The organism is Saccharopolyspora sp. NPDC002578, assembly GCF_053592695.1.
Genome location: NZ_JBSFWJ010000023.1, coordinates 1 through 56,993 on the forward strand (window position 1 = coordinate 1; position 56,993 = coordinate 56,993).

53 protein-coding genes are annotated in these 56,993 nt (G+C 71.6%); 26 read left to right on the plus strand and 27 right to left on the minus strand.

Going from position 1 to position 56,993, the window contains the following annotated elements:
- The coding region (gene guaB, locus ACWD38_RS13700; RefSeq protein ID WP_450124166.1) for an IMP dehydrogenase at nt 1-988 on the minus strand (988 nt) is incomplete at its 3' end.
- Between the two features lie 240 nt (nt 989-1,228).
- Here guaB and ACWD38_RS13705 point away from each other — a divergent pair.
- Entirely contained in the window at nt 1,229-1,630 is a 402-nt protein-coding gene (locus tag ACWD38_RS13705; protein ID WP_184485785.1) for a DUF5319 domain-containing protein, read from the plus strand.
- Nucleotides 1,631-1,798: 168 nt separating this feature from the next.
- On the opposite strand, the gene ACWD38_RS13710 is transcribed toward ACWD38_RS13705, so the two are convergent.
- The 4 genes from ACWD38_RS13710 to ACWD38_RS13725 all read right to left on the minus strand — a co-directional run bounded on the left by ACWD38_RS13710 (nt 1,799) and on the right by ACWD38_RS13725 (nt 6,522).
- The gene (locus ACWD38_RS13710) at nt 1,799-3,007 is read right to left on the minus strand and encodes an anti-sigma-D factor RsdA (RefSeq protein ID WP_450124167.1); all 1,209 of its coding nucleotides are present in this window, start codon (nt 3,005-3,007) and stop codon (nt 1,799-1,801) included.
- A gap of 123 nt (nt 3,008-3,130) precedes the next feature.
- The gene (locus ACWD38_RS13715) at nt 3,131-3,703 is read right to left on the minus strand and encodes a sigma-70 family RNA polymerase sigma factor (protein ID WP_184483051.1); all 573 of its coding nucleotides are present in this window, start codon (nt 3,701-3,703) and stop codon (nt 3,131-3,133) included.
- A 646-nt stretch (nt 3,704-4,349) separates the two neighbouring features.
- Complete coding sequence (locus tag ACWD38_RS13720; RefSeq protein ID WP_184483053.1) at nt 4,350-4,946, minus strand: response regulator transcription factor; 597 nt, start codon at nt 4,944-4,946, stop codon at nt 4,350-4,352.
- A 298-nt stretch (nt 4,947-5,244) separates the two neighbouring features.
- On the minus strand, nt 5,245-6,522 hold the full coding sequence (locus ACWD38_RS13725) for a MerR family transcriptional regulator (RefSeq protein ID WP_184485788.1): 1,278 nt from the start codon (nt 6,520-6,522) through the stop codon (nt 5,245-5,247).
- Between the two features lie 205 nt (nt 6,523-6,727).
- Here ACWD38_RS13725 and ACWD38_RS13730 point away from each other — a divergent pair, with 205 nt between their 5' ends.
- Complete coding sequence (locus ACWD38_RS13730; protein WP_184483055.1) at nt 6,728-7,030, plus strand: WhiB family transcriptional regulator; 303 nt, start codon at nt 6,728-6,730, stop codon at nt 7,028-7,030.
- A 200-nt stretch (nt 7,031-7,230) separates the two neighbouring features.
- Here the strand turns inward: ACWD38_RS13730 and groL are convergent, their stop codons facing one another.
- Both groL and groES read right to left on the minus strand, forming a co-directional pair.
- The gene (gene groL, locus ACWD38_RS13735; protein WP_184483057.1) at nt 7,231-8,847 is read right to left on the minus strand and encodes a chaperonin GroEL; all 1,617 of its coding nucleotides are present in this window, start codon (nt 8,845-8,847) and stop codon (nt 7,231-7,233) included.
- 282 nt (nt 8,848-9,129) lie between these two features.
- Nucleotides 9,130-9,420 (minus strand): co-chaperone GroES, encoded by a 291-nt coding sequence (gene groES, locus ACWD38_RS13740; RefSeq protein ID WP_184483059.1) that lies wholly within the window; start codon nt 9,418-9,420, stop codon nt 9,130-9,132.
- A gap of 897 nt (nt 9,421-10,317) precedes the next feature.
- Here groES and ACWD38_RS13745 point away from each other — a divergent pair.
- The 10 genes from ACWD38_RS13745 to ACWD38_RS13790 all read left to right on the plus strand — a co-directional run bounded on the left by ACWD38_RS13745 (nt 10,318) and on the right by ACWD38_RS13790 (nt 22,948).
- Entirely contained in the window at nt 10,318-11,880 is a 1,563-nt protein-coding gene (locus tag ACWD38_RS13745; RefSeq protein WP_184483062.1) for an alkaline phosphatase D family protein, read from the plus strand.
- 82 nt (nt 11,881-11,962) lie between these two features.
- Nucleotides 11,963-12,541 carry a SanA/YdcF family protein gene (locus ACWD38_RS13750; protein WP_184483064.1) on the plus strand — a complete coding sequence of 193 codons (579 nt, stop codon included), beginning with the start codon at nt 11,963-11,965 and terminating at the stop codon, nt 12,539-12,541.
- Nucleotides 12,542-12,764: 223 nt separating this feature from the next.
- Entirely contained in the window at nt 12,765-13,655 is an 891-nt protein-coding gene (locus ACWD38_RS13755; RefSeq protein ID WP_184483066.1) for a BKACE family enzyme, read from the plus strand.
- Entirely contained in the window at nt 13,655-14,614 is a 960-nt protein-coding gene (locus ACWD38_RS13760) for a 3-hydroxyacyl-CoA dehydrogenase NAD-binding domain-containing protein (protein WP_184483068.1), read from the plus strand. Before ACWD38_RS13755 ends, ACWD38_RS13760 begins: the two co-directional genes overlap by 1 nt.
- Nucleotides 14,611-15,045 (plus strand): thioesterase family protein, encoded by a 435-nt coding sequence (locus ACWD38_RS13765; protein WP_184483070.1) that lies wholly within the window; start codon nt 14,611-14,613, stop codon nt 15,043-15,045. The genes ACWD38_RS13760 and ACWD38_RS13765 overlap by 4 nt, the downstream gene beginning before the upstream one ends.
- A gap of 660 nt (nt 15,046-15,705) precedes the next feature.
- Nucleotides 15,706-19,497, plus strand: a complete 3,792-nt coding sequence (locus ACWD38_RS13770; RefSeq protein WP_450124168.1) for a glycoside hydrolase family 2 TIM barrel-domain containing protein — start codon at nt 15,706-15,708, stop codon at nt 19,495-19,497.
- A gap of 422 nt (nt 19,498-19,919) precedes the next feature.
- Nucleotides 19,920-20,687 carry a tRNA (adenosine(37)-N6)-threonylcarbamoyltransferase complex dimerization subunit type 1 TsaB gene (gene tsaB / locus ACWD38_RS13775; RefSeq protein WP_184483074.1) on the plus strand — a complete coding sequence of 256 codons (768 nt, stop codon included), beginning with the start codon at nt 19,920-19,922 and terminating at the stop codon, nt 20,685-20,687.
- On the plus strand, nt 20,684-21,178 hold the full coding sequence (gene rimI / locus ACWD38_RS13780; protein ID WP_450124169.1) for a ribosomal protein S18-alanine N-acetyltransferase: 495 nt from the start codon (nt 20,684-20,686) through the stop codon (nt 21,176-21,178). The genes tsaB and rimI overlap by 4 nt, the downstream gene beginning before the upstream one ends.
- On the plus strand, nt 21,175-22,230 hold the full coding sequence (gene tsaD / locus ACWD38_RS13785; RefSeq protein ID WP_450124170.1) for a tRNA (adenosine(37)-N6)-threonylcarbamoyltransferase complex transferase subunit TsaD: 1,056 nt from the start codon (nt 21,175-21,177) through the stop codon (nt 22,228-22,230). The genes rimI and tsaD overlap by 4 nt, the downstream gene beginning before the upstream one ends.
- Nucleotides 22,231-22,252: 22 nt before the next feature.
- On the plus strand, nt 22,253-22,948 hold the full coding sequence (locus tag ACWD38_RS13790; protein ID WP_184483080.1) for a GNAT family N-acetyltransferase: 696 nt from the start codon (nt 22,253-22,255) through the stop codon (nt 22,946-22,948).
- A 3-nt stretch (nt 22,949-22,951) separates the two neighbouring features.
- On the opposite strand, the gene ACWD38_RS13795 is transcribed toward ACWD38_RS13790, so the two are convergent.
- The gene (locus tag ACWD38_RS13795) at nt 22,952-23,818 is read right to left on the minus strand and encodes a helix-turn-helix domain-containing protein (RefSeq protein ID WP_184483082.1); all 867 of its coding nucleotides are present in this window, start codon (nt 23,816-23,818) and stop codon (nt 22,952-22,954) included.
- Between the two features lie 177 nt (nt 23,819-23,995).
- Complete coding sequence (locus ACWD38_RS13800; protein ID WP_450124171.1) at nt 23,996-25,108, minus strand: glycerate kinase; 1,113 nt, start codon at nt 25,106-25,108, stop codon at nt 23,996-23,998.
- Between the two features lie 188 nt (nt 25,109-25,296).
- Between ACWD38_RS13800 and ACWD38_RS13805 the strand changes: the two genes are divergently transcribed.
- The 8 genes from ACWD38_RS13805 to ACWD38_RS13840 all read left to right on the plus strand — a co-directional run bounded on the left by ACWD38_RS13805 (nt 25,297) and on the right by ACWD38_RS13840 (nt 32,231).
- The gene (locus tag ACWD38_RS13805) at nt 25,297-25,554 is read left to right on the plus strand and encodes a thiamine-binding protein (RefSeq protein ID WP_184483085.1); all 258 of its coding nucleotides are present in this window, start codon (nt 25,297-25,299) and stop codon (nt 25,552-25,554) included.
- A gap of 267 nt (nt 25,555-25,821) precedes the next feature.
- Nucleotides 25,822-26,172: a helix-turn-helix domain-containing protein gene (locus ACWD38_RS13810; RefSeq protein ID WP_184483087.1), complete on the plus strand. Its 351-nt coding sequence runs from the start codon at nt 25,822-25,824 to the stop codon at nt 26,170-26,172.
- A 91-nt stretch (nt 26,173-26,263) separates the two neighbouring features.
- Nucleotides 26,264-26,761 (plus strand): 2-oxo-4-hydroxy-4-carboxy-5-ureidoimidazoline decarboxylase, encoded by a 498-nt coding sequence (gene uraD / locus ACWD38_RS13815; RefSeq protein ID WP_184483089.1) that lies wholly within the window; start codon nt 26,264-26,266, stop codon nt 26,759-26,761.
- On the plus strand, nt 26,758-27,078 hold the full coding sequence (gene uraH / locus ACWD38_RS13820) for a hydroxyisourate hydrolase (RefSeq protein ID WP_450124172.1): 321 nt from the start codon (nt 26,758-26,760) through the stop codon (nt 27,076-27,078). Before uraD ends, uraH begins: the two co-directional genes overlap by 4 nt.
- Nucleotides 27,079-27,085: 7 nt before the next feature.
- Nucleotides 27,086-27,976 carry a factor-independent urate hydroxylase gene (pucL, locus tag ACWD38_RS13825; RefSeq protein ID WP_184483093.1) on the plus strand — a complete coding sequence of 297 codons (891 nt, stop codon included), beginning with the start codon at nt 27,086-27,088 and terminating at the stop codon, nt 27,974-27,976.
- A 301-nt stretch (nt 27,977-28,277) separates the two neighbouring features.
- On the plus strand, nt 28,278-29,651 hold the full coding sequence (locus ACWD38_RS13830) for a nucleobase:cation symporter-2 family protein (RefSeq protein WP_184483095.1): 1,374 nt from the start codon (nt 28,278-28,280) through the stop codon (nt 29,649-29,651).
- Between the two features lie 231 nt (nt 29,652-29,882).
- Nucleotides 29,883-30,851, plus strand: a complete 969-nt coding sequence (locus ACWD38_RS13835; protein WP_221315937.1) for a glycoside hydrolase family 43 protein — start codon at nt 29,883-29,885, stop codon at nt 30,849-30,851.
- Nucleotides 30,852-31,166: 315 nt separating this feature from the next.
- Nucleotides 31,167-32,231 (plus strand): S8 family serine peptidase, encoded by a 1,065-nt coding sequence (locus ACWD38_RS13840; protein ID WP_184483099.1) that lies wholly within the window; start codon nt 31,167-31,169, stop codon nt 32,229-32,231.
- Between the two features lie 47 nt (nt 32,232-32,278).
- Here the strand turns inward: ACWD38_RS13840 and ACWD38_RS13845 are convergent, their stop codons facing one another.
- Nucleotides 32,279-32,464, minus strand: a complete 186-nt coding sequence (locus tag ACWD38_RS13845; RefSeq protein WP_184483101.1) for a DUF397 domain-containing protein — start codon at nt 32,462-32,464, stop codon at nt 32,279-32,281.
- Nucleotides 32,457-33,299 carry a helix-turn-helix domain-containing protein gene (locus tag ACWD38_RS13850; protein ID WP_184483103.1) on the minus strand — a complete coding sequence of 281 codons (843 nt, stop codon included), beginning with the start codon at nt 33,297-33,299 and terminating at the stop codon, nt 32,457-32,459. The genes ACWD38_RS13845 and ACWD38_RS13850 overlap by 8 nt, the downstream gene beginning before the upstream one ends.
- Nucleotides 33,300-33,502: 203 nt before the next feature.
- Between ACWD38_RS13850 and ACWD38_RS13855 the strand changes: the two genes are divergently transcribed.
- The 3 genes from ACWD38_RS13855 to ACWD38_RS13865 all read left to right on the plus strand — a co-directional run bounded on the left by ACWD38_RS13855 (nt 33,503) and on the right by ACWD38_RS13865 (nt 35,446).
- Entirely contained in the window at nt 33,503-33,736 is a 234-nt protein-coding gene (locus ACWD38_RS13855) for a hypothetical protein (RefSeq protein ID WP_184483105.1), read from the plus strand.
- A 533-nt stretch (nt 33,737-34,269) separates the two neighbouring features.
- The gene (locus ACWD38_RS13860; protein ID WP_184483107.1) at nt 34,270-34,458 is read left to right on the plus strand and encodes a hypothetical protein; all 189 of its coding nucleotides are present in this window, start codon (nt 34,270-34,272) and stop codon (nt 34,456-34,458) included.
- A gap of 91 nt (nt 34,459-34,549) precedes the next feature.
- Complete coding sequence (locus ACWD38_RS13865) at nt 34,550-35,446, plus strand: serine/threonine-protein kinase (RefSeq protein ID WP_450124173.1); 897 nt, start codon at nt 34,550-34,552, stop codon at nt 35,444-35,446.
- A gap of 10 nt (nt 35,447-35,456) precedes the next feature.
- Here ACWD38_RS13865 and ACWD38_RS13870 read toward each other — a convergent pair whose 3' ends face one another.
- The 4 genes from ACWD38_RS13870 to aceB form a co-directional block, all read right to left on the minus strand.
- A complete protein-coding gene (locus ACWD38_RS13870) occupies nt 35,457-35,801 on the minus strand; it encodes a hypothetical protein (protein WP_184483111.1) in 345 nt (114 codons plus the stop codon).
- 417 nt (nt 35,802-36,218) lie between these two features.
- Nucleotides 36,219-37,166, minus strand: a complete 948-nt coding sequence (locus tag ACWD38_RS13875; protein WP_184483113.1) for an alpha/beta hydrolase family protein — start codon at nt 37,164-37,166, stop codon at nt 36,219-36,221.
- Between the two features lie 230 nt (nt 37,167-37,396).
- Nucleotides 37,397-38,647: a DUF6986 family protein gene (locus tag ACWD38_RS13880; RefSeq protein ID WP_343071593.1), complete on the minus strand. Its 1,251-nt coding sequence runs from the start codon at nt 38,645-38,647 to the stop codon at nt 37,397-37,399.
- A gap of 139 nt (nt 38,648-38,786) precedes the next feature.
- Complete coding sequence (gene aceB / locus ACWD38_RS13885; RefSeq protein WP_184483115.1) at nt 38,787-40,385, minus strand: malate synthase A; 1,599 nt, start codon at nt 40,383-40,385, stop codon at nt 38,787-38,789.
- 195 nt (nt 40,386-40,580) lie between these two features.
- Between aceB and ACWD38_RS13890 the strand changes: the two genes are divergently transcribed.
- Nucleotides 40,581-41,360 carry an IclR family transcriptional regulator gene (locus ACWD38_RS13890; RefSeq protein WP_184483117.1) on the plus strand — a complete coding sequence of 260 codons (780 nt, stop codon included), beginning with the start codon at nt 40,581-40,583 and terminating at the stop codon, nt 41,358-41,360.
- Here ACWD38_RS13890 and ACWD38_RS13895 read toward each other — a convergent pair.
- From ACWD38_RS13895 to glmS, 6 genes are all read right to left on the minus strand, one after another.
- Nucleotides 41,346-42,029, minus strand: coding sequence for a VTT domain-containing protein (locus ACWD38_RS13895; RefSeq protein WP_184483119.1), 684 nt, complete (start codon nt 42,027-42,029; stop codon nt 41,346-41,348). The two genes, ACWD38_RS13890 and ACWD38_RS13895, sit on opposite strands and share 15 nt — an antisense overlap.
- A gap of 334 nt (nt 42,030-42,363) precedes the next feature.
- Nucleotides 42,364-42,819 carry a tRNA (adenosine(37)-N6)-threonylcarbamoyltransferase complex ATPase subunit type 1 TsaE gene (gene tsaE / locus ACWD38_RS13900; RefSeq protein WP_184483121.1) on the minus strand — a complete coding sequence of 152 codons (456 nt, stop codon included), beginning with the start codon at nt 42,817-42,819 and terminating at the stop codon, nt 42,364-42,366.
- Nucleotides 42,816-43,922 carry an alpha/beta fold hydrolase gene (locus ACWD38_RS13905; RefSeq protein WP_184483123.1) on the minus strand — a complete coding sequence of 369 codons (1,107 nt, stop codon included), beginning with the start codon at nt 43,920-43,922 and terminating at the stop codon, nt 42,816-42,818. Before ACWD38_RS13905 ends, tsaE begins: the two co-directional genes overlap by 4 nt.
- Nucleotides 43,919-45,061, minus strand: coding sequence for an alanine racemase (gene alr, locus ACWD38_RS13910; protein WP_450124174.1), 1,143 nt, complete (start codon nt 45,059-45,061; stop codon nt 43,919-43,921). Before alr ends, ACWD38_RS13905 begins: the two co-directional genes overlap by 4 nt.
- 543 nt (nt 45,062-45,604) lie before the next feature.
- Nucleotides 45,605-47,101, minus strand: a complete 1,497-nt coding sequence (locus tag ACWD38_RS13915; RefSeq protein WP_450124175.1) for an NAD(P)H-hydrate dehydratase — start codon at nt 47,099-47,101, stop codon at nt 45,605-45,607.
- 473 nt (nt 47,102-47,574) lie between these two features.
- Nucleotides 47,575-49,437: a glutamine--fructose-6-phosphate transaminase (isomerizing) gene (gene glmS / locus ACWD38_RS13920; RefSeq protein WP_184485794.1), complete on the minus strand. Its 1,863-nt coding sequence runs from the start codon at nt 49,435-49,437 to the stop codon at nt 47,575-47,577.
- A 303-nt stretch (nt 49,438-49,740) separates the two neighbouring features.
- On the opposite strand from glmS, the gene ACWD38_RS13925 reads away from it, so the two are divergent.
- Entirely contained in the window at nt 49,741-50,562 is an 822-nt protein-coding gene (locus ACWD38_RS13925) for a dienelactone hydrolase family protein (RefSeq protein ID WP_184483129.1), read from the plus strand.
- Nucleotides 50,563-50,752: 190 nt separating this feature from the next.
- Nucleotides 50,753-51,292, plus strand: coding sequence for a hypothetical protein (locus tag ACWD38_RS13930; protein ID WP_184483131.1), 540 nt, complete (start codon nt 50,753-50,755; stop codon nt 51,290-51,292).
- A 12-nt stretch (nt 51,293-51,304) separates the two neighbouring features.
- Here the strand turns inward: ACWD38_RS13930 and ACWD38_RS13935 are convergent, their stop codons facing one another.
- From ACWD38_RS13935 to glmM, 6 genes are all read right to left on the minus strand, one after another.
- The gene (locus ACWD38_RS13935) at nt 51,305-51,772 is read right to left on the minus strand and encodes a hypothetical protein (protein ID WP_184483133.1); all 468 of its coding nucleotides are present in this window, start codon (nt 51,770-51,772) and stop codon (nt 51,305-51,307) included.
- Nucleotides 51,773-51,799: 27 nt separating this feature from the next.
- The gene (locus ACWD38_RS13940) at nt 51,800-54,487 is read right to left on the minus strand and encodes a WXG100 family type VII secretion target (protein WP_450124176.1); all 2,688 of its coding nucleotides are present in this window, start codon (nt 54,485-54,487) and stop codon (nt 51,800-51,802) included.
- The gene (locus tag ACWD38_RS13945) at nt 54,487-54,798 is read right to left on the minus strand and encodes a type VII secretion target (protein WP_184483137.1); all 312 of its coding nucleotides are present in this window, start codon (nt 54,796-54,798) and stop codon (nt 54,487-54,489) included. The genes ACWD38_RS13940 and ACWD38_RS13945 overlap by 1 nt, the downstream gene beginning before the upstream one ends.
- Before the next feature lie 137 nt (nt 54,799-54,935).
- Nucleotides 54,936-55,202 (minus strand): hypothetical protein, encoded by a 267-nt coding sequence (locus ACWD38_RS13950; RefSeq protein ID WP_450124177.1) that lies wholly within the window; start codon nt 55,200-55,202, stop codon nt 54,936-54,938.
- 222 nt (nt 55,203-55,424) lie between these two features.
- The gene (locus ACWD38_RS13955) at nt 55,425-55,589 is read right to left on the minus strand and encodes a hypothetical protein (RefSeq protein WP_184483141.1); all 165 of its coding nucleotides are present in this window, start codon (nt 55,587-55,589) and stop codon (nt 55,425-55,427) included.
- Between the two features lie 51 nt (nt 55,590-55,640).
- Entirely contained in the window at nt 55,641-56,975 is a 1,335-nt protein-coding gene (glmM, locus tag ACWD38_RS13960) for a phosphoglucosamine mutase (protein WP_184485798.1), read from the minus strand.
- Nucleotides 56,976-56,993: the final 18 nt, after the last annotated feature.

A 56,993-nucleotide genomic window follows, 5' to 3' on the forward strand; every position in this document is an offset into this window, starting at 1 on the left:
CGCTGATCTGCGGCACGCCCACCCCGGCCACGACGCGGGTCGTGCAGATCGAGCCGGGCCCGACGCCGACCTTCACCGCGTCCGCCCCGGCGTCCACGAGGGCCTGCGCCCCGGCGCGGGTCGCGACGTTGCCGCCGATCACGTCGACGGAGTGGCCCAGTTCCTTCTTCAACGTGGCCACCGTCTCCACCACGGCGCGGGAGTGGCCGTGCGCGGTGTCCACGATCAGCACGTCGACTCCGGCGTCGACCAGCGCCATCGCGCGCTCGTGCGAGTCGGCGCCGACGCCGACGGCCGCGCCGCACAGCAGCCGGCCGTCCGGGTCCTTGGTGGCGTTGGGGTACTGCTCGGTCTTGACGAAGTCCTTCACCGTGATCAGCCCGCGGAGCTTGCCCGCGTTGTCCACGATCGGCAGCTTCTCCACCTTGTGCCTGCGCAGCAGGCCGAGCGCGGCTTCGGCGGTCACGCCGACCTGCGCGGTCACCAGCGGCGCGGGCGTCATGATCTCGCGCACCCGCCGGGTGTGATCGGCTTCGAACCGCATGTCGCGGTTGGTGATGATGCCGACGAGGGTGCCGTCCGGGTCGGTCACCGGGACCCCGGAGATCCGGAAGCGGGCGCACAGCGCGTCCACCTCACCCATCGTGTCCTCCGGCGAGCAGGTCACCGGGTCGGTGACCATGCCCGCTTCGGAGCGCTTCACGACCTCGGCCTGCGCGGCCTGCTCCTCGACGGAGAGGTTGCGCTGCAGGATGCCGACACCGCCCTGGCGGGCCATGGCGATCGCCATCCGCGCCTCGGTGACGGTGTCCATGGCCGCGGACACCAGCGGCACCCGCAGCCGCACGTTGCGCGACAGCTGGGTGCCCGTGTCGACGCCGCTGGGGATCACATCGGACTCATCGGGAAGCAGCAGCACGTCATCGAAGGTCAACCCGAGCGTCGCGAACTTCGCAGGGAATCCGGGGGCGGTCAGTTCGCTGGTCATGGCGAGGCGGTGTGCCTTCCTGCAAGCAACGGTGTGGTTACCGAAGGTTCCGGGCGGGGGCGCATCGGCGATACCGGGCCACCGGAAACGGCGGTTCGACGACGTCCCCGGCGCGAGCGGCAGGTGCGATTCACCCATGATAGAGACCCGCTGGTCAGGGATGGTCAGCGGTGGGGCGCCCGCGCGTGCGCCCCCGCGCGGGCGCCCCGAGCGGGAGTGCAGGTCGCGGTGGGCGGTACCGTGCCGTCCGTGCCGCACGATCCGCTTCCCCCAGACCCGTTCGCGGGAGACCCGGACGATCCGAGCAGAGCGCTCGACGACCAGGACCCCGAGTTCGGCCCGCCGCTGGGCGAGGACGAACGAGCCGAACTGCTGTCCGATCTGACCGACCTCGCGGTCTACCAGGCGTTGCTGGAGCCGCGCGGAGTCCGCGGCATCGTCGTGGACTGCACCGACTGCGGCGAGCCGCACTACCACGACTGGGAGCTGCTGCGCTCCAGCCTGGAGCAGCTGCTGCACGACGGTCGGATGCGCCCGCACGAACCGGCTTTCTCCCCGGACCCCAGCGACTACATGAGCTGGGAGTACTGCCGCGGCTTCGCCGACGGCGTCACCGAGACGGAGAACGAGAGCAGCCGCTGACGGTGCGCTCGACCGGTTCCCGCAGCGATGCCGCGCGCCCGCGGCGGCCCTGATCCGGCACTCTCCCGCCCTGGTCCGGCGCGCGCCGGAGTTCAGCCACGAACGGGATTCATCCCGAACTCCGCCGAAAGAACGGATCCGCGCCCTGGTGGACGCGGATCCGGATGTTCAGTTCGGCCGGGGGAACAACCCGCCGCCGTGGTTCGGGTCCGAGGTGGAACCGTCGGTGCTCCCGCTGGAGGGCACGTCCGTGCTCCCGCTGGTCTCGCTCGGCTGCGTGGTCGGCTCCGTCGGCTCCTGCGAGGAGCTCGGCGTGCTCGGCGACGTCGGCGTCGGCAGGTCCGTCGGCGGCACCTGCGGGTGCGACGGCGGCGGCGGCTCCACGGTCGTCGTCGGCACGTGGTCCGAACTCGACGTGGACTCCGAGGTCGACGGGTCGGACGGGTGGGAGCCTTCGAACTGCTGCCGCAACGCCTCGTGCTGCGCTTCCAGCTCCTTCAGCCGGTCGCCGGCGTCCTGCATCGTCCGGCGCGCGAGTGCGAGCGAGGCCCGCGCATCGCTGCGCTGGCCCGAGTTCCACTGCTCCTCGGCCTGGTCGAGCTGGTCCTGGGCTTGCGCCGCGGCCTTGGACTCCTGTGCGTGGTCGGTGTAGAGCACCTGCGCCACACCCCACAGCATGTCGCCGGGCATCGCGTCCCGCGCCGCCAGGCCCACACCGGTGAAACCGATCATCAGCACCGCCGCGGCCGAGGCCACCGGAACCAGGTGCCTGCGGCGGGACTTGCGCCGCGGACGGCTGCCCGCGGCGATCGCGGCGACGGCGGCGTCGGTGTCCACGAGGTCACCGATCGGGGCCGCGTCGACCTCCCGGCGCCACGCGACGAGCAGCGACTCCAACCCGGGCCCGGTGTCCGCGGATTCCGCGGGCACGCTCGGGTTGGTGCCGCCGAGCGCGTCGAGCAGCGCGTCGTCGGCCTGCAGTTCGGAGAGGTTCAGCGGCTCCGCGCCGACCTCGTCGGGATCGATCAGCCCCGCGGCGGTCGCCTGCGCGGTGTCGGCGGCGGCATCGGTCGCCAGCGGGCGCTGCCGGAAGTCCAGGACGGTGGCGCCGGCGCTCACCGGCTCCGCCTCGAACTCCTCCTCGGGGCGCGCGACGCGGATCGTCGACTCCGCTGCCGCGTCGTCATCCGCGCCGTCGACCCGCGCGGCGGGTTCGTCGTACGTGGCCGAATCGGCCGAATGGCCGGTAGAGTGGTCCTCGGCGTCCGGCACCGGACCGTCGGTGACCCCGGCGGCGTTCGACCCGGCTGCCACCGAGGTGGCGGAGTCGGACTCTCGATTGTCGATCAGCTCGGCTCCCTCGCCAGCGGCGGGCACGGCCGGAGAGTCCTCCGAAGCACGTGTCTCGCCCGCACGGTCGTCCTGCCGGCCGGAATCGACGGGAACGTCCGAGGTGTGCTCCCTTTTCGGGGAGCGCTCGGGCTCTTCCCGCTCGACCATTCAGACCACCTCCTCCGCGGACAGCGTCTTGCGTAGCCGGGCCAGTGCGCGGTGCTGTGCCACCCGCACCGCTCCCGGAGTCGAACCGACCGCTTCGGCGGTTTCCTCCGCGGACAACCCGACGACCACCCGGAGCAGCAGGATCTCCCGCTGCTTGGCCGGGAGGACACGCAATAGCTGCGCCATCCTGCCCGAAAGCTCACCTTGCATGGCCCGCTGCTCCGGTCCAGCCTCGGACTCCGGGGTGTCCGGAACGTCCGCCACCGGTTCGGAGCGGTTGCGGGCCGACGCTCGGTGCGCATCAGCCACCTTGTGTGCGGCGATGCCGTACACGAACGCCAGGAAAGGACGACCCTGGTCCCGGTAGCTGGGCAGCGCCGTCAACACGGCGAGGCACACTTCCTGGGCGACGTCATCCGCCGAAGCGAACGACCGTTCGTTTCGTCCTACCCTGGCGCGGCAGTACCGCACCACCAAAGGACGGATTTCGGCCAGCAAGCGCTCGATCGACTGACGATCGCCGTCGACGGCGGCGCCTACAAGTGCGTCCAGCCCGTCCCCCACGTTGCTCATCGCAGACAGCAGCCCTGGTGTTACGCGTTCAAGCGACTCGGATTTGCCCGGCGAACATCACGTGCTCCGCACGCAGCGCCGAGGTCACCGTACCGGGAAAGGACAGATCCCTGAACAGGGAGTGGGGGCCAGCGGCGGTCGTTGTCACGTAACCATAACTACCAGATATCCACCCGAGCATCGTCCGCCCAGTACGGAACTCGCACTGATCGACGGATGGTAAGGGCGGACGCGGCGACCGCGATCGACTCCCGGCTCGACCTGGCCGGGTCATGAGACGTGTCCGTCGCCACGTCCCGGTGCGATGCACCGGGGCATGGCGACGGAAGTCCTGCCGACACCGCCGAGCCCGAACGGCGGCGTCGAGGTGAACCGGGTGGCGGCCGAGGGCCGCGTTCCGGCGAGGGGCGTCACACAACAGGAAGGAGCTCCCACGGAACCTCCGCGGATCATCCGTCGAGCCCTCGCGCGCGAGAACTCGGTCGCCGGGCCAGGCCGGGCGCCGGAACCGTCCGGGACGTGCGCCCCGGAACCGGTGCGGCGCGGGGCACGGTCCGCCGCCCGCGGGCGATCGGCGCACGTGGCGCTCCGACCGGAACCCGGATGATCGAGCGAGCAGGTGGGCATCCGTGGCAGTCCGTTCGGCTCAGGCGACCAGTCCCCGGCGGAACCCGTGCGCCACGGCCTGCGCCCGATCCCGGACTCCCAGCTTGCGGAAGAGCCGGCGGGCGTGGGTCTTGACGGTGTCTTCGGACAGGTAGAGCTCGCGGCCGATCTGGCCGTTGCTCTTGCCCTGGCTCATCCCCCGCAGCACTTGCAGCTCTCGCTCGGTGAGCTGCACGCCCGGGTCGGACGGCTGCCGCGGCGCGGGGACGGACGTGCTGGCCAGGGTGTGCGCCAGCGCGGCGACCAGTTCCGGCCGCGAGGCGTCCCAGCGCAGGTATCCGCGCGCACCACCGGCGATCGCCGCCGCGATGCTGCCCGCGTCGTCCGGCGCACCGAAGACGATCACATTGGCTTGGGGATGAGCGGAGACGAGCCGTCTGGTGGCCTCGACACCGTTCGGCACCGCTCGCTGGGTGCCGACCAGCACGACGTCCACCGCTTGCCGCGCGAAGCGGGCGAGCAGCTCATCACCGTGGGCTACGCAATCAATCCGACTCACTCCGGGGACAGCAGACATCACGCGAGTGAGTCCTTCCCGGACGCTACGTCGGTCATCGCAGATCAGGACCGTCGTCACGGGAACTCCTTCCTGCAGGCGGGTGACGTTCCACTTCCCCTATCGGACGCAGCGGGGCGGACCTTGACACGATCTAGTGCTGAATCCGTCCAGAGATCGGCTCACGCCACCCCATCGAGATATTCACCGGAACGGAGCAGGGGCCGACGCGGGCACGCACGCCTTCCTACGTCACCCGCCGATTAAGGCCCATACCTGCGATGTTCACCCGTGCGTGGGCCTGCCGAGCGATCCGCCACCCGATCTCGCGACACCCGGCAATCAACTGACAACGTTCGAATGTGATTTGCGTCACGTTCTAGTCGAGAACGGTCCGGCCGATCAGTTCCGCCGCGCTCTCGAGCGAAGCGACCGTCTCAGCGGGAGCGGGTAACTTGCCCGGAGCCCATCCGGCGCCCATCGCGAGGACCACGGCGCGCTGCCGCTTGATGGGCAGGTCGGACAGCAGCGCGGGCGCCGCGTAGTGCGGCTGATCGGCCCACAGCACGATCACCGCGGGCGCCGCCCGGCGCACCGCCGCGTGCAGGCCCTCCGGCGGCAGACCGGCTCCGAAGAGGCGATGACCGATGCCGCGCGACGCCAGCTCCGCGGCCAGCGCGACCAGCTCCAGCTCCTGCTGCTCACCAGGCGCCGGCGCGAGCAGCACCGGGCGCGGATTGCTCGGTTCGGGCGCGCGGGCCAGCACCGCCCGCAACGCCGTCGACGCGTTGTCGGTGAGCAGGCGTAACGCCTCCACTCCGACACCGGTGTGCTGCCAGCGCTCGCCGGCCGCGGTCAGCACCGGGGACAGCACCTCCCGCCAGGTGGCGAGCACGCCCTGCGCCTCGATCGACTCCGCGAGCAGGCGCTGCTGGTGCCAGGCGTCCAGCGCGAGCACCGCGCGGCCGAGCCCGCGGGCGCGCGGTCCGGCGCCGGTGAGGCGCAGCCCCCGCCCGCCCGGGTTGGACGTCGACTCGACGGCCGGGGGTTCGAGGGGGTCCAGGACGCCGGAGATGAGGACGGGCTCGGCCGGCGCGGGCGGAGCCGCCTGCGCGCCGTCGTCGGCATGGCGCGGCAGCGGCGGAGTGGCCGCCAGCGCGTAGCGCGCCGCTTCCGCCGGGGAGGCGCCGCGCAGCAGCGCGCGCTGCATCTGCTCGAGCCGCGCCACGTCCTCCGGGCCGTACCTGCGGTGGCTGCCGGAGGCGTGATCGGTCGGGCCGAGCCCGTAGCGCCGGTCCCAGGTGCGCAGCGTCGCGGGAGCGACGCCGAGCCTGCGCGCGACGGCGGCCACCGTCAGCCGCGGTTCCTCCGGGGTGGAGCCGAGCACTCCTGCGGTGAGGTCGGACTCGGCGTCGGCACCTCGCGCACCGGAGGCTTCCACCTCGGGCGCGCGGTGGTGCCTTCCGGTGTCCGCCTGAGCACCGTCGTCGGCAGGCCGTTCCCCCGCCTCGCGGGCGATCTTGCGGCGGGCGTCGTCTCGATCTTCGTCGGCGTTCGCCGCGCCGCGGGGGAAGGCCGGGCCGTCCAGGTGGTCGGCAAGTCGTGGATCAACCTCCCGGGCAGCGCCGTGCTGCCCGGACAGGGGTTCCTCCCGCATGGTCACGCGGTCATGTTCCGGATCGAGACGGCCGGTGGCAAGCGGGCACTCCCGGATGCCACCGGTCAGAGATCACCCGTCAGTGAACAGCTTTCGGCGCGAAAGGGGTTGAACAAGTATTGGCGCGGTTCTACCTTGGATCATGCGAGGCCACGGCAGCCGCCGTGGCGGGGAGGGGATCCACCGGTGGGAGGTGGTTGTCGCAATGGCCGACACTCGACGTCTTCCAGGCCCGAACGCCGATATCTGGGACTGGCAGATCAAGGGTTCGTGTCGCGGAATGGACAGCGCGTACTTCTTCCATCCCGACGGCGAACGCGGCCCGGCAAGGGCGCGGCGTGAGGCGAAGGCGAAAGAGGTGTGCCAGCACTGCCCGGTTCTCGATCAGTGCCGTCGGCACGCGCTGGCAGTGCAAGAACCCTATGGAATCTGGGGTGGGCTCTCCGAGTCCGAGCGCGAAGTGATCATCAAGACCCGCAAGCGCAGGGTGGCCGCAATGGCCGGATGAGACGCGACCGCCGCGACGAACGGCGGTGGCGGCGCCGCACGGGCAGGCCGAATCGGATGACTGCGAGGGGCGTCATCCGCGGCGGCCCCCGAGGCAGGCGTGCAAAAAGATCAGGGGCGGCACCGCGAAGGTGCCGCCCCTGATCTCGTGTTGCACCCCTGAACCGGAGCCCCCGGACGGGCGCCCCGGTTCAGCGGGGGTCAGTGCGAGTGGCCGTGACCGTGACCGGCCGGCTCCTCTTCCTCCTCGGGCTTCTCCACGACGGCGCTCTCGGTGGTCAGCACCATGCGCGCGATGGAGGCCGCGTTGGCGACCGCGGAGCGGGTCACCTTCAGCGGGTCGACGATGCCCGGCTCGAGCAGGTCGCCGAAGGCCAGGGTCGCGGCGTTGTAGCCCGCGCCCCAGTCCAGGTCGCGGACCTTGGAGACCACGACGGCGCCTTCCTGGCCCGCGTTGCTGGCGATCCAGAACAGCGGGGCCTCCAGCGCCTTGCGGACCAGCCGCACGCCGGTGGCCTCGTCACCGGAGAGGCCGAGGTCGCCCTCCAGCGCCTTGGCGGCGTGGATCAGGCTGGAGCCACCGCCGGGCACGCTGCCCTCTTCGGCCGCGGCCTTGGACGCGGCGACCGCGTCCTCGATGCGGGACTTGCGCTCCTTGAGCTCGGTCTCGGTGGCGGCACCGACCTTGATCACCGCGACGCCGCCGGCCAGCTTGGCCAGCCGCTCCTGCAGCTTCTCGCGGTCCCAGTCGGAGTCGCTGGCCTCGATCTCCTTGCGGATCTGCTCGACCCGCGCCTGCACGTCGTCCTTGGCGCCGTGGCCGTCGACCAGGATGGTGTCGTCCTTGGTGACGGTGACGCGGCGGGCGCTGCCCAGGACCTCGGGGCCTGCCTCGGAGAGCTTGAGCCCGACCTCGGGGGCGATGACCTGCGCGCCGGTGACGGCGGCCAGGTCGTCCAGGAACGCCTTGCGGCGGTCGCCGAAGTACGGGGCCTTGACCGCGACGACCTTGAAGGTCTTGCGGATCGCGTTGACGACCAGGGTGGACAGCGCCTCGCCCTCGACGTCCTCGGCGATGATCAGCAGCGGCTTGCCGTTCTGCGCGACCTTCTCCAGCAGCGGCAGCAGGTCCTGGATGTTGGAGATCTTGTCCCGGTGCAGCAGGATCTGGGTCTCCTCCAGGACGGCTTCCTGCCGCTCGGAGTCGGTGACGAAGTACGGCGAGACGAAGCCCTTGTCGAACTGGACGCCCTCGGTGACCTCGAGCTCGGTGGCCAGCGTCGAGGACTCCTCGATGCTGATCACGCCGTCCTCGCCGACCTTCTCCATCGCCTCGCCGACCAGCGCGCCGATGTTCTCGTCGCGGGAGGAGACGGTGGCGATCTGGGCGATGTTGTCGCGGCCCTTGACCGGGGTGGCCTTCGCCTTGAGGGCTTCGACGACCGCGTCGGTGGCGGCCTGGATGCCCTTGCCCAGCGAGGCCGGGTTGGCGCCGGCGGCCAGGTTGCGCAGGCCCTCCTTGACCAGGGCCTGGGCCAGCACGGTGGCCGTGGTGGTGCCGTCGCCCGCGACGTCGTTGGTCTTGGTGGCGACGTTCTTGGCGAGCTGGGCGCCGAGGTTCTCGTACGGGTCCTCGAGCTCGATCTCGCGCGCGATGGTGACGCCGTCGTTGGTGACCTGCGGGCCACCGAACTGCTTGTCCAGCACGACGTGCCGGCCGCGCGGTCCGAGGGTCACCTTCACCGCGTCGGCGAGCTGGTTGACACCGCGCTCCAGCGCGCGGCGCGCCTGCTCGTCGAAGGCGATCTGCTTAGCCATGTTTCAACAGCCCTTCAGCATGGGTGTTCAGGTGCCGGTCGCGAACGTCCCGGCGCGAGCTCCGACCGACCCGGCGCATCGCCCGGCCGGAGGCCGCGAGCGCTCGCGGGGCCGGGGCGTTGGTCCGGTCGGCTGTCGCCTGGGTGGGACGTCGGGGCGGCGGAGTCGCCGCGTCGCCGAGTGGCGTGCGGGGCGTGGCGTCCGGCCTGGGACAAACCACCGCCCCGGCGGTCCCGGAGGCGGGACCACCGGGGCGGTGGGGTGCGCATGGTGCGGAAGTCGTCAGTTGACGACGGCCAGCACGTCGCGGGCGGAGAGGATCAAGTACTCCTCGCCGTTGTACTTGACCTCGGTGCCGCCGTACTTGGAGTAGATGACGACGTCACCTTCCTGCACGTCCACGGGGACGCGGTTGCCCTTGTCGTCGACGCGACCCGGGCCGACGGCCAAGACCTTGCCCTCCTGGGGCTTTTCCTTGGCGGTGTCCGGGATCACGATGCCGGACGCAGTCGTCGTCTCGGCTTCGCTCGCCTGGACAACGATCTTGTCCTCAAGCGGCTTGATGCTCGCCACGGTGTGACCTCCACCTTCTGGGGCCTGCGTAAGCGTTGGCTCTGGTCTGGGTGACGGCTCCGTGGCTCCCCGTCGTCGCGGGTGCCGGGGCGCTGCGGCGCCGTGCTGATTGGCACTCTACCCAGCCGAGTGCCAAGGCTCAACCACCGGGCACCCGTTCAGCCGTCACTCGAAGGCGGACATCGGACGAGCGGGGCTTTCCCCGAGCTCCCCGGATCCTGCCGGAGCCGTCGCGATCTCCCGGAGCCGGCGTTCCGGGAACGCGCCCGATCGCGCCCCTCGCGCACCGCTGCTCCGAAGGGGTGACGCCGGTGCCGCGAGACGGAAACGGCTCGCGCGGGGGCCTCCGGATCACCCGCGCGATCTTGCGCCCGGAGCGGCGCCGATCTTCGCCGGGAGAACCGGCCAGGTGAGCGGGCGGGAGCCCGCGCGAAGCGGGCCGGGCGGCGGCGCGGCGCGGTCGCCGCCGACCGGCCCTGATGCCGATCTTCGCAGGTAGATCGGCATGCGGGAAATGTCACCGGAACCCGATGGCGGTTCACACCATCGAGGCAATGTGGCTTAGGTTCTGCCGCATGGCTCCGACGAAGCCCACGAATCGCCCGTGGGAACGCCGCCCTCGCCCATCCCGTCCTCCCGGTCCGTCCGGGCCTCCCGGCCGGTCCGGCTGGCGCCCTCGCTGACCTTCCTCCCGTTCCGGTTCGCACCGGCCCCGGGAGACCTGCAGCGCGGGCGCGGTGATCAACAACCCGTCTTCGCCAGAAGTTAACCGGATGCCCACCGGGCGCGGATACCTTTCCACTCGTTCGAGTGAAGCCGAAAGCAGGACACAGCCCTGTTCGGCGTGCTCACGCACGCCTCGACGGCAGCCACCGACGTTCTGGGAGGACCGCCCGAATGCCCGACCCCACCACATCCCGATCCGTTTCCCGCCGGGCCGTGCTGCTCGGCGGCGCCGCCGCGGTGAGCACCGCCGCGCTGAGCGGAGCCGCCTCGGCCGGACCGCTGTCGCTGCCCGGCGCGGGCACCGGCAGGCTCGCCGACCCGTTCACGCTCGGCGTCGCCTCCGGTGATCCGCTGCCGGACGGCGTCGTGCTCTGGACCCGCCTCGCTCCTGACCCGACCGCCGACGACGGTGGCGGCGGCATGCCGGCCAAGGTCGTCCCCGTGCAGTGGGAGGTCGCCGAGGACGAGCGGTTCAGCCGCGTCGTCCGGCGCGGCGAAGCGCAGGCCGCGCCCGAGCTCGGGCACAGCGTGCACGTCGAACTCGACGGGCTCCGCCCCGGCGCCGAGTACTACTACCGGTTCCGCGCCGAGGGCGCCGTCTCGCGCACCGGGTTCACCCGCACCGCGCCCGCGCCGGGCTCGATGGACCCGCTGACCATGTGCTTCGCGTCCTGCGCGCACTTCGGCCAGGGCCACTTCACCGCCTACCGGCGGCTGGCCGAGGACCAGCCCGGCCTGGTCCTGCACCTCGGCGACTACCAGTACGAGTACGCCGCCGACGCCGACGACGTGCGGAAGGTGCTCGGGCCGGAGACCCGGACGCTGGCGAACTACCGGCAGCGGCACGCCCAGTACAAGACCGACGAGGACCTGCAGCTCGCGCACGCCGTGGCGCCGTGGATCGTCGTGTGGGACGACCACGAGACCGAGAACAACTGGGCCGACGAGACGCCGGAGAAGCCGGATTCCGGTTTCCTCGACCGGCGCAAGGCGGCCTTCCAGGCGTACTACGAGAACATGCCGCTGCGGTCCACGGCCAAGCCCGAGGGCATCGACATGCGGCTGTACCGGCGGTTGCAGTGGGGCGGCCTGGCCACGTTCCACATGCTCGACACCCGCCAGTACCGCGACGACCAGCCCTGCGGCGACGTCGGCAACGTGGACTGCGCGCAGCGGCTGGAGCCGGACCGCACGATCACCGGCGCCGAGCAGGAGCGCTGGCTGCTGGACGGGTTCGCGAACTCCGCGGCGCGCTGGGACGTGCTGGGCCAGCAGGTGTTCTTCTCGCGCCTGGACAACGACCTGACCGACGGCGTCGCGTTCAGCACCGACTCGTGGGCCGGTTACGTGGCGAACCGGGACCGGATCGCCGCCGGGCTCGGGCAGGTCCGCAACGGCGTGGTGCTCACCGGGGACGTGCACCGGCACTGGGCGGCGGAGGTGCAGGCCGAGCACGAGGACACCGGCTCGGCAGTGGTCGGCACCGAGCTCGTCACGACCTCGATCACCAGCGGTGGCGACGGGGACGACGACGCGAAGGACGCGGTGCTCGCGGAGAACCCGCACATCAAGTTCCACAAGAACCGCCGCGGCTACGTCCGCACCCGCTTCACCGCGGACGAGCTGCGCGCCGATTACCGGATCGTCCCGGAGGTGACGAAGCCCGGTGCGGAGGTGCGCACCGAACGCGGCTTCGTGGTGGCCGACGGCGAGCCGCGGCTGAAGCCGGCGTGAGCCTCGCGGGTGCCGCCCGACGGCGGGCGGCACCCGTTCGGCCGCTGCACCGCGCGGGCCGGTGGCACGGCACACTTGCCTGATGCGTGGGCGATGGTGTGCGGCGGCGGGTCTGGGCGCGCTGGGCGCGCTGCCGTCGGTGTGGGTGCGGGTGCGCAGCTCGGGCCGGGTGCGGACGCTCGCCGACGTGCCCGCGACGGAGGCCGCGCTGGTCCTCGGCGCCGGGGTGCGGCGCGACGGGCTGCCGAGCCGGATCCTGCAGGGCAGGCTCGTCGTGGCCGTGGAGCTGTACCGGGCGGGCCGGGTGCGGTGGATCCTGGTCAGCGGCAGCCCGCGGTCGCGCGGGTACAGCGAACCGGTCGTGATGCGGGAATTCCTGGTGCGCAACGGGATTCCGGAGTCGGCGATCGAGCTGGACGAGTCCGGTGTGGACACCTGGGCGTCGTGCCGGAGCGCGGTCGCGGCGTTCGGCCTGCGGCGGGTCACGGTGGCGACGTCGAAGTTCCACCTGCGCCGGTCGATCGCGTTGTGCCGCCGGGCCGGGATCGACGCGTTCGGCGTGGGCCACGACGCGGCGGCGGACGGGCTGCGGCGGGTGTCGGCGCGCGGGGCGCGGCGCGAGTTCCTGGCCGTGACGAAGGCGTTCTGGTTCAGCCACTGATCGGCCGAGCATTGACCGAGGTTCGCAACGAACTGACTCGATGATCAGTTCCGAGCCCTGGACCACACCACTCCCCTCGCCTTCCTGTGCCTTCCGCTAGCGAGAACGCCACTTCCCCGCCGCGCCGTCGCACCCCGGACGGAGCATTGCGAATATCGCAACGCCCCTGCTAGCGTCGCCGCGCTACGGGCCGCCGCGAGCGGACCACGACAGGGGAGGGCGCATGAACGAGGAAGTGATCGTCACCGCCGCGCTGACCGGTGCCGGCGACACCGTCGGCCGCAGCGAGCACGTGCCGGTGACACCCGAGCAGATCGCGGAGTCCGCCGTGCAGGCCGCGAACGCGGGCGCCGCCGTGGTGCACATCCACGTGCGCGACGTCGAATCCGGCCAGGGCTCCCGCGAGGTCCCGCTGTACCGCGAGGTGGTGCGCCGCATCCGCGAATCCGGCGTGGACGTCGTGATCAACCTGACCGCGGGCATGGGCGGCGACCTGGTGATCGACCCGGACGATCCGCTCAAGCCGGTGGACGGCACCGACCTGGTCAACGGGCTCGACCGGTTGCCGCACGTGGAGGAGCTGCTGCCGGACATCTGCACGATGGACTGCGGCTCGCTCAACTTCGGCGAAGGCAGCCAGCTCTACATCAGCACCCCCGACATGCTGCGCGCCGGCGCGAAGCGCATCCAGGAGCTCGGCGTGAAGCCGGAGCTGGAGATCTTCGACACCGGCCAGCTGTGGTTCGCCACCAAGATGATCGAAGAGGGCCTGATCGACGCGCCGCCGCTGTTCCAGCTGTGCATGGGTATCCCGTACGGCGCCCCGGCCGACCCGGGCGTGCTGCAGGCGATGGTGAAGATGCTGCCGGAAGGCGCGAACTGGGCCAGCTTCAGCATCGGCCGCAACCAGTTGCCGTGGGTCGCGCAGTCGGCGCTGCTCGGCGGCGAGGTCCGCGTCGGGCTGGAGGACAACCTCTACCTGAGCAAGGGAGTGAAGGCGACGAACGCGCAGCTCGTGGAGCGCGCGGTGACGATCGTCGAAGGCATGGGCGCGCGGATCGCGACCCCGGACCAGGCTCGGGCGAAGCTCGGGTTGAAGCGGAGGAACGCCTGATGGGGGCTCCGGTGGAACCGGAATCGGTGCGCCACGTCGCGTGCGTCGGCGCGGGCGTGATCGGCGGCGGCTGGGTGGCGCACTTCCTGGCCCGCGGCTACCGGGTGACCGCGTGGGATCCCGCGCCGGACGCCGAGCAGAAGCTGCGGCGGCTGGTCGACGCGGCGTGGCCCGCGCTGACCGAGCTGGGTCTGGCGCCCGGCGCCTCCCGCGACGCGCTCACCGTCACGTCCACTTTGGACGAAGCGGTGGCGGGCGCGGAGTTCGTGCAGGAGAGCGCGCCGGAAGACCTGGAGCTCAAGCAGGACCTGCTGGCGCGGATCGACGCGGCGACCCCGGCGGGCGTCGTGGTGTCCTCGTCGACCTCCGGCTACGGCATGACGGAGATGCAGCAGCGCTGCGCCACTCCGGAGCGGCTGGTCGTGGGGCACCCGTTCAACCCGCCCTACCTCATCCCGCTGGTGGAGGTCGTCGGCGGCGAGCGGACCGCGCCGGAAGCGGTGCGGTGGGCGTCGCGGTTCTTCGAAGTGGCGGGCAAATCCGTCATCACGATGGACCGGGAGGTGCCCGGCTTCATCGCGAACCGGCTGCAGGAGGCGCTGTGGCGCGAAGCGCTGCACATGGTCGCCGAAGGCGAGGCGACCGTGGAGCAGATCGACGCCTCCATCACCGAGGGGCCCGGCCTGCGGTGGCCGTTCCTCGGACCGTGCCTGACCTTCCACCTCGCCGGCGGTGAAGGCGGGATGGCGCACATGCTGGACCACTTCGGGCCGTCGCTGAAGTCGCCGTGGACGCGGCTGGAGGCGCCGGAGCTCACCGCGGAACTGCGGGACCGGATGGTCGAGGGCTGCGAGGAGACCGCCGACGGCCGCAGCATCGCGGACCTGGTCGCCGACCGGGACCGGGCCGTGATCGCCGTGCTGCGCGCGGTGCGCGAGGTCCGAGGGGGCGGCGCGTGAGCGGTGAGTTCCGGCAGCGGGTCCGGCCCGAGTGGATCGACTACAACGGGCACCTCAGCGAGGCGTACTACGTGCTGGTGTTCGGGTTCGCCACCGACGCGGTGATGGACCGGCTCGGCTTGGACGCGGAGTACCGCACCTCGACGGGCCGCTCGCTCTACACCGTCGAGGCGCACGTCCGGTACCTGCGGGAGGTCGGGCCGGACTCGGAGCTGATCGTCACCTCCCGCGTCGTCGGCGGCGGGTCGAAGAAGCTCGTGCTGTGCCACGAGATGGCGGTCGGCGGAGAGGTCGTCTCGACCGAGGAGCTGCTGGCGCTGCACGTCGATTCGGCGGCGAGCAGGGCCGTCCCGTTCCCGGACGAGGTGGCCCGGCGGATCGCCGACGCCACCGAACCGGCTCCGCCCTACGCGGGCCGCGCCATCGGCTGAGCCGGGCGCTGATTTTCCGGAGTGAACGGACCGTTCGACCAATCCCGTTGGACGAACGGTCCGTTCACTCCCTGCCGGGATCCGGAGCCGACGACGACAGAGCGGCGTCCGGAGCTTTTTCCGGGTGAACGGACCGTTCGACCAAGCGGATTGGACGAACAGGCCGTTCACTCGCTCCCCTCCCCGGCTCGATTCGCCCACGGAGCACGGCGTTCGGTAGGGCTTTCGCCGGGTGAACGGACCGTTCGTCCAAGCGGATTGGACGAACAGGCCGTTCACTCACTCCTGAGATCCCGGCGCCGTCGCCGTCCGGAGCTCTTTCCGGAGTGAACGGACCGTTCGACCAATCCCGTTGGACGAACGGTCCGTTGACTCGGTTCGCCGCCCGGGTTCGGGTGCGCGGGCATGAGGGCGTTCGGGGTGCGGGGGTTTGGGGTGAACGGACCGGTCGGCCGATCCGGTTGGGCGAACGGGCCGTTCACCTCGCTTCGCGAGGGCGCTCACGGGCCTGTGCGCTGGGCCGTTCGGCGGAGCTGGGCTGTTCGGGCGGAGATCACGAACGGCCGTTGACCGGTTTGCCCGGGACGGCCAGGATCACCCGGCGAAGGCTCGGCCTTCCACAACAGAACACTCGCAGCATCGGGCACCAACGGAGGGCTCATGCGGTCCGCGCGCCACCCCCAGCTCATCCCGGCAGGAAAGTCCGCCCGCGTCCGGGCGTTGTCCTCGCTGGCCGTGCTGCTCGTCGCGGCGGGGCTGCTGAGCCCGCCCGCGCAGGCCGCGCCGGTGGACGGCCCGAGCGATCCGGCGGCCGTCGAGTCCTACTTGGACGATCCGGAGCGCACCGGGGAGAACCAGGAGCGGCCGCACGCGCTGCTGCGCCCCTACGCCGACGCGGAGCAGGCGTTGCGCGCCGCCCGCGACGACCTGGACGCGGCGGCCGACGAGCCGACGCCGTGGACGTTGCCGTTGAACGGCCCGTGGCACTTCGGCTACGCCGACCACCACCGGGACCTGCCCGCCGGGTGGCAGCACGGCCGCGCGGACTGGCCGGAGACCGAGGTGCCGGGCGTGTGGCAGCAGCAGGGCCACGACCGCCCGATCTACCGGAACGTGCCGTCGGAGGTCGCGCCCTACGACCCGCCGAACGTGCCGGACGACGTGAACCCGACCGGCGCCTACGTGCGCGAGTTCGAGGTGCCCGACGACTGGGACGGCAGGCGGCAGCTGCTGCGCTTCGAAGGCGCCACGAGCGGCTGGTTCGTGTGGGTCAACGGCCGCTACGTGGGTTACGACCAGGGCGGCTACACCCCGGCGGAGTTCGACGTGACCGATCATCTCGCGCCGGGCCGCAACACGATCGCCGTGCAGGTGCACCGCTGGGGTTCGGGCAGCTACCTGGAGAACATGGACTTCTGGCACCTGTCCGGGATCTTCCGCGACGCGCACCTCTACAGCGTGCCGCGCACGCACCTGGAGGACGTCACGATCCGCACGGAGCTCGACGACGCCTACACCGACGCGACGGTGCGGCTGGGCGTGGACGTGCGCAACGACGCGGGCACGGTCGGCGCGCACGAGGTGCGGGTCGCGCTGCACGACCCGGAGGGCCGCGTGGTGGACCGGTTCGCGCAGGGCGTGGACGTCACCGGTCCGGGCGCCTCGGTGGAGCTGGACCGCCGCGTCCGCGCGCCCCGGTTGTGGAGCGACGAGACGCCGGAGGTCTACACGGCGGTGGTGCAGCTCGCCGACGCGCAGGGCCGGGTCGTGCACACCACGCAGCAGCCCGTCGGGTTCCGCGAGGTGGAGGTGCGCGACGAGCAGTTGCTGCTCAACGGGAAACCGGTGGACCTGCGCGGCGTGAACCGGCACGAGCACGACCCGGACACGGGCCGGACCGTGAGCCGCGACCGGCAGCGCGAGGACGTCGCGCTGATGCGGCAGCACAACGTCAACGCGGTGCGCACGTCGCACTACCCGAACGATCCGTACTGGTACCGGCTGGCCGACGCGAACGGCCTGCTGCTGGCCGACGAGGTCGACGTCGAGACGCACTACCGCGAGGACTGCACGGCGACCGGCGATCAGGACTGCCTCGCCGACCGGCCGGAGTGGCAGGCGGCGTTCGCGGACCGGTTCGAGGCGCTGCTGGAGCGGGACAAGAACCACCCGAGCGTGATCATGTGGGACACCGGCAACGAGGCGGGGCTGGGCGCCGCGCACTACGCGATGGCCGAGCACGCGCACGCCACCGATCCGACGCGGCCGCTGTACCACCAGTCCAACTCCCCCGACGGCGACGCGCCGTTCGCCGACGTGTGGGGGCCGCGCTACCCGTCGCCGAAGCACCTGCGCGAGATCGCGGAGCGGACGACGAAGCCGGTCGTGATGGGCGAGTGGCTGCACGCGATGGGCAACAGCCTCGGGCACTACGAGGACATGTGGCGCACCATCCGCGAGGACCCGTCGTTGCAGGGCGGTTTCGTGTGGGACTGGGTGGACCAGGGCTTGGTGCGGCCGCTGCGGATCGCGCCGGACTCCTCCGGCAACGACGTCCCGGTGCACTACGGCGGCGATCCGAAGCCGGTGCCGGGCGTGTCCGGGCAGGCGGTCGAGCTGTCCGGGCTGGACGACTGGGCGGAGGCCTACCGCGATCCGGCGCTGGAGATCACCGGCAAGGCCGTCACCTTGGACGTCCAGGTGAAACCGCTGTCCTGGCAGGGATCGGGCACGTACCTGTCCAAGGGCGACAAGCAGTGGGCGTTGCAGATGCCGGACGCCGAGCACGTCGAGTTCTTCGTCTACGGCGAGGATTCGTGGCACACGGCCCGCGTCGAGGTGCCGGACGACTGGTGGGGGAAGTGGCACCGGCTCACCGGCGTCTACGACGGGTCGCAGGTGCGGCTGCTGATCGACGGCGAGGAGGTCGCGGCGCAGCCGTACTCCGGCGAGATCGCGTCGAACACGATGTACACCGTGTCGGTGGGCCGCAACCAGGAGAAGCACTCGGATTCGTTCGCGGGCCGCACCGCGCACGCCGTGGTGGACTCGGCGCGGATCTACGACCGGGCGCTCAGCGATGCGGAGCTCGCGGCCGATCCGGCGCGGGAGGCGGCGCTGGCGCTGAACTTCGACGAGGAGCGGCAGCAGGGCACCTTCCACGACTACGGCTCGTCGAACTTCCTCGCCAACGGGCTGATCAACGCGGATCGCACGCCGCAGCCGGAGCTGGCGCAGCTGGCCTACAGCCACGCCCCGGTTCGGTTCGAGGACGCGGGGGCACCGGGCCGGTTCACCGTGCGCAACTTGAACCACACGCTGTCCACCGCGGCCTACGACCTCAGCTGGCGGCTGGTGGAGGCGGGCGAGGAACTCGCGAGCGGCACCCTCGACGTCGAGGTCCCGGCGGGCGGGGCGGAGCAGGTGCGGCTGGACCTGCCGCAGGCGGGGAAGACGGAGCGGTTCCTGGAGTTGCGGGCGCGGCAACGCGCCGACGCCCCGAGCCTGCCCGCGGGTCACGTGGTGTCGGCCGAGCAGCTGCCCGCGGGCGGCACCGACCCGGCGCCCGCACCCGTCGAGGGTTCGACGCCCGGCCGGGTCTCCGTGGACGGCGCCACCGTGTCCGGGCCTGATTTCCGCTACGAGTTCGACGAGCGGACGGGTGCGCTGAGCTCGATGGACTCCGGTGGCGTGCAGCGCTTGGTCGCCGGGCCGGAGCTGGACGTGTTCCGGGCGCCGACGGGCAACGAGTGGAGCGACTGGAGCGGCATCGAACCGGAGGCGAAGTTCCGCGCGGCCGGGCTGGACCGCCTGGTCACGCAGGTCCTCGGCTTCGACGCCACCGCGCTGCCGGACGGCCGGGCGCGGATCACCGTCGACACCCGTTCGGCCGCGCCGGACGTGCCCGGTGAGGGGTTCGGCAGCCGCTGGACCTACACCGTGGACGGGTCCGGGGCGGTCGCCCTGGACCACACGGTGGAGGCGTTCGGGCCGCTCACGAGGGCCTTGCCGTGGCTGCCGAGGGCCGGGTTCGCGCTGCGGCTGCCGGAGTCGTTCACCGACTTCGACTGGTACGGGCGCGGTCCCGGCGAGTCCTACCCGGACCGGTTCCACTCGCAGCCCGTGGGGCGCTGGTCGTCGACGGTGGACGAGCAGTGGTTCGACTTCCTGCCGCCGCAGGACAACGGCGTGAAGATCGGCACGGCGTGGGCGCTGCTGTCCGGCCCCGACGGCGGGCTCCAGGTGTCCGGCGAGGACTTGGCGGTCGCGGCGGAACGGCACTCCAACACCGAACGCACCGACTTCGCCCACCAACTGCGCCAGGACCCCTTCGTGACCTTGCACGTAGGCGCGGTCACCGGCCTCGGCGACACCCCCGTCCCGGTCCAGGACCAGTACCGAGTCCGAGCCGACGTCCCGCACACGACGTCCGTCGTCCTACGGCCCAGCTGATCGGGGAGTCGCTCGGTCGGGCATGTGGAGCGGCTTTCAAGCCTTCCCCGGTTCGGGCATGTGGTTGTAGTGGCGCGGTGGAAGGTCGTCTCTACTGAGTGCTTCCACGGCTCGTTCTGCTCGGGTGTCCGGGTAGCGGAACCTCAGTGGCTTCCTCGCTGCGGGATCTTTTTTCCAAGTGGCTCCGCCACGAGGAAAAAAGCTGTCCTCGCGAGGAAGCCACTGAGAACCCGCCGGTGGGCGGCTTTTCGACGTGGGCTATTCGCTGCGCGAATACAGGCACGGCCTTCGGCCGCCAGGCAGGCGTGGCTTCGCCGCCCAAGGCACGGCTTCGCCGCTAGGCACGGCCTTCGGCCGCGAGGTTCTCGTGGAGCAGCACCCCGGAAACCCTGGTGACCAGCGTTGACGTAGTCTTTTTCGCTGTGCTCGTCATTGCGTTGGACACTTCTACGCCTGCGGTGACCGCTGGACTGGTCGCCTTGGACGGCGGCGGGCCCCGGCCTCTCGCGCAACGCGTGACGGTGAACGCGCGGGCGCACGGCGAACTGCTCACGCCGCACTTGATGGCGGCCGTCGCGGAGGCGGGTCATCGGCTCGCCGATGCGGACGCGATCGTGGTGGGCTCGGGGCCGGGGCCGTTCACCGGGCTGCGCGCGGGCATGGTCACCGCTGCCGCGCTCGGGCAGGCCTTGGACGTGCCGGTGCACCCGGTGTGCAGCCTCGATGCCATCGCCGCCGCCGTCCCGGACGGCGCGGCGGGTCAGGGCGTCGTCGCCGACATCGGTGAGCCCGGCGCCGCGGTGTCGGGGGCTTCGGCCGGCGGTTTGCGGCTGCTCGTCGCGACGGACGCGCGGCGCAAGGAGGTCTACTGGGCCGCTTACGGCGCCGATCGCGAGCGGCTCACGGGCCCGCACGTGCACCGGCCGGCGGACGTGCCCGCTGAGATCGACGGGCTGGACTTGGACTTCGCGGTCGGTGAGATGGCGGCGCCGCACCGCGAGGTCTTCGGGCTCGACGTGCTCGGCACCGAGTACCCGACTCCCACGGGCCTGGTCGCCGCGGCGCGCCACGACCTGCAGAGCGGCGCGGAGCCGACGCCGCCGGTCCCGATGTACCTGCGGCGCCCGGACGCCACCGCGCCGGGCCCGCGCAAGCAGGTCAGCCCGGATGATCGGCGGGGAACGGCATGAGCGCGCCGTTCGTGGCGAAGCTGCGCCGCAGCGATTTGAAGCGGTGCGCCGAGCTGGAGCAGGTCCTGTTCCCCGGTGACGACCCGTGGTCGCTGGAGTCGTTCGTGGCCGAGATCGATCGCGGGCACTACTACCTGGGTGCTTACGACGCCGACGAGAACTTGATCGGCTACGCGGGCCTGTCCTTGGCGGGCAAGCCGCCGGAGGTGGACGCCGAGGTGCACACGATGGCCGTCGACCCGGCGCAGCAGGGCCACGGTGTCGGCGCGGCGCTGCTGCGCAGGCTGCTGGCCCGTGCCGATGAGCACCGCGCCACCACGTTCCTCGAGGTGCGCACCGACAACGACCCGGCGATCGCGCTGTACCGCAAGCACGGGTTCGAGATCGTCGGCCTGCGCAAGCGCTACTACCAGCCTTCGGGCGCGGACGCGCACACGATGCGCAGGCCCGCGGCCGATTCCCCCACCGCGGAGGGAGGTGGTCCGTCGTGACCACCGACCGGATCGTGCTCGGCATCGAGAGCTCTTGCGACGAGACGGGTGTCGGCTTGGTGCGGCTCGGCGCGGACGGCTCGGTCGAGCTGCTCGCCGATGCCGTCGCTTCCAGCGTCGACGAGCACGCCCGCTTCGGCGGGGTGGTGCCGGAGATCGCGAGCCGGGCGCACTTGACGGCGATGACGCCGACGATGCGGCGCGCGCTCGACGAATCCGGACTCGAACTGTCCGATGTGGACGCCATCGCGGTGACCGCGGGGCCGGGCCTGGCGGGGGCGTTGATGGTCGGCGTCGCGGCGGCGAAGGCCTATTCGGTGGCGCTGGACGTGCCGCTGTACGGGGTGAACCACCTCGGCGGGCACGTCGCCGTGGACACCTTGCAGCACGGGGCGCTGCCGTCGCGGTGCCTGGCGCTGCTGGTCTCCGGCGGGCACAGCCAGCTGCTGCTGGTGGAGGGCGTCGCGGAGCGGATCACGCAGGTCGGGTCCACGATCGACGACGCCGCCGGGGAGGCCTACGACAAGGTCGCCCGCATCCTCGACCTGCCCTATCCGGGTGGTCCGCCGATCGACAAACTGGCGCAGCAGGGCGATCCGAAGGCGATCGCGTTCCCGCGCGGGCTCACCGGCCCGCGCGATTCGCGGCACGACTTCTCGTTCTCCGGTTTGAAGACGGCGGTGGCCCGCTGGGTGGAGACCGAGCAGCGGGCGGGCCGGGAGGTCCCCGTCGCCGACGTGTGCGCCTCGTTCCAGGAGGCCGTCGCCGACGTGCTCACCGCGAAGGCCGTGCGCGCCGCGCAGGACCTCGGGGTGGACACGCTGGTCATCTCCGGTGGTGTGGCGGCGAATTCGCGGTTGTCGGCGCTGGCCGCCGAGCGCTGCGCGGCGGCGGGCATCGCGCTGCGGGTGCCGAAGCCCCGGCTGTGCACGGACAACGGCGCCATGATCGCCGCGCTCGGCGCGCACGTCGTCGCTTCGGGTGCGAAGCCGTCGCCGTTGGACCTCGCCGCCGCGCCCGGCCTTCCCGTGGACACCATCGTCGTGAACTGACGTGCCGAACGGGGAGGGGCCGGTGGTGGACAGCGACGTCAGGGCGCTCGACGATCCGGTCGGCGAGTCGCTGCGCGGCCACCACGCCCACCTGGCCCGCCGGGTCGGTTCGGCCGCGACCTACTTGCCGGACGTCACGACGTTCGCGGCGGTGCCCGCCGATGCGGGCGCGGCCGAGTGGGCGGACCTGGCCCGGTTGCTCGGCAGCGGGGCGCTCGCCGACCTGTTCAGCAGCCCGGCGACGCCGCCACCGGAGTGGGAACCGGTCTTCTCCCTCCCGGCGCGGCGGATGGTCGGCCCCGCCGACGGCGTCGCGGACGCCGAGCCCGCATCCGCGGTGGAGCTCGGTCCGGGCGACGTCGCCGACATGCTCGACCTCGTCGCCCGGACCGAGCCGGGACCGTTCTGGGCGCGCACCCGCGAACTCGGCACCTACTTGGGCGTCCGCGACGAGCACGGCGCGCTGGTCGCCATGGCGGGTGAACGGCTCCGGCCGCCCGGCTGGACGGAGATCAGCGCCGTCTGCACCGCCCCGGCGGCCCGGGGCCGCGGCCACGCCGCTCGCCTGGTGCGCGCGCTCGCCGCCCGCATCCGGTCCCGCGGCGAACGCCCCTTCCTGCACGTCACCGACTCCAACACCGCCGCCATCGCGCTCTACGAACGCCTCGGTTTCACGATGCTGGAGCCGGTGACCTTCCGCGGTTTCCGGGTTCCCTGACGGTCAGCCCTCGGCGCGTTCCACCGGGATCCAGAGTTCCGCGTCGGCGTGCTCGCCGTCCTCGGAGAGCCGGGTGCTGAGCAGTTCCGGGCCGGGCCTGCTGCGGTACGGGTTCGACGGGAACCACTGGGTGAACACGTCCCGCCACAGGTACTGGATCGACTGCGGCATCGGCCCGGAGCTCTCGAACACCGCCCACGTCCCGGCGGGCACGCGCAGCGAGTCGAGGTCATCGGGACCGGCGGCGCTCGCCGCCACCCCGTGGTGGTAGTCGAGCGTGGTCCCTTCCGCCCGGCTCTCGTCGAGGTCGTCGGTGGCCGCGATGATCCCGGCCGGTTCCTGGTCGGACAACGCGGCGATGCGCCGCAGCTCGTCCGCGCCGATGCCTTGGACGTGCTCGACGATCGCCGGGTTCATCCCCTCGTGGACGAGCGGGACCCTGGCCTTCTTGCCGACGATGAAGAACTCGTCCCGTTGCGCGATCCGGTATCGCATGTCGCTGCTCCCTTCGACGATGAGCCGGAAGGAGATCCGCTGCTGCGAACGCAGCACGGCACCGTCGCGCCGCGCCTCGCCGGGCCCGACGCCGTGCATCGCGCGGAACGCCCGCGCGAACGCCTCACCGGAGCCGTAGCCGTGGCGCACCGCGATGTCGAGCAGCGTGCGCGTCCCGCCGAGCACTTCGGCGCCCGCGCGGGTGAGCCGCCTGCGCCGCACGTACTCCGACAGCGGCATCCCCGCCAGCGCGGAGAACATCCGCCGGAAGTGGTGCTCCGACGTCGCCGCGATCCGCGCCGCCTCGGCCAGGTCCAGCTGCTCGTCGAGGTGCGCCTCGATGTGCTCCAAGGCCTCGTTCAACCGCTCCAGCACCGGGATCTCCTTCCCTCGTGCTCACCACGCTAGGAAGCCACCACCCCACCGCACCCGACATCGGCGTGCCCGATGCGGTCGGGTGCACGTGGGCGGACCGCCCCGTCCGGACGAACGGTCCGTTCACGCTGGCGTCGGCCCTCGTTCCAGCCTGGTGCAGCGGTGCCGGTCAGTCGCTCAGGCGAGCCACTTCGCTGCGACGTGCCCGGCGAGGACGGGGAGCAGGGATGCGGCTTCCCGGATGCAGCGCTGGGGGTCGGGTTCGACGTCGGTGAGGGCGAAGACGTCGGCGAATCCCGCTTCCCGCAGGCGTTCCGGCGCGAGCGTGCAGCGCCCGGCGACGGCGATGACGGGGATTCCGGCCGCCGCCGCTCGTTCGGCGACGACGGCGGGGCCCTTGCCGTGCAGGGTCTGCTCGTCCACCGAGCCTTCGCCGGTGATGACCAGTGCGGCGCCGGGCAGCGCCGCGTCGAAGCCGACGAGTTCGAACACCAGGTCCGCACCGGGTCGCTGCCGCGCGCCGAGCACGGCGAGCGCCGCGTAGCCGACTCCGCCCGCCGCGCCTGCGCCGGGTTCGGCGGCGGCTTCGCGCCCGCCCGCGCGGGTCACGGCACCGGACCAGCTGCGCAGCGCGGAGTCGAGCAGCCGGACCTGGGTGGGGTCGGCGCCCTTCTGCGGCCCGTACACGTGCGCGGCGCCGTGCTCCCCGAGCAGCGGGTTGTCCACATCGGACGCGAGCACGATGTCGGCTTCGGCCAGGCGCGGATCGAGCCCGGAGAGGTCGACCTCGGCGAGCTCGACGAGCCCCCCGCCGCCCGGCGGCAGCGGCCGCCCGGCGTCGGCGAGCAACCGGGCGCCCAGCGCGGCGACCATGCCCGCGCCGCCGTCGGTGCAGGCGCTGCCGCCGACACCGAGCACGATGGTGCGGGCTCCGGCGTCGAGCGCGGCGCGGATCAGCTCCCCGGTGCCGAAGCTGGAGGCGGTCATCGGCGCGAGTTCCCGCGTGGGCAGCAGCGCCAGCCCGGATGCGGAGGCGAGTTCCACGACGGCCGTGTCGTCGCGCAGCGCGAACTCGGCGGTGAGCGGTGCGCCCACCGGGCCGGTGACACGCGCCTGCATGCGGCGGAATCCGGTGGCGATGGCGGCTTCCACGGTGCCGTCGCCGCCGTCGGCGATGGGGGCGAGCCGCACCTCCACCCCGGGCAGTCCCGCGGCGAGCGCGCTCGCGACATCGGGGGCGGTCAGCGACCCCTTGAACTTGTCCGGCGCGATCAGGACGGGACCGGGCACAGCGCTCTCCCTCGGCTCACGGTGGTTACCCGCACATTCCACCCGACTCGCCCGATCAGCGGAACCCCATCCGGTCGCGTTCAGCGGACTGGGATGCCCTGCGCGGCACCGCTTCCGGCTGCGGGGTGGCCGGTGTTCTCCGGCCCGTACAGTGTGCGCACCGGCACCCGCTCCTTCCGGAGGCCCGCATGCATCCGACCGATCCGCAGGTCACCGCGGAGTTCACCACCGAACCGTTCCACGGCGAGGGCGAGCCGCCGCAGCACGCGCTGGCCGCGCGGGACCGGTTGCGCGAGGCGGGACTGGAACCGGATTTCGGCCCGCTGGGCACGTCGGTCACCGGGGCCCGCGACGCGGTGCTGCCCGCGATCTCCCGCGTCCTCGATTCAGCGCTGGCCTCGGGCGCGCACCGCATCACCCTCCAGGTCACCGTCGACGAGACCTGACCACCTCCGGGGACACCCGCGATTTCGCGAGAAGTTGAACGCGCCCCGCGTGTCGTACACCCCTGTGGACAACTCGTTCCCCCTGTTCAACGTGCGCCTCGCGGCCGTGAAGCGACGGGCTCGCCTCGTTCGGGTGGTTCAATTTCTCGCGAGATCTCCCGAGTAGTCCACAAGGTGACCGCGGGGCCGGCTGGGTGCGCGGCCGATCCCTGGTGGCTCCGAACACCGGTGGGCGACCGGGTGGCGCGGAGTCCTTACGCTGTCCGGGTGCATCCGCTCGCTTCCGCGATCGCGCCGTTGCTGGCGCAGCTCGGCGCCACCTCGGTTCCCGTCGAGGACCGGGAACCGAGCGACGTGCTGCTGTACTGGGAGGGCGAGCCCGCCGTCGCCGTCCGCCTGCCGGGCGCGGAGCTGACCAGCGCCCTGGACCGGCTGATCGCCGAGGTGGAGGCAGAGCTGGGCGCGGCGCTGCCGGAGCTGCCGAGGGCGGACAAGCAGCGCGCGGTGCGGCTGCTGGAGGAGCGCGGCGCGTTCACGTTGCGCAAGTCGGTGGAGTCGGTCGCGAAGGCCCTCGGAGTCAGCCGGTTCACCGTCTACAACTACCTGAACCGCGAATAACAGCCTCCCCCACCTGCAACTTCAACAAAGTGTTGACACCACTGGGTGCTGGTCGTAGCTTTTCGTCTCATCCGAGCGCGATGGGAACACCATGTCAGCACCCGACCGGTTCAACGGCCTGCCCAAGACCGAGCTCCTGCTGGAACTGCGAGCCTGCCTCGACGTCCCGCGCTGGGCGCAGCGGCTCTCCGACGCCCGCCCTTACGCGACCGCCGCGGACGTCCTGGCCCGAGCCGATGCCGCCGCCCGCGAACTCACCTCCGACGAGATCCACACCGCGCTCGCCGCGCACCCCAGGATCGGCGAGCGGGCCGACGGCCACGACACGTCCTCGACCTGGTCCCGCTCCGAGCAGTCCGGGGTGAACTTCGGCGATGATGCGCTGAAGTCCGCGCTGCGCGCCGAGAACGCCGAGTACGAACGCCGGTTCGGCCACGTGTACCTGGTGTGCGCGAGCGGCCGCAGCGGTGCGGAGCTGCTGGAGGTCCTGCGCTCCCGCATGCACAACGATCCGCGCACCGAACTGGGCGTGGTGGCCGACGAGCTGCGCAAGATCGCGTTGCTGCGCCTGGAGAAGGTGATCGCATGAGCGCCGTCACGACGCACGTGCTGGACGCGGCGCTGGGCCGCCCGGCCGCCGGGATCGCGGTCCGGCTGGAGGGCGCGGACCTGGTGGCCGACGGCGTCACCGACGGCGACGGCCGCATCGGCGACCTCGGCCCGGACGCGCTCCCGGCGGGCGACTACCGGCTGACGTTCGACACCGGCGCCTACTTCGCCGCGCGGGGCACCGACACCTTCTACCCGCAGGTGCAGATCACCTTCCGCATCGCCGATCCCGCTCAGCACCACCACGTTCCGCTGCTGCTGAGCCCGTTCGCCTACTCCACCTACCGAGGGAGCTGATCGCCCGATGGGCATCGTGTTGGGACCGAACCAGTACGGCAAGGCAGAGATCCGGCTCGTCGCGGTGGACCGCGACGGCGACCGCCACGGCATCCGCGACCTCACCATCGGCACGTCGCTGCGCGGCGAGTTCGACTCCACCCACCACACGGGCGACAACGCGAACGTGCTGCCGACCGACACCCAGAAGAACACCGCCTACGCGTTCGCGAAGCAGGCCCCGGTCGGCGAGATCGAGGATTTCGCGCTGCGGCTGGGAAAGCACTTCGTCGACACCCAGGAACCGGTGCGGGGCGCGCGAATCCTCGTCGAGGAGCACGCGTGGGAGCGCATCGAGGTCGGCGGTTCCGGCCACGACCACTCGTTCCGGCGCGGCAGCGATGAGAAGCGCACCGCCGCGGTCACCTTCGACGGCGGCACCGCGCACGTGGTGACGGGCTTGAAGGACCTGGTGGTGCTGAAGTCCACCGGCTCGGAGTTCTGGGGCTACCCGAAGGACGAGTACACGACGCTGCCGGAGACCTCGGACCGCATCCTCGCCACGGCGGTCACGGCGCGCTGGCGCCACCTGGGCACCGACGTGGACTGGGCGGCGAGCTTCGACTCGGTCCGCACGACGTTGCTGGAGGCGTTCGCGACGACGCACAGCTACGCGTTGCAGCAGACGTTGTACGCGATGGGCGAATCAGTGCTGAAGCAGCATCCGAACGTGGCGGAAGTGCGGTTGTCGCTGCCGAACAAGCACCACTTCCGGGTTGATCTGGAACCGTTCGGATTGGCCAACGACAACGAGGTCTTCTTCGCCGCCGACCGCCCGTACGGCCTGATCGAGGGCACCGTGACCCGCGACGACGTCGAGCAGGCGCCGATGGCCTGGTACAGCACCCCGGAGTTCTGACCCGCCCCGATTCGCCCGCGGGTGAATCCTCGTTGATCCGGTCGCCCGCGGGCGAATCCTCGTTGATCCGGTCGCCCACGGGCGGACCACCGTCGATCCGATCGCCCGCGGGCGAACCCGCCTTTCACCGAGCCGTTGTTCCGGCACCGATTCCACATCCGATCAGCCGATTCGTGCTGCCTTGGAAAGGACGAGGATCGGCGCCGGAGAATTGATCCGGCGGACACGCGCCGAAATCCGCGGAAAATCGTCGCCCGGTAGGAAATCAGCCGAATCCCTTCCCATGGCCGAGGAGTCCTCGATGGCCTTCAAGAAGCACGCCGGCACCGATGTCCACCCGGTGGACGAACTGCCCGCCCCCGGCAGGCTGGTGGCCTACGGCGTCCAGCACGTGGCCGCGATGTACGCGGGCGTCGTCGCACCACCGCTGATCATCGGCGAGGCGCTGGGGTTGTCCGGGGTGCAGCAGACGCTGCTGATCGGGGCGAGCCTGCTCACCGCCGGGCTCGCGACCTTGTTGCAGTCGCTGGGGATCTGGCGGATCGGGGCGCGGCTGCCGTTCGTCAACGGCGTCACGTTCGGCTCGGTCGCCCCGATCCTGGCGATCATCGCGCAGCCCACCGGGGAGAACCCGCTGTCGGTGGTATACGGCGCGGTGCTGGTGGCGGGGGCGCTGGCGTTCCTGGTGGCGCCGTACTTCTCGCGGCTGGTGCGGTTCTTCCCGCCGGTGGTCAACGGCACCGTGATCACGCTGATCGGGTTGTCGCTGATGCCGGTGGGCATCGGGTGGATCGCGGGGCAGGATTCGGCGGCTGCGGACTACGGCTCGCCCGGCCGCATCGCGCTGGGCGCGGTGACCTTGGTGCTGGTGCTGCTGTTCAACCGGTTCCTGCGCGGGTTCTGGAACCGCATCGCGCTGCTGATCGGCCTGGTCGCGGGCACGGTGATCGCGTGGCCGTTCGGCTTGGTCGACACTTCGACGTTCGAGCAGGCGCCGATCTTCAGCCTGCCGGTGCCGTTCGCGCTGGGAGCGCCGAGCTTCAGCGTCAGCGCCACGCTCTCGCTGTGCGTGGTGATGCTGGTGGCGATGATGGAGAGCACCGCGGACATGATCGCGCTCGGCGAGATCGTGGACCGGCCCGCCGATGAGCGCACCATCGCCGCCGGGCTGCGCGCCGACGGCGCCGGTAGCGCGCTGAGCGCCGTGTTCGGCGGGTTCACCTGCAGCGCGTTCGCGCAGAACGTGGGGCTGGTGGCGCTCACCCAGGTCCGCAGCCGGTTCGTGGTCGCGGCCGGTGGCGGCGTGCTGGTGCTGCTCGGCTTGTTCCCGGTGGTGGGCGCGGTGGTCTCGCTGGTGCCGCAGCCGGTGCTGGGCGGGGCGGCGCTGGTGCTGTTCGGGTCGGTCGCCACCAGCGGCATCCGCACCCTCGGGCGCGCGGATCTCGGCGACCCGTTCCAGGCGTTGATCGTGGCCGCGTCGCTGGGCATCGGCCTGGTTCCCGTGGTGCAGCCCGATTTCTACGCGCAGGCCCCGGACGCGTTGCGCACGGTGCTGGATTCCGGCATCAGCACGGGCTGCTTGGCGGCGCTCGCCCTCAACGCCCTCTTCCACCGCCGCGCGCCGGAGCAGCCCGCTGATCACGCTGCGCCGCTGCGCGCCGATCCGGGTGAGTGATCTTTCCTCCTGATCGGATGAGCCGTCCTCCTGACCGCGGCGCCGGGTGGACGGCTCGTCCGAGCGCGCAGGCGGATCTCCGGCTACCGCGAAACCGGTCGTCCGCCCGCTGAGAGGCACGATCGGGTGTCACTCGTGGGGTGAATGTGTCCAGCGAGGCGCACGGGGCGCCGGTGCACTGGTGCGGTCACCGAAGGAGGGGCCGTGCCGCGAAAGTGCCGACACATCAGCTTGACCACTGCCATTCTGCTGCTGCTCATGTCACCGACCGCCCTGGCGCGCGAGCGAACGGAGGGAGCGGACGCGGCCCGGCAAGTGATCTCCCGGAACTTCCCCGATCCCGACGTCTTCACCCACGGCGGAACGCACTACGCGTACGCGACGAACACCGCCGGGTACAACGTGCAGCTCGCCACCGCGACCGACGCGACGGGATCGTGGGAGCAGCGGGCCGACGCGCTGCCGCAGCTGCCGCCGTGGATCGGCCCGTCCGAAACGGGCAGCCTCAACGTGTGGGCGCCGGACGTGAGCGCCCGCGACGACGGCACGTTCCTGCTGTACTACACCGCGCACCACGCGCCCTCCGGCCGCCAGTGCATCGGCGCCGCCGTCGCCGGTTCCCCCGAGGGGCCGTTCATCCCGACCGGGCCGGATCCGCTGATCTGCGCTCCCGGCCAGGGCGACGTGATCGACCCGAGCAGCTTCGTCGACGACGACGGCAGCCGCTACCTGCTCTACAAGGACTCCCGCGGCACCCGCGCCCGCAGCGGCCCGTCGACCATCCACCTGCGTCCCGTCGCCGCCGACGGCCTCACGCCCACCGGTGCGGACGTGTCGCTGCTGCGCGCGGACCGGCCGGAGGAATCCGGCGTCGTCGAAGCGCCCACGCTGCTGCGCAGGCCGGGCGGGTACGTGCTGCTGTTCTCCGGCAACACCTTCGACAGCGGCGACTACTTCACGAACTACGCGACCTCGTCGAGCCCGACGGGTCCGTTCACGAAAGCGCCCGGTGCGTTGCTGAGCAAGGAGATCCTGGGCGGCGCGGTGCGGAATCCGGGCGGCCAGGACGTGTTCGACGACGGCGGGCTCATCGCGTTCCACGGCGACCTCCCGGAGCCGCCCGGTGATCGCGGGCTGTGGATCGCGGAACTGAGCTGGGACGGCCTGAATCCCGTGCTGTCGCGGGAAATTTCCTCTTGAACGATCATGGGAATCCACCCGATCGTGCACTGCTCGATGAGTTCTGCGCGGACACCTCCCCGGCTATCGTTCCGATCAGTCCCCTCCGATGGCGCGCGATCTCCTTGCGAGGCAACCGGATGGGGCAAGGGAGGGAGCGGACCCGATGTCCTCTGAGGACATCGGGTCCGTTTTATCCGTTCAACACTGCTCCGTTCGCAGCAATTCGCTGAACCGAACAGCGGCTTCTGGACTCGGTCATGTATCGGGACGAAACGTCGATCGTCAGGCTGTCGTTAATCGCCTGAACTTTTCGCCGAAACCCAGGAGCAGCCCATGCGTTTACGGGCCCTCGCAGTCACGGTCGCCGGCCTGACGGCATTAGCCACGCCGTCCGCCTCCGCAGCCACCACCAACGATCCCTTGGCCGGCCAGCAGTGGGGCCTCGACCAGATCCACGCCGAGCAGGCGTGGCAGACCAGCACCGGCGCCGGGCAGGTCATCGCCGTCGTCGACACCGGGGTCGACCTCGGCCACCCCGACCTGCAGTCCCAGCTCGTCCCGGGCGCGACGTTCGCCTGCGGCGGCGCTCCCGCGCCGTGCGGCAACGGCGACTGGGTCGGCGGTGACGGCGTCGGTCAGGACACCGACGTGCACGGCACCCACGTCGCCGGGATCGCGGCCGCGGCCGCGAACAACGGCATCGGCGGAGCGGGCGTCGCCCCCGACGCGAAGATCATGCCGGTGAAGGTGCTGGAGAACGGTTCCGGCGCGTTCAGCGAGATCGGCGCGGGCATCCGCTACGCCGCCGACAACGGCGCCAACGTGATCAACCTGAGCCTCGGCGCGCAGCCCGGCACCCAGCTGCTCACGCTGCTCGGCATCGAAGCGGACGCGAAGGACGCCATCGAGTACGCCCGTTCGAAGGGCGTCGTGGTCGTCGCCTCGGCGGGCAACGAGACCGCGCCGCTGTGCGACACCCCCGCGTGGGAGAAGGGCGCGCTGTGCATCGCGGCCACCGACCGCGAGGAGAAGAAGGCCTCCTACTCCAACTTCGGCCTGAAGCTGGACATGAAGGCCGTGTCCGCGCCCGGCGGCGCGGGAGACGACGTCTGCGCCGACGACGTGATCTCCACCGTGCCGCGAGGCATGGGCACGCCGAAGTGCGGCCAGCCCGACTACGACGCGCTCGCGGGCACCTCGATGGCCGCCCCGATGGTCGCCGGTGCCGCCGCGCTGCTGACGGCGCAAGGTCGTTCCGTGGACCAGGTGGAGCAGGTCCTGATGGACACGGCGCACACCCCCGGCAGCGACAACACCGGGCAGTTCAGCCTGCTCACCGGGCACGGCGTCATCGACGCCGCCGCCGCGGTGAACGCGCCGGTCGTGCCGCAGCCCTGATCCGGTAGGTGGGCGGCCCCGCATCGGGCGGGCCGCCCACCGCCCGCTCACCGGTCGAAACGGCCGGATTTGAGCGTGTGCAAGAAGAATCCCCACTGCGCGGCCGGGACGGTGAAGTGCCCGTCCTCCGGCGCCTTGGAATCCCGCACCGCCGTGGACCCTGGTGACAGCGCGACTTCGACGCAGTTGTAGTCGCCGCTCCACGTGCTCTTGCGCCACTTCAGTTCAGCCATCTCCGAGCCTCTCCGCGACCGCCGAGATCATGTCGTCGGAAGTTGTCGCATCCAAAGCATGTTTGCCCAGCCCGTTGCACACTTCCACAAACGGTTGCACTGCTGAAGTTTCAGTGACGAAGACGCCGAAGCTGCGAGCTTCCACGAACACGTAGGGCGTCCCGTCCGCCAACTCGTAGAGCGTGAACGAACCGCGCAGCCCCTCGTGCGGCACTGCATCGAACGGCAGGACTCGGATCGCTACGTTATCCCTGCGCTGCACGGCGATGAGGTGCCTCAGCTGCTCTTGAGCGATCCTCGCGTTCGCAAGCGTTCGCCAGAGCACTGCCTCGTCCAAGAACATGGCGACTTTCGGCGCTCTCGGCTTCGACAGCACCGCTTGGCGCCCAAGTCGAGTAGCGACTTGCCGCTCCAGATCAACACCGGGAGCGAGGGACGACCCCAGGATCAAGCGGGCGTAATCGGCGGTCTGGGCGAGTCCCGGAACCAGCGCCAACTCCACCGCCGTGATCTCCACGGCCTCCCGTTCCAGGATCATCAAGCTCGTCACCTGGTCCGGTACGTGCTCGGTCGCGAGCCAGGCAGCGTTGTCCTTCGACTCCCCGACCCTCTCGATGAGCTCCTGCTTCTCGTCGCCGACGACGCCGAACACCGCGCAGAGCGCGCTGACCTCTTCGCGGCTGGGCGACCTGCTGCCGAGCTCCGTGCGGTTGATCGAAGCCGGTGAGACACCGAGCGATTTCGCCACCGATCGGGTGGATAAGCCCCTGCTTTCCCGGAGTTTGCGCAGTTGCACGCCGAGCCCCAATTGGCGCAGCTTGTCCGCGTGCCGCATCCGGTCACCTCCGCATTCGCCGATTCCTCTCGCCGAGCAGTGAGACGACGAAGCCACCGGCACCCATCGTGAGCTGCGAAGTCTCATCTTGGCGGAAACACAAAATAGCGATCTACCTTTCGTTTCGTCAGCGGTTCCGCTGGTGATCGAACCGAAAGGAGGACGAAATGGCGCTGCCCCACCCTTTCCGATGCCCCAGACCGGTGGCGTTCTGGATCGTCGGGCTGGCGCTGTACCTGCGCCACGCGACGCCTTCCCGGCCGGGCGCGCTGCCCGGCGGCGAGCGAGCCGCGACGCTGTGCGGCACCTGGATCCGCGTCCCCTTCGACACCCCGCCACCGCGCCGCCCCCGATCCGAGCAGATCACCGAACGGTGCCCGCAGTGCGCCGACATCGCCCGCACCCACGACTACCTGCTGCTCACCTGGGACTTCTGACTCCACGGCACCCGAATCCACCGGTCTCCGAACCCCGGCCCGTTGCGGCACCTCCCCGACACCGCACCGGACCGGCCGGTGGCCGGGCGCTCCCCCACTCCGTCGCGCCCGGCCACCACCCCCACCGCCGGTGAGTGAACGGACCGTTCGCCCAATCCCACTGGACGAACGGTCCGTTCACCCGCCCCCGGCCCGCCCTCGCCGGGCCGCCGCGAGCCGATCGAAGTGAACGGACCGCTTGCCCAATCGGATTGGACGAACGGGCCGTTCACTCGGAACCAGGCGTCCACGCCGTGACGGGTATCGGATGAAGTGAACGGACCGCTTGCCCAATCGGATTGGACGAACGGGCCGTTCACTCCAGCTTCGTTGGACGAACGGGCCGTTCACTCGTGTCCCGCGCCGGGGTGGGCTCCGCTCGACGGCAGCGCGGTCCGGTATGACCGATCTTCGCGTAGCCTGGCGAGGAGCTGATCTCGCCAGATCGTCCGCGGCGAGGTCACGCCCCGGCACCGGACGCAGGAGAATCCACAATGGACTTAGGCAAGCTGTTCAGCTCCCTCTCGCCCGCCAAGCACGACCACCGCTCCTCCCGCGACAGCAGCGACCGCCGCAGGCACCACCGCGGGCGCAGCCACTCCAGCAGCGACCACCGCCGCCGTCGCCGCGACAGCTCCAGCCGCAGCGGATCCGGCCGCCGCCGCCACCGCAGCCGCAGCTGAACGAGCCCGGACCAGCCGAGCCCGCGAGTCCGGCGCCACCGCGCCGGGCTCCGGCCGAAACACCCCGCACCTGCGAACGAAACGGTGGCCCGTGGCCGTTGACGCGCCGAGTTCCTACTACGGCGAAGACGACGACTGGGGAGCTCCCGGCCCCGCCCTGGAAGCCGGCGAGCACCTCGCTCCGGGCTATCGCGTGCTCTCCCTGCTGCGGCGGGGAAATCGGCTCGACGTCTACGACCTCTGGAGCGAGGAGCGCGGCTGCCGCTGCGTCGGCAAGACCCTGCGCCCGGAACGCGCCGAGGACACCACCGCCGCCGGGTGGCTGCGCGGCGAAGGGATGCTGCTGGGCTCCCTCACCCATCCGCACCTGGTGCGCGGCTACGAAACGGTGCTCAGCAGCGAGCCCGCCCGCCCCGTGGTGATCACCGAGACGCTGCCCGGCGCGACGTTGAGCTACCTGCTCGACCAGCACTCGCGGCTGCGGCCCGTCGACGCGGCGATCCTCGGGATCCAGCTGTGCTCCGTGCTCGGCTACCTGCACCGCCAGGGCTGGGCGCACCTCGACGTGAAACCGTCCAATGTGGTCTCCGCGGGCGGGCGGGCCGTGCTGCTCGACCTGAGCCTCGCCTGCCGCATCGGCGAGCACAACACCGCAGGCACCTTCGACTACCTCTCGCCCGAGCAGGCGCGCGGTGGCGAGATGACCGCCGCCACCGACGTCTGGGGACTCGGAATCACCTTGTGGGAGGCCCTTTCCGGCGCACCGCCGTGGGTCGACGTCTCGCACCGGCAACGACGCGAGGACGGCTCCCGGCACTACCCGCAGCTCGACGGCGCACCGCCGCCGCTGCGCACCCGCCGCCGCCTGCCCGCCCGGCTGTCCCGCACCGTCGACGCCTGCCTGGCCCCCGACCCGGCCGCGCGCCCGAGCATCGACGAGGTCGCCACCCGCCTGATCACCTGGTCCGGCATCGACCCGACCGCCTGAGCGGGGACTGTCAGCGCTTGCGGCGGAACGCGATGGCGCAAGCCACGCCGATCGCCGTGAGCGCGAGCTGACCGCCCAGGACGATGCGGTTCACGCTCACCGCCGGATGCCAGACGGCGCCCTCCGAGGTGACCGCCCACGCGCCGACGGGCCGGGCCACGGCGCCGACTCCCCCGCCGGTTCCCCGCTTCTTCCTGCCGCCGAGCCCACCACCGGTGCGGACCTGCGCGACCGGCACCAACGTCGTGTCGCCCTGCTGCACGACCGGCCCGAAGACCTGGTCCTCCCGGAGACGAGCGGCGAGCGCGGACAACGCGTCCTCGGTCGCGGCGAGTTCGTTGTCGTTCCCGGCCATGGCCCCTCCTCGAACGATCACCCGTCCCGCCAACCCTAGCCGCCCACCACCCCCACCAGACCCCCTTCAGCCCGACGCCCCTTCCGGACGAACGGCCCGTTCGCCCAACGGGATCGGACAAGCAGGCCGTTCACTCCGCCCCGACTCGCCTCCGACCCGCGCTTCCGGATCAAGTGAACGGACCGTTCGTCCAATCCCGTTGGGCAAACGGTCCGTTCACTCCACCCCGATCCGCCCCCGACCCGCGCTTCGGGAACGGGTGAACGGACCGTTCGTCCAATCCCGTTGGGCAAACGGTCCGTTCACTCCATCCCGATCCGCCGCTGACGCATGGTTCGAGTTCGGGTGAACGGACCGTTGGTCCAATCTCGTTGGGCAAACGGGCCGTTCACTTCACTCCGGTGCTGCGCGGGTGGGCTACTTCGAGTCGACTCGGCCGAGCGGGGTCGGGGTGGCCGCCAGGTCGGCGCACGCCTCCTGCCAGGAGGGGTCGCCGGGGTGCAGCGTCGAGCGGAGGTAGGCCGTGGTGAGCCGCCGGACCGCCTCCACCCGCTCGGGGTTCTCGTCGGTGGTCTCCGCGACGTCGTACCCGGACACGCCGCCGAGCCCGTGCCCGGCGCCGAACAGGGTGAGCAGCGATTTCGGGCCGGGCGCGAGGAAGTACGGGTCGGCGTGCCACTGCGGGCCGCGAACGGTCAGGTGCTCGGAGGCGTCCGCGTCCCCGGCGACGACCAGCGCGGGAGCGGCCATCTCGGCGAAGTCGATCCCCAGGAAGAACGGGTAGTTCTCGGCGACGAACTCGGTCACGGCGTCGCCGCCCCGGCCGGGCGCGGCGAGCAGGACGCCCGCCTTGATCCGCGGCTCGGTCAGGTCCACCACCGAGCCGTCGGTCGGGTCGGTGAGCCGCGAACCCAGCAGCATGCTCGCGGTGTGCCCGCCCATGGAGTGCCCGGCGACGGCGACCTTCTCCCGGTCCAGCCGCCCGCGCAGCTGCGGGACGGCGTCCTCGATCTCGTCGAACCGGTCGAGGACGGCCGACATGTCCAGCACCCGCGACCGCCAGTGCAGCGGCGCGTCGGGCTCGTCGGTGTCGAGCCGCAACGTCGTCGAGCTCAGGTGGGTCGGCTGGATCACGACGAAGCCGTGCGCGGCCCAGTGGTCGACGAGCGGCGCGTAGCCGTCGAGCGAGGAGAGGTGGTGGGAGTGGCCTTGCCCGTGCGACAGGAGGATCACCGGCAGGCCGGTCCCGGTGACGGGCGCGGAGACCCGCACTTCCAGGTCCACCGGGCGGCCCGGCACCGGCAGCACCACCGGGCGGACCGAGAGGACGGGTGCGGCGTCGGCCGCGTGGGTCGAGTCGTTCATGGTGCGCGTCTTCCCTTCGATGGCCGCCGCACCACCTCGTCGCGGGTCGGCGGCCGCTTCAGCACACCAAAGCGGAGCACTGTTCCGTTAAATATACGGAGCAGTGTTCCGCTTCGTCAACGCGGACGCGCCCGCGCAAGAAAACCGCCCGCCCGGTGCAACGGTGCACCGGAACGGGCGGAGTGGGACCTCCGACCCGGCGAGCGATCAGCCCGCCAGGTCGCGGCAGGTCAGAGGCGGGCGAGCGCCCGGAGTCCGGGCTCGTCGATCGTGGTCATCGCCTGCGCCTCAGCGGCGTCGATGGCCCCGCCGTCCAACGCGCGGACGAAGGCCGATGCCATCGCGCGGGCCGTGGCGGGCTCGTCCAGGACCGCGCCGCCGCCCGCGCCGACGTAAGCGGCGAGGCGGTGCGCCTGCGCGGGCGCCGTCTCGCGGAACGCGGCGAACACCGCCGCGTACCGGCTCACCAGCTGCGCCGGATGCAGGTCCCAGCCCTGGTAGAAACCGTGCGCCAGCGAACGCCGCACCAAGTCGTAGTGGTTGCGCCAGCCGTGGTCGCGCTGCTCGCCGACGGGCAGCACGTTCGTCGACCCGTCGGACAGGAAGATCCCGGTGCCCGCCGCGGCCACCTGCATCGCGTGCCGGGCGAAGTCGCAGGAACCGTGCGCCAAGTGCTGGTGGGTCGCGGTGAGACCGCAGCTCGCGGTGTAGTCGTAGGTGCCGAAGTGCAGACCGCTGACCCGCCCGGCACCGGCCGCGATGAAGCGCGGCAGCGCGAACCGGCCCGAACCGTCCACGATGGACTGAGTGGTCTCCACCTGGATCTCGAAGCGCAGCGACCCCGCCGCCAGGCCCAGCTGCTGCTCGAACAGCTCCAGCAGCTCGACGAACACCTCCACCTGCGCGACGTCGACGACCTTCGGGAAGGTCAGCACGAACCCGCTCGGCAGGCTCCCCCACCGCTGCAACAACGACGTCAGGAACACGTCGAGGGTGCGCACCGACCGCGCGCGCAACTCCGCGTCGTCGAAGGACTTCACGCGGAGCCCGAAGGTCGCGGGCTGCTGCCCGTCGCGCAACCAGCCCGCGACGACACCGGCCGTGCGCTCGGCGTCGGCGTCCTCCGCCTCGTCACCGGGCGCGCCGTAGCCGTCCTCGAAGTCGATCCGCAGGTCCTCCACGGCCGCCCCGGCCAGCTTCTGGCGCACCCGCGGATGCACCGCGTCGGCCACCGGACCGTCCAGGCCCAGCAGGAACGTCAGCGAAGCGGGCTCCGGCAGGTGCTCGTCGAACGTGCCCAGCGCCGTGTCAGCCCACTGCCGCAAGGTGCCCGAGTCGACCGCGCCCGCGGGCACGTAGCAGGTGTGCACCGGTTGCCGCGCGGCACCGGCTCCCGGATACCGCCGCGCCATGTCCTCGTCCACGGCCGACAACCGGGCCAACCGCGACTCGACCTGATCCGCGTTCAACGACGTCCGCACACACACCTCCGGCGAGAAAGAAGCCCTTGCACCTTGAACTTTGATCGTCGTCCGCCCGTGGCGGAGCCGCCGGACGTGAACGGATTCCCACGGCGGAAGAGGGGGCGGCACGACACCGCCCCCTCTTCGAAACGCCCGATCAGATCCGCTCGTACGCGGGCAGCGTCAGGAAGTCCACGAACTCGTCGGCGACCGCGACCTGCTCGAACAGCTCGACGGCCTGGCCCAGGTTCTCCGTCGGGAAACCGTTCTCGGCGCGCAGCGCCTTCTCCGTGTCGGCCAGCACCTGGCGCACCAGGTCGACGGTGACCTGCTCGCCACCGGCGAGGACCACGTCGTTGTGCAGCCACTGCCAGATCTGCGAACGAGAGATCTCGGCGGTCGCGGCGTCCTCCATCAGGTTGTGGATCGCCGCGGCACCGTTGCCGCCCAGCCAGGACACGATGTAGCGGACGCCGACGTCCACCGCCGCGCGCAGGCCCTCGATGGTCTTCTGGCCCGGCGTCCGGTTCACCGACAGCAGGTCGTCGGCGGTGACCGAGACGTCCTCGCGCTTGCGGTCGATCTGGTTCGGCTTGTCACCGAGGACGCCGTCGAACTCCTCGAAGCAGATCTCCACCAGACCGGGGTGCGCGACCCAGGAACCGTCGAAACCGTCGCCGGCCTCGCGGTTCTTGTCGTCGTGGACCTTGGCCATCGCCTTGTCGTTGGCCTCCGGGTCCTTCTTGTTCGGGATGAACGCGGCCATGCCGCCGATCGCGAACGCGCCGCGCTTGTGGCAGGTGCGCACCAGCAGCTCGGTGTAGGCGCGCATGAACGGCGCCGTCATCCCGACCGTGTTGCGGTCCGGCAGGATGTACTGGTCCGAGTCGCGGAACGTCTTGATGACGCTGAACAGGTAGTCCCAGCGACCGGCGTTGAGGCCCGCGGAGTGGTCGCGCAGCTCGTAGAGGATCTCCTCCATCTCGAACGCCGCCGGGAAGGTCTCGATCAGCACCGTGCCGCGGATCGTGCCGTGCGGGATGCCGAGCTCCTGCTGGGCGTGGGTGAACACGTCGTTCCACAGCCGCGCCTCGAGGTGGCTCTCCATCTTCGGCAGGTAGAAGTACGGGCCGCTGCCCCGGTTCACCAGCTCCTGGGCGTTGTGGAAGAAGTACAGCCCGAAGTCCAGCAGCGCACCGACGATCGGCTTGCCGTCGACCAGCACGTGCTTGTCGTCGAAGTGCCAGCCGCGCGGGCGCACCAGCGGCACCGCGTGCTGCACGTCGTCGCGCAGCTTGTACTGCTTGCCCTCCGGGGTGGTGAGCTCGACCTGCTTGCGCACCACGTCGTAGAGGTTGACCTGGCCGCTGACCACGTTCTCCCAGTGCGGGGTGTTCGCGTCCTCCAGGTCGGCCAGCCAGATGCGGGCACCGGAGTTCAGCGCGTTCACCGACATCTTGCGGTCGGTCGGGCCGGTGATCTCCACGCGCCGGTCGGCGATGTCGGCCGGGGGCGTGGCGACCTGCCAGTCGGACTCGCGGATCTCCTTGGTCTCCGGCAGGAAGTCGAGGCGGCCGTTGCGGGTGGCCTCGTCCCGGCGCTGCACGCGGCGGGCCAGCAGCTCGTCCCGGCGGGCGCCGAACTTCCGCTGCAGACCAGCGACGAAGTCGAGAGCCTCCTGGGTGAGGATCTCGTCGCCCCGCTCCACGGAGCCGCCGAGCACCTGCACGCTCGTCGCTGGGGTCGTGTCGGACATGGAAGCCCACCTTCTCTCGGGTACCTGCGCTCGCCGCCGCGCCGGGTCACGCCCGGTAGCGCCACAACGCTTCAGTGCTTTTCTGCATCGTGGATGTTAGTTTCCACGTATGGCCCGAGGCAACATGAGCTCGGGCACCGCCGACTAGAATCGATCACCAGGCCGACCTCCGAGGCCGACGAAGGGACCGCAGCGATGACCGGGCCACGCCGTGCCAACCAAGGCGGAGGGGTGCAGTCCATCGAACGCGCCTTCGACCTGCTGGAACTGATGGCGGACGCGGGCGGCGAAGTCGCGCTCTCCGAACTCGCCGAAGCCTCCGGGCTGCCGCTGCCGACCATCCACCGCATCATGCGCACCCTCGTGACCAGCGGATACGCCCGGCAGCAGCCGTCGCGGCGGTACTCGCTCGGGCCGCGGCTCATCCGGCTCGGCGAAACCGCGAGCCGCTCGCTCGGGTCCTGGGCGCGCCCCTACCTGGCGGAACTCACCGAAGCGACCGGCGAGACCTCGAACATGGCCGTGCTCGACGGCGACCAGATCGTCTACGTCGCGCAGGTCCCGTCGCAGCACTCGATGCGGATGTTCACCGAGGTCGGCCGCCGGGTCGACGTGCACGCCACCGCCGTCGGCAAGGCCGTGCTCGCCGACCTCGCCACCGACACCGTCGCGCAGCTCCTCGGCCGATCCGGGATGCGGGCGCAGACCGAACGCACCATCACCACCGTCGCCGCCATGCAGGACGAGCTGGGGCGCGTGCGCGAACAGGGCTTCGCCATCGACGACGGCGAGCAGGAAGTGGGCGTGCGCTGCTACGCCGTGGCGGTGCCCGGCGCCCCCGCCGGAGCGGGCATCTCGATCAGCGGACCCGAAGGGCGCATGACGCGGATCGCCACGGACACGATCGTCCCGCTGATGCGGCGGCTCGCCAAGGACCTCAGCGCCGAACTGCGGACCGCCTCACACAGCGCTTGAGGCCTCCGCGTCCGCCGAGGTCTCCGCGTCCGCGCGGGACCGGCGACGCCGCACCACGAGCACGATCGACCCGATCACCGCGGCGACCAGCACCACCGGCAGCCCGGCCAACCCCACCGCGGACGAGACCTGGTCGAACGCCGCCCCCGCGATCCGGCCGAGCGTGACCAGCAACGCGGCCCAGGCGAACGCGGCCGGGACGTTCACGGAGCTGAACCTGCGGTGCGAGACGCCCGCGCGCCCGGCCAGGCGGGGCATCAAGGTGCGCACCACGCTGAAGAAGTGACCGGTCGCCACGGTCGCCGCCGCACGGCGGTCCAGGAACGTCAGCAGCCGGCGCACCCGCTCCCGCCCGATGCGCTGGATCAGCTTGCGCTCCAACCGGTTCGGCGGGTCGAGCAGATCGGCCGAACCCGCCTCCCGGTCCAGCAACCGGAGCCTGCGAGCCCGCAGGAAACCCCACTGGCAGCCCAGCGCCGAAGCCGCGCCCGCCACCAGCACCGCCACCCACGGGTTCGCGACGCCCTGCCGCGACAGCAGCCCCAGCGCGAGCAGCGTCGGCGAACCGGGCAGGAACAGCCCGATCGGCGACCCGGACTCCATCGCCAGCACCACCAAGGCCACCGCGAACAGCCCGTACACCGGCAACCCCGACAAGAACTCGATCACCGATGTGCCCTTCCGCGCCCGAGCGATGTGCGAGCTCAGCCTACGGCCGGATCACGACCCCCGACTTACCGGCGGTCACCAGCCACCACGTCCCAGGGAAACCCCGTTCCACCCCGAACGAGGGATCTCACCACCCGCAGCAACCCCGCAATTTCGCGAGAAATCAAACCCCCACCATTCCCGCAAAACCCCGAACCCCAGCAATAACCCCAGATCAAGCCACGTAGCTGCCCAGGCATCCACTTCGGGGGCTCGCAATTCCTCGCGAAATCGCGCGAGTCATCCCAGGTGAGGAGTTCGTCCCCAGCCGTTCGGGGAGGCCGAGGAAGGGGGATCAGGTGTGCCAGCGGTCGCCGTGGGGCTCCAGGACGACCTCGCGCACGTCGTCGGTACGGCGGTGCAACCGGATCATCAAGTACTCGTCGGCCAACCGCGCCGCGACCTCGGCACCCCACTCCACGACCACGACCGCATCGGTGAGATCGGTGTCCAGGTCCAGGTCGTCGATGTCCTCCAGCCCACCGAGCCGGTACGCGTCGACGTGCACCAGCGCCGGACCGTCCCCAGCCGGGTGGTGCACCCTGGCGATCACGAACGTCGGCGAGGTGACCTGGCCGGTCACGCCCATGCCCGCGGCGATCCCCTTCGCCAGCACCGTCTTGCCCGCGCCCAGCGGACCGTCCAGCACGACCAGATCACCGGCGCGCAACCCGGCGCCCAGGCGGCGGCCGAAGTCCAGCGCCTCCTCCGGAGTCGCCAACTCGGCGGTGGACGCCACATCCGCGCTCATGACCGGCCGCTCACTTTCTTCTCCCCGTTCGAGATCCGCTGCGCCGCGCGCTTCACCAAGCCAACCAGGTGCCCGGTGACCAGCTCGTGCTGCTCCAGCATCGCCATGTGCCCGGCGCCCTCGACCCGCACCAGCTCCGCCTCCGGCAACTCCCCGGCGATCACCTCGGAGTGCGAGAACGGCGTCATCCGGTCCAGATCGCCGCTGAGCACCAGCACCTCGGTGTGGCGCAGCCCGGCGAGCGCGGCCTTGCGATCGTGCGACCCGAGCGTCTCCAGGAAGTCCGTGACGACCTCGACCGTCGTCGCGGAGATCATCTTGTTCATCAGGTCCACCAGCGACGGGCTGACCTCGCGATCGCCGAACGACAGCGCCCGCACGATGCTCCACGCCAACTGCCCGCCGGTGCGGCGCACCCGCTCCACCAGCTCCGGCTGCAGGCCCGCCAGCACGCCCAGGCCACGGGTGAGCGGGTTGTTCCGGGACAACCACGGCTTCGGCAGGCCGGACGCGCCGATCTCCCCGGCGGACGTGCTCATGAACGCGACCGCGCACACCCGGTCGCGGAACAACTTCGGCTGCTGCTCGGCCAGCGCCATGATCGCCATGCCGCCCATCGAATGCCCCACCAGCACCACCGGACCGCGCCGCGCGGTCGCCCGCACCACCGCGTCCAGATCCTTGCCGAGCTGTTCGATCGTGCTGTTGCGCCGCGACGAATGCCCGGACCGGCCGTGGCTGCGCTGGTCGTACTGCACCACCCGCACCCGCGGATCCGTCATCAGCGGCAGGTCGCGGCGCTGGAAGTGCCAACATCGCGAATCCAGCGCGTAGCCGTGCACCAGCACCACCGTGAGATCGGCGTGCCCGCCGTCGGCTGGCTTGATCTCCTGCACCGCCAGCGGCACGCCGTCATCGGCGGCCACCGTGGACTGCCGGTCCGGCCGCAACCGCCCCAGGCTCTCCTGCGCGTACAGGTCGTCCTCGTCGTGGCGCTGGGTCGCGATCCGCGAGCTGTGCGCGGCGACGCCGACGGCCGCCCCCGTCACCGCCGCGCCCAGCACCCCGCTGGACCAGGCGAGCGCCTGCCACACCGGTCTCATGTCGCCACCTCCGTAGGGGTGCGCGTCACCCGCGGCCGGAACATGCCGGTGACGATCTCGTAGTGGATCGTGCCCAGCTTGTCCGCCCACTCCGCGGCGGTCGGCGCACCCTGCTCACCAGGGCCGAACAGGACGACCTCATCGCCCACCGCGACCGGATCGTCGTCGCAGCACACCACCAGCTGATCCATGCACACCCGGCCCACCACCGGCCTGCGGCGCCCGGCCAGCCACACGTCCATCCGGCCGGACAGGTTGCGCGGCACGCCGTCGGCGTAGCCCACCGGCACCAGCGCCAACGTGCACTCGCGGTCGGCCGTCCACAGGTGGCCGTAGGAGACGCTCTCGCCGGGGCCGACGCGCTTGGTCAGCACCACCTCGGAGCGGAACGTCATGGCCGGGACCAGCCCGTGATCGCCCGCGTGCGGCACCGGGTCCAGCCCGTAGGCGGCGATGCCCGGCCGGACCAGTTCGAAGTGCAGGTCGGGGCGGGTCAGCAGCGCCGCCGAGTTCGCCAGGTGCCGGATCGGGGTGAGCCCGGCGGCGCGCGCCTGCTCGTAGGCGTCCTGGAAGCGGGCGGCCTGCGCGTCGATCGACGGGTGGCCCGGTTCGTCCGCGCACGCCAAGTGCGACCAGACCGCGGCCACCTCCAGCACGCCCGACGCCTGCGCCTTCGCCGCGCGCTCCACCAGCGCCGGCCACAGCTCCGGCGGGCAGCCGTTGCGGCCCAACCCGGTGTCGATCTTGAGGTGCACCTTGGCGACCCGGGACCGCGCGTGCGCGGCGGTCGCGATCGCGTCCAGTTCGGCGGCCGACGACGCGGCGAGCTCCACATCGGCCGCGACGGCCGCGTCGAAATCGTCACCCGGGACGTGCAGCCAGCACAGCAGCGGAGCGGTGATGCCCGCGGCCCGCAGCCGCAAGGCCTCCCCGATGGCCGCCACGCCCAACGCGGAAGCACCGGCGTCGAGCGCGGCGCGGGCCACCACCTCGGCGCCGTGGCCGTACCCGTCGGACTTCACCACCACCATCGTCCGGGCGCCCGAGCGCTGAGCCCGTTCGGCCAGCAAGGCGACGTTGTGGCGAAGCGCATCGACGTCAATGCGCAGGTCGGCGCGGTGCGCGGGCTGCTCAGTCATGGCGCCGACATCGTCGCACACGCATTGCCGATCACCGCCTGGTTGTGAAGCAGACCCTCATCACGTTCCTTGTATACCACCCTGGGAGACCAGCTGATCACCCTCCGTGCGCATTGCTGCTCCCAGCGCCCTGCGCACGGCGGCTCAGGTTCGGAGTGAACGGACCGTTCGTCCAATCCCGTTGGGCAAACGGTCCGCTCACCCCAGCCCGCCCCACGCGACGTGAGATTCCAGCTCCAGGTGAACGGAGCTCCCGTTGGGCAAACGGTCCGCTCACCCCAACGCCCACGCGGATCGCCGCACAGCGCACGCCCCTGATCCGAGTGAACGGACCGTTCGCCCAATCCCATTGGGCGGACGGGCCGCTCACCCCCGACCCCGAACCGAGTCAACGGACCGTTCGCCCAATCCCGTTGGACGAACGGTCCGCTCACCCAGCCCGCGTGATCACCACACGGCGCGCGCTCTGAAACGAGTGAACGGACCGTTCGTCCCATCTCGTTGGGCGAACGGTCCGTTCACTTCAGCGGCGGGGCGGTGCGATCAGGTGGAGCGGAGGGTGCGGATCGCCGCCGGGAGCGCCGCGAGCAGGGCTGAAGCCCCGATCGGCGCACCGGCCTCCTCGCCGGCACCTCCGAGGGCGGCGAGCTCGGCGGCGAGGGCGTGCGCGTGCGCGGCGAAACCGCAGGCCAGCCACGGGTCCATCCCCGTGGCCAGCAGTGCCCCGATCAACCCGGTGAGCACGTCGCCCGACCCGGCCGTCGCGGGCCACGCGTGCGTCGAAGGGTTGACCAGCACTCGGCCGTCCGGAGCGGCGATCACCGTGGTGTTGCCCTTGAGCAGCAGCACCACGTCGTCGCGTCGCGCCACCTCCCGCGCCGCGGCGACCCGGTCCGGGCCCACCTCGCCCGCGAGCCGCTCGAACTCACCGGCGTGCGGTGTCAGCACCACCGCCGCGTCCGGCTCCCGCGCGTCCCACAGCGTCGGGTCCTGCGCGAACAACGTGATCGAGTCCGCGTCCGCGCACACCGGGCGCCCCGACTCCAGCACGTGCCGCAGCACCTCGCGCCCGCTGGCCCCGGTGCCGATGCCCGGCCCGACCGCCCAGGACTGCACCCGTCCCGCGTCGGCGACCGACCCGGTCGCCACCACCTCCGGCCATCGGGACCGCACGACGTCCGCGGCGGGCCCGGCGTAGCGGACCATGCCCGACGTCGCCTGCACCGCCGAGCCCGCGGCCAGCACCGCCGCACCCGGATACGTCGCCGACCCCGCCGCGACACCCACGACGCCCTGCGAGTACTTGTCGTCCGACGCCCCCGGCACCGGCCATCCCGCGCCGACGTCCGACGGCTCCAGCACGTGCAGATCAGGCTCGGGAAGATCATCGCCCAGGCCGATGTCGGCCACCACGACCGAGCCCGACAGCACCGCGCCCGCTCCCAGCACGTGGCACGGCTTGCGCCCGCCGAAGGTGACGGTCAGGTCCGCGTCGACGGCGGGCCCGTCCACCGCCCCGGTGATCGGGTCGACGCCGCTGGGCAGGTCGACCGCCACGATCGGCGCTTCGACCCGAGCGACCAGCTCGGCCGCCACCGGGCGCAGGCTCCCCCGCGCCGAAAGACCGACGATGCCGTCGATCACCAGGTCCGCGCGCTGCACCGCGTCCGTCGCGGCGGCCCCGATGCCGGCGGTGTCCGCGCCCGGCCCCGACGCCTCCACGACCCGGCCGCCCGCGCGGCGCAACGCCGCCAGCCCGGCCGGGTGCGCCTTGTCCGGAGCCAGCAGGACCGCGGTGACCCCGGCTCCTCGGCGGCGCAGCTCGGCACCGGCCCACAGCGCGTCCCCACCGTTGTTGCCCGCTCCGACCAGCAACGTCACGTGCCGGCCCGCGGTCGCTCCGGTCGTCTCGGCCAGCAGCCGCGCGCTGTGCGCGGCGACGGCGAACGCGGCGCGGCGCATCACCACCGGCTCCGGGGTCCGGGCGAACACACTGCGCTCGGCGGCCCGGATCTGATCCGGCGTCCACACTCCCTGCACGGAGACCTCCCACTCGCGGTTGCTGCCGTCTTACCCGATCACCGCGCCCCTGTCGCGCCACCCACCGCACCGACACCGTCTCCGAGTGAACGGACCGTTCGCCCAATCCCGTTGGACGAACAGGCCGTTCACCCCACCTCACCCTCCGGCCGGACAGGAACCGGACGGGAGTGAACGGACCGTCTGCCCAATCTCATTGGACGAACAGGCCGTCCACCCCGGCTCACCCCCGAACCGAGCGAGAACCGGTTCGAGTCAACGGACCGTTCGCCCAACCTCCTTGGACGAACGAGCCGTTCACCCCAGCCGGAGAGCGGCAGCGGTTCCGAGTGAACGGACCGTCTGCCCAATCCCGTTGGACGAACGGGCCGTTCACTCGGAGCGGGTTCGGCTCGGCGGTCCGCGAAAGCCGGACGGGCCGCTCGACGCTGTGGTCGAACGGCCCGTCCGGAGGTGCGGTGCGGCGGTGGTGATCACTCCACCGTGACGGATTTTGCCAGGTTGCGGGGCTTGTCCACGTCGTAGCCGCGGGCGCGGGCGATCTCCGCGGCGAGCACCTGCAGCGGCACCGTCGACACCAGCGGCTGCAGCAGCGTGGCCACCGCCGGGATCTCGATCAGCTCGTCCGCGAAGGGGCGCACCGCCTCGTCGCCCTCCTCGGCGATGACGACGGTGCGGGCACCGCGCGCCTGGATCTCGCGGATGTTGGACAGCATCTTCGAGTGCAGCAGCGCCCGGCCCTTCGCCGACGGCATCACCACGACGACCGGCAACCGGTCCTCGATCAGCGCGATCGGCCCGTGCTTGAGCTCGCCCGCGGCGAAGCCCTCCGCGTGCATGTACGCGAGCTCCTTGAGCTTGAGCGCGCCCTCCAGCGCCACCGGGTAGCCCACGTGGCGCCCCAGGAACAGCACCGCCTTCGAGTCGGCGAGCTCGCGCCCGAGGGTGCGCACCTGCTCCACGGTGGACAGGGTCTGGCGCACCGCCTGCGGCATCGCGGCGAGCTCCTCGAACTCGCGCGCCACCTCGTCGGAGTACTTCGTGCCGCGCGCCTGCGCCAAGGCGAGGCCCACCAGGTAGTTCGCGGTGATCTGCGCCAGGAACGTCTTCGTCGCCGCCACCCCGATCTCGGGTCCGGCGTGCGTGTAGAGCACCGCGTCCGACTCGCGCGGGATCTGCGCGCCGTTGGTGTTGCAGATCGCCAGCACCCTGGCCCGCTGGGTGCGCGCGTGCCGCACCGCCTCCAAGGTGTCCGCGGTCTCCCCGGACTGCGAGATCGCCACGACCAGCGTGTCGCGGCCCAGCACCGGGTCGCGGTAGCGGAACTCGCTGGCCAGCTCCACCTCGACGGGGATGCGGCACCAGTGCTCGATGGCGTACTTCGCGAGCAGGCCCGAGTGGTAGGCGGTGCCGCAGGCGACCACGAAGACCTTGTCGATGTCGCGCAGGTCCTGCTCGGTCATCCGCTGCTCGTCGAGGACGATGCCGCCGTTGACGAAGTGCCCCCGCAGCGTGTTCTCCAGCGCCTCGGGCTGCTCTTCGATCTCCTTGAGCATGAAGTAGTCGTGGCCGCCCTTCTCGGCGGCCGAGAGGTCCCAGTCCACGGTGAACGGCTTCGCCTGCACCTCGGCGCCGTCGAAGTCGGTGACCCGGTAGCCGCCGCGGTCGATGGTGACGACCTGGTCCTGGCCGAGCTCCACCGCGTCGCGGGTGTGCTCGATGAACGCCGCGACGTCGGAGGCGAGGAAGTTCTCGCCGTCGCCGACGCCCACCACCAGCGGCGAGGACCGGCGCGCGGCGACGATCTTGTCGGGCTCGTCGGCGTGCGTGACCAGCAGCGTGAACGCGCCTTCCAGGCGACGCGCCACGGCGCACACGCTCGCGGTCAGCTCACCCGCGGTCGGACCGGAGGCGTAGGCCGCGGCCACCAGGTGCGCCGCGGTCTCGGTGTCGGTCTCGCTGGCCATCTCGACACCGGCGGTCTCCAGCTCGGCGCGCAGCGCGGCGAAGTTCTCGATGATGCCGTTGTGCACGACCGCGACCTTGCCCGCGGCGTCCCGGTGCGGGTGCGCGTTGCGGTCGGTCGGCGCGCCGTGCGTGGCCCACCTGGTGTGGCCCATGCCGCTGGTCGCCGTGAACCGGGAGCCGTCCTGCCCGGCGAGCTTGCCCTCCAGGTTCGACAACGCGCCCGCGGCGCGTTCGACCGCGAGACCACCGGAGCCGTCGAGCATCGCGACGCCCGCCGAGTCATATCCCCGGTACTCCAGCCGCCTGAGCCCGTCCAGCACCACGTCCAGCGCCTGACGATGTCCTACGTAACCCACGATGCCGCACACCCGAGTCAGCGTAGCCACCGCCGCCGAACACCTCAGAACGGGCACGGCGCCCGCACCTGACGGTGCGACCCGGCACCTCGGTCCCGGGGAGATCGTTCTCGGACGATCATCGGCGCTGGTCAGCGGATCGAGGCGGGATTCGGCGTGGTGAGCGCGGCGGAACGATCGCCGCACCGGCACTCGAACGAGGGCGGTCCAGCGGCCCGGGAGAGCCGGTGAATCTCACCCGAGGCGTCCGCCACGTCACGGGCCGTCCGCCTCGCGTGGGCGAGCCCACTGCCGCGTCGGCTACCGTGACCCACCATGGCGCGGAATGCCAAGAAGGCGTTGGAAGAACTGTCCCACCGCGGACCGCACGAGGTGCTGCACGGCGACCTCGCGCTGGTCGGCCTGCCCGGCATCGTGTGCACGCCGCGCAGCGGCCGCGGGCTGCCCGCCGTGGCGTTCGGCCACGGGTGGCTGCAATCGCCCCGCCGGTACACCGGGTTGCTGCGCCACCTCGCGTCCTGGGGCATCGTCGCCGCCGCTCCCGGCACCCAGCGCGGCCCGCTGGCCTCGCACCGGATGCTGGCCTCGGACCTGCGCACCGCCCTCGACATCTGCACCGGCGTGCGCCTCGGCACGGGCGACATCAGCGTCGACGACGGCAAGCTCGGCGTCGCGGGCCACGCGCTGGGCGGCGGGAGCGCCGTGCTCGCCGCGGCCGACGACCCGCGGGTGCGGGCCGTGGCGACGTTCGCGGTGACCGAGACGATGCCGTCGGCGCTGGCCGCCGCGCACCGCGTCACGGCACCCGGGCTGCACCTCACCGGCGGGAAGGACCTGCTGGCGCCGTCCGTCGCGAACGCCGAACCGATCGCGGCGGCGTGGGGCGGGCCGGTGCAGCTGCGCGACCTGCCCAAGGCCAGCCACCTCGGGATCACCGAAGGCAGGCACTGGACGGAACTGGTGCTGCACGGCAAGGCCGAGTACCGCACCCAGCGCACGACCCGCGCCTTGATCACCGCGTTCCTGCTGCGCCACCTCAACGCCGACAAGCGGTGGGACGCGCTGCTCGACGGCGACGTCTCCGGTGCCGCCATCGACCAGGAGCACAGCCGGACGGCGAAGCAGCTCACGGCCTGACCGGGGTCGAATTCCGCACGGTCGCGGCGAAACGGCCCGCCGCGGCGATCACGTCGGCCACAATCACCGGCATGAGCGCGCCGCAGCCAGGACCCCACGGTTTTCCGCACGCCGCCCCGCCGCAGCAGGGCCATCCGCAGCAGGCGTACCCGGTGCAGCAGGGCTACCCGCAGGCACCGGGGCAAGCCCAGTGGACCTACCCGCAGCAGCCGGGTTTCCCGGCGCCGGGCGGACCGGCGAAACCCGCGTCGAACGGCCGCGCATCACCTTCGCCGTCGTGCTCTGCGTGCTCGCGCTCTTCTTCGTCGAAGAGGGGATCACGTCCATCGTGAGCAGCGCCGCCGCGTCGAGCATCGTCTTCGACGGGCAGACCCAGGTGGGCGTGAACATCGCGCTGTCGATGCTGCGCGGCGTCGGGATCGTGCTCGCCGGCGCGTTCGCGCTCACGGCGGCGATCCTGCACTTCGCCCGAGCACGCGCCGCCCGGGTGTTCGCCGTGCTCACGGGCGGCGCGGCGGTGCTCGGCTTCCTGCTCAACGCGGCCTACGAAGTGCACACCGTCGCCACCACGCACCTGCGGCTCAACTTCGACGACATCGTCGACACCCGCTTCGTGATCGTCCTGGTGCTCGGCGCGATCATCGCGGGCCTCTCGTTCGTCCCCGCGATCAACGGTGGCCCCGCGGCTCGACCACCGATGCCGCAGGGCTACCCGCCGCAGTACCGCTGACGCGGCTGCCGTTCACCTCAACCAGCTGCGGTTCGAGAAGTCGTCGTCCTCGTCGTCGAGGACCGGCCGCCGCCGGGCCGCGGGGCGCGGAGCGGGACGCGGCGGCGGCTGCTGCCAGCCCTGCTGCGGCGGCTCCGGACGGCTCTGCGGAGGAGGTTCCGGCCTGGTCTCCGCGACCGGTTCCGGCCTGCCCGCTGGGGCGGGCCGCGGGGCCGGGTCGGTGTACTCCTCTTCGTCGTCCTCGATGCCGACGTCGATCTCCGCGACCCGGTTGCGCTCGGCGTTCTCCCGCTCCGTGCGCTCCCGGATGCGCTCGGCCATCTTCTTCGCCGTGGCGACCGTGCTCTCGATGGCGGCCGTGGCCTTGTCCGCGCTCTCCCTGGAGCTCTTGGTGAGCTCGTGGCTGCGGTTCACGTCGTCGCTGACCAGCCGGTTCATCGATTCCCGGAACGCGCGCGCCTCCGGTGTCTCGGTGCTCATCTCAGGCGGTCCTTCCCCGCGTCACGCTCATCCCTGCCGGTCCTCACCGAGCACCGCCCGGTGCCGGGCACCGGAGTCGTCCACCACGTCGTCGAACAGCTGCCCCTGGGTGCGCCACGGGCTGGAGTTCGTCCGCTCCTGCTCACCGCCGCCGCCCTGCTGGCCGCCGCCCATCGCACCCATGCCGCCCATCATTCCGCCGCCCATGGCGCCGCCACCGGACTGCTGCTGACCGCCCTGCGCGGCGGCCGGGTCGGACATCGTGCCCATCCCGGTCGCCCCCTGCGGGCTGCCGGAGGCCGCGTCGTCCGCGCTGGCCAGCCCCGTCGCGCCCGCCTGCGGCGGTGGGCCGCCGAACGGTGACGGGTGCTGCGCGGGAGGTTCGGCGCCGAGGTCACCGGCGAACAGCTGCCCGGACATGCTCGCGAACGAACCGGACACGCCTTCGCTGGTGAACGCGCTGGCCAAGCCCGCCGACTGCGAGCTCGTCGGCGCCGGACCGTCGGGAACCTCGGGGGCGCTCGTCGCCGACGCCGCCGGAACCACCGGCTCGGTGCCGCCCGACGCCGGAGCGTCGAACCCGCCGACCTGCGGCGGAGTTCCCACCGGTGCGGACGGATCGAAGCTCGCGCCGGGGTCGCGTCCGACCGGAGCTCCGGCCGCGTCCGGCCCGAGGGGCTCCGCACCGGGCATCGCGGGCGGAGCGGGCGGAGCGGGCGGAGCGGGCGGCACGGCTCCGGGAGCGGCGGTGCGGGCGTCGGGTGCGGGCTGGTCGTCCGCGCCGAACTCCACGGTCTCCTGGATCGGCGGCCGGCCACCGCCGGCGTCCACCTCGACGTTGATCGAACCGTCCGGGGCACGCTCCAGGGTGATCGTGCGATCGCCCTCGTGGATCACGGCCTTGCCGTCCTCACCCGGCACCACCGGGATGCCCGGCTGCGGCGGCTGGCCTCCTGGGAACGCGGCGCCCGTACCGAGCGGGGCGCCCTCCTGACCTGGCATCGCGCCCGGCGTCGGGTTGGTCCCCACACCAGGCATACCTGGCTGGCCCGGCATCGCACCCGGCGTCGGATTCGTCCCCACACCAGGCATACCTGGCTGACCGGGCATCGCACCCGGCGTCGGATTCGTTCCCACGCCCGGCATGCCGCCTTCCGGGCCGAACCGCACGTCGTAGGTCTTGGGCTTGCCGTCCTCGCCGATGACCGTGACCTGCGAGGTGCCCTGCTGGTCCGGCTCCTGGATCTGAACGGCGTCCTGACCTTCGCCGATCGTCTCGACCTCCGGAGCACCCGGCCCGGCAGCGCCGGGCTGCGGCATCCCCGGCACCTCGGGCATCTCGGGGGCTTCGGGCATCTTCGGGGCTTCCGGCATCGCCGGAGTCTCCGGCATCGCCGCCGCTCCACCCGGCGAGCCGCCGGGGGAACCACCGGGCGAACCTCCCGGCGAACCCCCTGGAGAACCACCGGGCGAACCTCCCGGCGAGCCGCCGGACGGAGCGCCTCCAGGGCCCTGCTGACCAGGACCTTGCTGGCCAGGCCCCTGCGGCCCGGCACCGTCCTGCGCCGGGCCGGGGTTGCTGAACGGGTTCTCCTCGGCCTTGCCGAGTTCCTCGTTCAGCTTCTTCCACGTGTCATCGACCGCGGTCTTGGTGTCGGTGCACTTCTTGTCGAAGTTCTCCCACTCGTCCTCGACCGCCATGGCGAAGCCGTCGGCCATCTCTTGCGCCTTCTTCTTCGCCGCCTCCTTCGTGGCGTCGTCAGCGTCCCCGCAGTCCTCATTGATCGGGATCTGCCAGATCGCCGCGACCTTGCGGATCACCTCGTCGTCATCGCTGCCGTTGGCCAGGTCGATCGTGGTGTCCCAGTCCTTGGTGCTCTTGCCGCAGGTGACCTGCTCGCGGCGCTTCTCCAGCTCCAGCACGTAGCGGGACTTCTCCCGGCACAGGTCGCCGAGGCCCTTCATCGCAGCGGTGGTGCTCTGCGCCGCCGTGCTCACCCTGTTGATCACGCGCTCGTTGACCGTGGGGGTGAACTTGTCCGCGAAGAACTGCTGCGAGCTCTCCGATGCCGCACCGCTCCAGCCGCCCCACAGCCGGCCGAGGCGCGTCGACATCTCCTCGTGCGCCTTGCGCATGCCCTTCTCGGCGGCGTTGAGGTCCTCGGTGCCCCGCGCGAACTTCGCGAACTGGATGCCGCGCTGCTCGTGGAAGCGATCTTCGGCCTGCTTGACCTGACCGACGCCGACGCGCTGGTTCTTGATCGCCCCGATCCGGTGGTACACCGGCAGCAGGTCGCGGAAGAAGCGCAAACCGGCGTTGCCCGCGTCCAGCAGCTCGTCCGAGGAGTCGGCTCCCGCGCCGCCCTTCTCCCCGTTGTCGGCCGCGCGCTGGGTGCCGTCGATCGTGGCCTGCCCGCCCTTGATGGCCTCGTCGTGCTTGCGGTCCTTCTCCCCCGCGGCGTCGGCCTGCTTCTTCGCTTCCTCGTAGGACTCCTGGAGATGTTCGTCCGGGTCCCACGTGGTGAAGCCCTCACCGGAGACCCGCCAACCGCTGTCGTCGTACTTGTCCATGTACGGATCGAGAGCGGAGGTGTCCTCGAAGAAGTTCCGCTGGCGGTAGATCAGCAGCAGGTTCCGCTTCGCCTCGTCCGAGACGTCGCCGTTGTCCAGGAGCGCCTTGACCTCGTCGACGGTCGGCTGCTTCTCCTCCGCCATCAGTTGCTCCCCGACTTGCCGACGGTCTCCGACGCGTCCGCGTCGGACCAGTCATAGCCCTGGCCGGTCTGCTCCAGCTTCTGCGAGAAGTCGTCCATCGCCTCGGCCATCGACGTCACGCACTTCGCGAGCTTGGCCATCGCGTCCTGGTACCCGCCGAACGCCTGCTGGTGCACCCGGCCGAAGTCCCCGGCCCCCAAGCCAAGGTCGGCGATCTTCGCGGCGTGCTCGTCGCGCACCGGATCCGCCGTGCCCCTGATGCTGCTCGCGGCGGCGACCAACTCCCCCGAGTTCGTCCCGAAACCTGCCATCGTTGCCCCTCCTCGCACTCCACGCCCCCACCGGATCGCAACGTTGCGACGTCAGGTGGCAACGCCAGGTTCCTCACCCTGGCAGCTGAGCGCGGCGAACGGGCCGAATCCGATGATCTCCTTGCATACGCGAAGGTTCAGCGCGGCGGATACGGCCCCTGCGGCGGGTAGGGCTGCGGCATCTGCTGCTGCGGGAACGGCTGGGACGGCGGTGGCTGCGGCGGAAACCGCTGCGGCGGCGGTGGCTGCGGGAACGGCTGAGCGCCCGGCCCCTGCGGATATCCGGGCGGCGGCCCGTACTGCTCGGCGGCGCCGCCGAGCTTGACCTTGACGACGAGCGCGGCGGTCAGCGCGCCGGCACCCCCGCCGACGAGCAAGCTCACCAGCAACATGATCACGTTCATGAGTCCCCCTCTTCTCCGCGCACAACGTATCGGAGGGCGCACGCGGACCACCGGCGGCTCGACGCGGGCTCAGGACCCGCGGAATCGCCGGTGGCAGGAGGTTCGGCTCAGATCGAGATGATCAGCATCGCGAGGATCACCGCCAGCGCCATCCCGGCCAGCGGCAGCAGCACGATGACGAACAGATCCGCGAACCGCTCCCCGCGCATCTCAGGCCCCCGCTCAGCCGTGCCTGCGGGAACGGCGGTTGACCCACCACTGGCCGCCGTCGTGCACGGCGTTGAGGGCCTTCGTCCCGGCTATGCCGAGAGCGGAGAGCACGAGGACGGCAGCGACCAGGCCGATGGCGACAAGCCCGACGAGAACGGCGACAACGATGGCACCCATGTGAGCACCGTCTCACACTTTGGCCGATCAAGGGAGACTCAGATCACAAGATCACCGGATGGCAGCAACGACTTCGGCCAGACGCCGCGCCGTGGCGTCCGCGACCTCTTCGCTGGGCGCCTCCACCATCACCCGGACCAGCTGCTCGGTGCCGGACGGGCGCAGCAGCACCCGGCCCTTCTCGCCCAGCTCGGCCTCCGCCGCGGCGACCGCCTCGGACACCGACGGCGCCGCCACGGCCAGCGAGCGGTCCACGACCTTCACGTTCACCAGCACCTGCGGCAACCGGACCATCGTGGTGGCGAGCGACGCGAGCGTCTCGCCCGTCGCGGCCATCCGACCCATCAGGCGCAGCGCCGTGAGCACGCCGTCGCCGGTGGTGGCGTGGCCGGGCAGCACCACGTGACCGGACTGCTCGCCGCCCAGCGAGAACCCGCCGGCGCGCAGCTCCTCCAGCACGTAGCGGTCCCCGACCTTCGTGGTGCGCAGCTTCACGCCGTGGTCGCGCATCGCCAGGTGCAGCCCCAGGTTGCTCATCACCGTCGCGACCAGGGTCTCGTCGGCGAGCTCGCCGGACTCCTTCATCGCCACGGCCAGGATCGCGAGGATCTGGTCCCCGTCGACGACCTCGCCCGCGGCGTCCACCGCGAGGCAGCGATCCGCGTCACCGTCGTGCGCGATGCCCAGGTCGGCGCCGTGCTCCAGCACCGCCGCCCGCACCTCGTCGAGGTGGGTCGAGCCCACGCCGTCGTTGATGTTGAGCCCGTCCGGGTCGGCGTGCAGGGCCACCACGTCGGCGCCCGCCCTGCGGTACGCCTCCGGCCCCGCGCTGGAGGCCGCGCCGTTCGCGCAGTCCACCACGACCCGGATGCCGTCCAGCCGCTGCGGCGTCGCCACCAGCAGGTGGTCCACGTAGCGCTGCACCGAGTCCGGCACGTCCCGCACCCGGCCGACGTGCGACCCGGTGGGCCGCTGCACGTCCTCGTGCAGCCGCGCGGCGATCTCGTCCTCCACCGCGTCCGGCAGCTTGTGACCACCGGCGGCGAACAGCTTGATCCCGTTGTCGGGCATCGGGTTGTGCGAGGCGGAGATCATCACGCCGATGTCGGCGCCCAGCTCGCCCACCAGGTAGGCCACCGCGGGCGTCGGCAGCACGCCGACCCGCAGCACGTCCATGCCCGCCGAGGTCAGGCCCGCCGTGACCGCCGCCTCCAGCATCTCGCCGCTGGCCCGCGGGTCGCGGCCCACCAGGGCCACCCTGCGACGCGAGTCGTCCCGGTCGTAGAGGACGCGGGCCGCCGAGGCCGCCACGGACAACGCCAGTTCCGGCGTCAGGTCCGAGTTCGCGAGGCCACGTACTCCGTCGGTGCCGAACAGCCGGGACATGTGCAGCGAATCCTCCTG

Coding starts and splice junctions, on each gene's coding strand:
- rimI (WP_450124169.1), top strand. CDS start 20,684: ATGAGCGCGCCGTTCGTGGCGAAGCTGCGCCGCAGCGATTTGAAGCGG.
- ACWD38_RS13745 (WP_184483062.1), top strand. CDS start 10,318: ATGCCCGACCCCACCACATCCCGATCCGTTTCCCGCCGGGCCGTGCTG.
- ACWD38_RS13850 (WP_184483103.1), bottom strand. CDS start 33,299: ATGCGGCACGCGGACAAGCTGCGCCAATTGGGGCTCGGCGTGCAACTG.
- ACWD38_RS13715 (WP_184483051.1), bottom strand. CDS start 3,703: ATGAGCAACGTGGGGGACGGGCTGGACGCACTTGTAGGCGCCGCCGTC.
- ACWD38_RS13935 (WP_184483133.1), bottom strand. CDS start 51,772: ATGAGCACCGAGACACCGGAGGCGCGCGCGTTCCGGGAATCGATGAAC.
- groL (WP_184483057.1), bottom strand. CDS start 8,847: ATGGCTAAGCAGATCGCCTTCGACGAGCAGGCGCGCCGCGCGCTGGAG.
- ACWD38_RS13955 (WP_184483141.1), bottom strand. CDS start 55,589: ATGGGTGCCATCGTTGTCGCCGTTCTCGTCGGGCTTGTCGCCATCGGC.
- ACWD38_RS13925 (WP_184483129.1), top strand. CDS start 49,741: ATGGCGCGGAATGCCAAGAAGGCGTTGGAAGAACTGTCCCACCGCGGA.
- ACWD38_RS13750 (WP_184483064.1), top strand. CDS start 11,963: ATGCGTGGGCGATGGTGTGCGGCGGCGGGTCTGGGCGCGCTGGGCGCG.
- uraD (WP_184483089.1), top strand. CDS start 26,264: ATGTCAGCACCCGACCGGTTCAACGGCCTGCCCAAGACCGAGCTCCTG.
- ACWD38_RS13845 (WP_184483101.1), bottom strand. CDS start 32,464: ATGGCTGAACTGAAGTGGCGCAAGAGCACGTGGAGCGGCGACTACAAC.
- aceB (WP_184483115.1), bottom strand. CDS start 40,385: ATGTCCGACACGACCCCAGCGACGAGCGTGCAGGTGCTCGGCGGCTCC.
- glmM (WP_184485798.1), bottom strand. CDS start 56,975: ATGTCCCGGCTGTTCGGCACCGACGGAGTACGTGGCCTCGCGAACTCG.
- ACWD38_RS13890 (WP_184483117.1), top strand. CDS start 40,581: ATGACCGGGCCACGCCGTGCCAACCAAGGCGGAGGGGTGCAGTCCATC.
- ACWD38_RS13940 (WP_450124176.1), bottom strand. CDS start 54,487: ATGGCGGAGGAGAAGCAGCCGACCGTCGACGAGGTCAAGGCGCTCCTG.
- alr (WP_450124174.1), bottom strand. CDS start 45,061: ATGACTGAGCAGCCCGCGCACCGCGCCGACCTGCGCATTGACGTCGAT.
- ACWD38_RS13730 (WP_184483055.1), top strand. CDS start 6,728: ATGGCCGACACTCGACGTCTTCCAGGCCCGAACGCCGATATCTGGGAC.
- ACWD38_RS13755 (WP_184483066.1), top strand. CDS start 12,765: ATGAACGAGGAAGTGATCGTCACCGCCGCGCTGACCGGTGCCGGCGAC.
- tsaE (WP_184483121.1), bottom strand. CDS start 42,819: ATGAGCGCGGATGTGGCGTCCACCGCCGAGTTGGCGACTCCGGAGGAG.
- ACWD38_RS13950 (WP_450124177.1), bottom strand. CDS start 55,202: ATGAACGTGATCATGTTGCTGGTGAGCTTGCTCGTCGGCGGGGGTGCC.
- ACWD38_RS13830 (WP_184483095.1), top strand. CDS start 28,278: ATGGCCTTCAAGAAGCACGCCGGCACCGATGTCCACCCGGTGGACGAA.
- ACWD38_RS13805 (WP_184483085.1), top strand. CDS start 25,297: ATGCATCCGACCGATCCGCAGGTCACCGCGGAGTTCACCACCGAACCG.
- ACWD38_RS13860 (WP_184483107.1), top strand. CDS start 34,270: ATGGACTTAGGCAAGCTGTTCAGCTCCCTCTCGCCCGCCAAGCACGAC.
- ACWD38_RS13770 (WP_450124168.1), top strand. CDS start 15,706: ATGCGGTCCGCGCGCCACCCCCAGCTCATCCCGGCAGGAAAGTCCGCC.
- ACWD38_RS13870 (WP_184483111.1), bottom strand. CDS start 35,801: ATGGCCGGGAACGACAACGAACTCGCCGCGACCGAGGACGCGTTGTCC.
- ACWD38_RS13945 (WP_184483137.1), bottom strand. CDS start 54,798: ATGGCAGGTTTCGGGACGAACTCGGGGGAGTTGGTCGCCGCCGCGAGC.
- ACWD38_RS13905 (WP_184483123.1), bottom strand. CDS start 43,922: ATGAGACCGGTGTGGCAGGCGCTCGCCTGGTCCAGCGGGGTGCTGGGC.
- ACWD38_RS13840 (WP_184483099.1), top strand. CDS start 31,167: ATGCGTTTACGGGCCCTCGCAGTCACGGTCGCCGGCCTGACGGCATTA.
- ACWD38_RS13875 (WP_184483113.1), bottom strand. CDS start 37,166: ATGAACGACTCGACCCACGCGGCCGACGCCGCACCCGTCCTCTCGGTC.
- ACWD38_RS13760 (WP_184483068.1), top strand. CDS start 13,655: ATGGGGGCTCCGGTGGAACCGGAATCGGTGCGCCACGTCGCGTGCGTC.
- pucL (WP_184483093.1), top strand. CDS start 27,086: ATGGGCATCGTGTTGGGACCGAACCAGTACGGCAAGGCAGAGATCCGG.
- uraH (WP_450124172.1), top strand. CDS start 26,758: ATGAGCGCCGTCACGACGCACGTGCTGGACGCGGCGCTGGGCCGCCCG.
- ACWD38_RS13725 (WP_184485788.1), bottom strand. CDS start 6,522: ATGCGGGAGGAACCCCTGTCCGGGCAGCACGGCGCTGCCCGGGAGGTT.